This is a genomic window from Occallatibacter sp. (assembly GCF_036502485.1).
Classification (GTDB): domain Bacteria; phylum Acidobacteriota; class Terriglobia; order Terriglobales; family Acidobacteriaceae; genus Telmatobacter.
This window is the reverse complement of sequence record NZ_DASXYM010000038.1, coordinates 1-57,671: the sequence shown is the minus strand read 5'-3', so window position 1 is coordinate 57,671 and position 57,671 is coordinate 1. Positions and strand designations below refer to the sequence as shown.

The 57,671-nt window shown below is 60.2% G+C and carries 44 protein-coding genes (1 of these 44 running past the window's edge); 26 read left to right on the top strand and 18 right to left on the bottom strand.

Going from position 1 to position 57,671, the window contains the following annotated elements; all coding sequences use genetic code 11:
- Window positions 1-454, top strand: the 3' portion of a protein-coding gene (recR, locus tag VGL22_RS06305) for a recombination mediator RecR (RefSeq protein ID WP_465266050.1). Its footprint begins 143 nt before the window's first position; the window shows 454 of its 597 coding nt (coding positions 144-597); its start codon lies off the left edge, out of view; its stop codon occupies window positions 452-454.
- An 85-nt stretch (window positions 455-539) separates the two neighbouring features.
- Here the strand turns inward: recR and VGL22_RS06300 are convergent, their stop codons facing one another.
- Window positions 540-929 (bottom strand): response regulator, encoded by a 390-nt coding sequence (locus tag VGL22_RS06300; RefSeq protein WP_465266049.1) that lies wholly within the window; start codon window positions 927-929, stop codon window positions 540-542.
- Between the two features lie 189 nt (window positions 930-1,118).
- Window positions 1,119-1,496 carry a response regulator gene (locus VGL22_RS06295; protein WP_465266048.1) on the bottom strand — a complete coding sequence of 126 codons (378 nt, stop codon included), beginning with the start codon at window positions 1,494-1,496 and terminating at the stop codon, window positions 1,119-1,121.
- A 255-nt stretch (window positions 1,497-1,751) separates the two neighbouring features.
- Here VGL22_RS06295 and VGL22_RS06290 point away from each other — a divergent pair, with 255 nt between their 5' ends.
- From VGL22_RS06290 to VGL22_RS06255, 8 genes are all read left to right on the top strand, one after another.
- Complete coding sequence (locus VGL22_RS06290; protein WP_465266047.1) at window positions 1,752-3,131, top strand: ABC transporter ATP-binding protein; 1,380 nt, start codon at window positions 1,752-1,754, stop codon at window positions 3,129-3,131.
- Window positions 3,128-4,876, top strand: a complete 1,749-nt coding sequence (locus VGL22_RS06285; protein WP_465266046.1) for an ABC transporter permease — start codon at window positions 3,128-3,130, stop codon at window positions 4,874-4,876. The genes VGL22_RS06290 and VGL22_RS06285 overlap by 4 nt, the downstream gene beginning before the upstream one ends.
- Window positions 4,877-4,891: 15 nt before the next feature.
- A complete protein-coding gene (locus VGL22_RS06280) occupies window positions 4,892-5,950 on the top strand; it encodes a Gfo/Idh/MocA family oxidoreductase (protein WP_465266045.1) in 1,059 nt (352 codons plus the stop codon).
- A gap of 138 nt (window positions 5,951-6,088) precedes the next feature.
- Window positions 6,089-6,838 (top strand): (Fe-S)-binding protein, encoded by a 750-nt coding sequence (locus VGL22_RS06275; protein ID WP_465266044.1) that lies wholly within the window; start codon window positions 6,089-6,091, stop codon window positions 6,836-6,838.
- Window positions 6,835-8,286 carry a LutB/LldF family L-lactate oxidation iron-sulfur protein gene (locus tag VGL22_RS06270; RefSeq protein ID WP_465266043.1) on the top strand — a complete coding sequence of 484 codons (1,452 nt, stop codon included), beginning with the start codon at window positions 6,835-6,837 and terminating at the stop codon, window positions 8,284-8,286. The genes VGL22_RS06275 and VGL22_RS06270 overlap by 4 nt, the downstream gene beginning before the upstream one ends.
- On the top strand, window positions 8,283-8,939 hold the full coding sequence (locus VGL22_RS06265; RefSeq protein WP_465266042.1) for a LutC/YkgG family protein: 657 nt from the start codon (window positions 8,283-8,285) through the stop codon (window positions 8,937-8,939). The genes VGL22_RS06270 and VGL22_RS06265 overlap by 4 nt, the downstream gene beginning before the upstream one ends.
- A 42-nt stretch (window positions 8,940-8,981) precedes the next feature.
- Window positions 8,982-10,178, top strand: a complete 1,197-nt coding sequence (locus tag VGL22_RS06260; protein WP_465266041.1) for a sugar isomerase — start codon at window positions 8,982-8,984, stop codon at window positions 10,176-10,178.
- A gap of 41 nt (window positions 10,179-10,219) precedes the next feature.
- Window positions 10,220-12,439 (top strand): bifunctional rhamnulose-1-phosphate aldolase/short-chain dehydrogenase, encoded by a 2,220-nt coding sequence (locus tag VGL22_RS06255; RefSeq protein WP_465266040.1) that lies wholly within the window; start codon window positions 10,220-10,222, stop codon window positions 12,437-12,439.
- 50 nt (window positions 12,440-12,489) lie between these two features.
- Here the strand turns inward: VGL22_RS06255 and dnaE are convergent, their stop codons facing one another.
- Entirely contained in the window at window positions 12,490-16,026 is a 3,537-nt protein-coding gene (gene dnaE, locus VGL22_RS06250) for a DNA polymerase III subunit alpha (protein ID WP_465266039.1), read from the bottom strand.
- A gap of 437 nt (window positions 16,027-16,463) precedes the next feature.
- On the opposite strand from dnaE, the gene VGL22_RS06245 reads away from it, so the two are divergent.
- From VGL22_RS06245 to VGL22_RS06230, 4 genes are all read left to right on the top strand, one after another.
- On the top strand, window positions 16,464-17,429 hold the full coding sequence (locus tag VGL22_RS06245; protein WP_465266038.1) for a lysozyme family protein: 966 nt from the start codon (window positions 16,464-16,466) through the stop codon (window positions 17,427-17,429).
- Window positions 17,430-17,545: 116 nt separating this feature from the next.
- A complete protein-coding gene (locus VGL22_RS06240) occupies window positions 17,546-18,796 on the top strand; it encodes a glycoside hydrolase family 5 protein (protein ID WP_465266037.1) in 1,251 nt (416 codons plus the stop codon).
- A gap of 64 nt (window positions 18,797-18,860) precedes the next feature.
- Window positions 18,861-20,195 carry a dipeptidase gene (locus VGL22_RS06235; RefSeq protein ID WP_465266036.1) on the top strand — a complete coding sequence of 445 codons (1,335 nt, stop codon included), beginning with the start codon at window positions 18,861-18,863 and terminating at the stop codon, window positions 20,193-20,195.
- A gap of 196 nt (window positions 20,196-20,391) precedes the next feature.
- Window positions 20,392-22,023: a S10 family peptidase gene (locus VGL22_RS06230; protein WP_465266035.1), complete on the top strand. Its 1,632-nt coding sequence runs from the start codon at window positions 20,392-20,394 to the stop codon at window positions 22,021-22,023.
- A 44-nt stretch (window positions 22,024-22,067) separates the two neighbouring features.
- On the opposite strand, the gene VGL22_RS06225 is transcribed toward VGL22_RS06230, so the two are convergent.
- The 5 genes from VGL22_RS06225 to VGL22_RS06205 all read right to left on the bottom strand — a co-directional run bounded on the left by VGL22_RS06225 (window position 22,068) and on the right by VGL22_RS06205 (window position 26,655).
- Window positions 22,068-23,750, bottom strand: a complete 1,683-nt coding sequence (locus tag VGL22_RS06225; protein ID WP_465266034.1) for a SulP family inorganic anion transporter — start codon at window positions 23,748-23,750, stop codon at window positions 22,068-22,070.
- An 86-nt stretch (window positions 23,751-23,836) separates the two neighbouring features.
- Complete coding sequence (queD, locus tag VGL22_RS06220; RefSeq protein WP_465266033.1) at window positions 23,837-24,193, bottom strand: 6-carboxytetrahydropterin synthase QueD; 357 nt, start codon at window positions 24,191-24,193, stop codon at window positions 23,837-23,839.
- A 9-nt stretch (window positions 24,194-24,202) separates the two neighbouring features.
- The gene (gene queE / locus VGL22_RS06215; RefSeq protein ID WP_465266032.1) at window positions 24,203-24,841 is read right to left on the bottom strand and encodes a 7-carboxy-7-deazaguanine synthase; all 639 of its coding nucleotides are present in this window, start codon (window positions 24,839-24,841) and stop codon (window positions 24,203-24,205) included.
- Window positions 24,841-25,581: a 7-cyano-7-deazaguanine synthase QueC gene (gene queC / locus VGL22_RS06210; protein ID WP_465266031.1), complete on the bottom strand. Its 741-nt coding sequence runs from the start codon at window positions 25,579-25,581 to the stop codon at window positions 24,841-24,843. The genes queE and queC overlap by 1 nt, the downstream gene beginning before the upstream one ends.
- A gap of 60 nt (window positions 25,582-25,641) precedes the next feature.
- Window positions 25,642-26,655, bottom strand: coding sequence for a hypothetical protein (locus VGL22_RS06205; protein WP_465266030.1), 1,014 nt, complete (start codon window positions 26,653-26,655; stop codon window positions 25,642-25,644).
- A gap of 169 nt (window positions 26,656-26,824) precedes the next feature.
- Here VGL22_RS06205 and VGL22_RS06200 point away from each other — a divergent pair, with 169 nt between their 5' ends.
- From VGL22_RS06200 to VGL22_RS06190, 3 genes are all read left to right on the top strand, one after another.
- Window positions 26,825-28,243 (top strand): glucoamylase family protein, encoded by a 1,419-nt coding sequence (locus VGL22_RS06200; protein ID WP_465266029.1) that lies wholly within the window; start codon window positions 26,825-26,827, stop codon window positions 28,241-28,243.
- Window positions 28,244-28,441: 198 nt separating this feature from the next.
- Window positions 28,442-30,304, top strand: a complete 1,863-nt coding sequence (locus tag VGL22_RS06195; protein WP_465266028.1) for an ABC transporter ATP-binding protein — start codon at window positions 28,442-28,444, stop codon at window positions 30,302-30,304.
- Window positions 30,305-30,310: 6 nt separating this feature from the next.
- Window positions 30,311-34,801, top strand: coding sequence for a glucoamylase family protein (locus VGL22_RS06190; RefSeq protein WP_465266027.1), 4,491 nt, complete (start codon window positions 30,311-30,313; stop codon window positions 34,799-34,801).
- A gap of 21 nt (window positions 34,802-34,822) precedes the next feature.
- Here the strand turns inward: VGL22_RS06190 and VGL22_RS06185 are convergent, their stop codons facing one another.
- Both VGL22_RS06185 and VGL22_RS06180 read right to left on the bottom strand, forming a co-directional pair.
- A complete protein-coding gene (locus VGL22_RS06185) occupies window positions 34,823-36,325 on the bottom strand; it encodes a GH39 family glycosyl hydrolase (RefSeq protein ID WP_465266026.1) in 1,503 nt (500 codons plus the stop codon).
- 110 nt (window positions 36,326-36,435) lie between these two features.
- Window positions 36,436-39,855 carry an outer membrane beta-barrel protein gene (locus VGL22_RS06180; RefSeq protein WP_465266025.1) on the bottom strand — a complete coding sequence of 1,140 codons (3,420 nt, stop codon included), beginning with the start codon at window positions 39,853-39,855 and terminating at the stop codon, window positions 36,436-36,438.
- 433 nt (window positions 39,856-40,288) lie between these two features.
- Here VGL22_RS06180 and VGL22_RS06175 point away from each other — a divergent pair, with 433 nt between their 5' ends.
- Window positions 40,289-41,533 carry an MFS transporter gene (locus VGL22_RS06175; RefSeq protein ID WP_465266024.1) on the top strand — a complete coding sequence of 415 codons (1,245 nt, stop codon included), beginning with the start codon at window positions 40,289-40,291 and terminating at the stop codon, window positions 41,531-41,533.
- Between the two features lie 139 nt (window positions 41,534-41,672).
- On the opposite strand, the gene VGL22_RS06170 is transcribed toward VGL22_RS06175, so the two are convergent.
- Both VGL22_RS06170 and VGL22_RS06165 read right to left on the bottom strand, forming a co-directional pair.
- Window positions 41,673-42,818 carry an aldo/keto reductase gene (locus VGL22_RS06170; protein WP_465266023.1) on the bottom strand — a complete coding sequence of 382 codons (1,146 nt, stop codon included), beginning with the start codon at window positions 42,816-42,818 and terminating at the stop codon, window positions 41,673-41,675.
- A 50-nt stretch (window positions 42,819-42,868) separates the two neighbouring features.
- Window positions 42,869-43,948: an aldo/keto reductase gene (locus VGL22_RS06165; RefSeq protein ID WP_465266022.1), complete on the bottom strand. Its 1,080-nt coding sequence runs from the start codon at window positions 43,946-43,948 to the stop codon at window positions 42,869-42,871.
- A 99-nt stretch (window positions 43,949-44,047) separates the two neighbouring features.
- On the opposite strand from VGL22_RS06165, the gene VGL22_RS06160 reads away from it, so the two are divergent.
- Complete coding sequence (locus VGL22_RS06160) at window positions 44,048-44,560, top strand: ferritin-like domain-containing protein (protein ID WP_465266021.1); 513 nt, start codon at window positions 44,048-44,050, stop codon at window positions 44,558-44,560.
- Between the two features lie 231 nt (window positions 44,561-44,791).
- Here VGL22_RS06160 and VGL22_RS06155 read toward each other — a convergent pair whose 3' ends face one another.
- Together VGL22_RS06155 and VGL22_RS06150 are read right to left on the bottom strand one after the other, a co-directional pair.
- A complete protein-coding gene (locus tag VGL22_RS06155; protein ID WP_465266020.1) occupies window positions 44,792-45,481 on the bottom strand; it encodes an alpha/beta hydrolase in 690 nt (229 codons plus the stop codon).
- A gap of 41 nt (window positions 45,482-45,522) precedes the next feature.
- Window positions 45,523-45,936, bottom strand: coding sequence for a hypothetical protein (locus VGL22_RS06150; RefSeq protein ID WP_465266019.1), 414 nt, complete (start codon window positions 45,934-45,936; stop codon window positions 45,523-45,525).
- 224 nt (window positions 45,937-46,160) lie between these two features.
- Here VGL22_RS06150 and VGL22_RS06145 point away from each other — a divergent pair, with 224 nt between their 5' ends.
- From VGL22_RS06145 to VGL22_RS06110, 8 genes are all read left to right on the top strand, one after another.
- Complete coding sequence (locus VGL22_RS06145) at window positions 46,161-46,880, top strand: HAD family hydrolase (protein WP_465266018.1); 720 nt, start codon at window positions 46,161-46,163, stop codon at window positions 46,878-46,880.
- 122 nt (window positions 46,881-47,002) lie between these two features.
- A complete protein-coding gene (locus VGL22_RS06140; RefSeq protein ID WP_465266017.1) occupies window positions 47,003-47,749 on the top strand; it encodes a PIG-L deacetylase family protein in 747 nt (248 codons plus the stop codon).
- A gap of 114 nt (window positions 47,750-47,863) precedes the next feature.
- On the top strand, window positions 47,864-50,563 hold the full coding sequence (locus VGL22_RS06135) for a TonB-dependent receptor (protein WP_465266016.1): 2,700 nt from the start codon (window positions 47,864-47,866) through the stop codon (window positions 50,561-50,563).
- Window positions 50,564-51,585: 1,022 nt separating this feature from the next.
- Entirely contained in the window at window positions 51,586-52,137 is a 552-nt protein-coding gene (locus VGL22_RS06130; RefSeq protein ID WP_465266015.1) for a hypothetical protein, read from the top strand.
- A 278-nt stretch (window positions 52,138-52,415) separates the two neighbouring features.
- Window positions 52,416-52,679 (top strand): hypothetical protein, encoded by a 264-nt coding sequence (locus tag VGL22_RS06125; protein WP_465266014.1) that lies wholly within the window; start codon window positions 52,416-52,418, stop codon window positions 52,677-52,679.
- Window positions 52,663-52,797: a hypothetical protein gene (locus VGL22_RS06120; RefSeq protein WP_465266013.1), complete on the top strand. Its 135-nt coding sequence runs from the start codon at window positions 52,663-52,665 to the stop codon at window positions 52,795-52,797. Before VGL22_RS06125 ends, VGL22_RS06120 begins: the two co-directional genes overlap by 17 nt.
- A gap of 5 nt (window positions 52,798-52,802) precedes the next feature.
- Complete coding sequence (locus VGL22_RS06115) at window positions 52,803-53,471, top strand: TetR/AcrR family transcriptional regulator (RefSeq protein WP_465266070.1); 669 nt, start codon at window positions 52,803-52,805, stop codon at window positions 53,469-53,471.
- Window positions 53,471-54,454 carry a TIGR01777 family oxidoreductase gene (locus tag VGL22_RS06110; protein ID WP_465266012.1) on the top strand — a complete coding sequence of 328 codons (984 nt, stop codon included), beginning with the start codon at window positions 53,471-53,473 and terminating at the stop codon, window positions 54,452-54,454. Before VGL22_RS06115 ends, VGL22_RS06110 begins: the two co-directional genes overlap by 1 nt.
- A 102-nt stretch (window positions 54,455-54,556) precedes the next feature.
- Here the strand turns inward: VGL22_RS06110 and VGL22_RS06105 are convergent, their stop codons facing one another.
- The 4 genes from VGL22_RS06105 to VGL22_RS06090 all read right to left on the bottom strand — a co-directional run.
- Window positions 54,557-55,027 (bottom strand): hypothetical protein, encoded by a 471-nt coding sequence (locus tag VGL22_RS06105; RefSeq protein WP_465266011.1) that lies wholly within the window; start codon window positions 55,025-55,027, stop codon window positions 54,557-54,559.
- Between the two features lie 712 nt (window positions 55,028-55,739).
- On the bottom strand, window positions 55,740-56,453 hold the full coding sequence (locus VGL22_RS06100; protein WP_465266010.1) for a Crp/Fnr family transcriptional regulator: 714 nt from the start codon (window positions 56,451-56,453) through the stop codon (window positions 55,740-55,742).
- 2 nt (window positions 56,454-56,455) lie between these two features.
- Window positions 56,456-56,770, bottom strand: a complete 315-nt coding sequence (locus VGL22_RS06095; protein ID WP_465266009.1) for a hypothetical protein — start codon at window positions 56,768-56,770, stop codon at window positions 56,456-56,458.
- A gap of 445 nt (window positions 56,771-57,215) precedes the next feature.
- The coding region (locus tag VGL22_RS06090; protein ID WP_465266008.1) for an AAA-type ATPase lid domain-containing protein at window positions 57,216-57,671 on the bottom strand (456 nt) is incomplete at its 5' end.

Genomic DNA, 57,671 nt, shown 5'->3' with positions numbered 1-57,671 from the left:
GCGCGGATTGAAGGCGAGCCTGCGGCTGTGCTCCATCTGCAACAACGTTACCGATGTGGATCCCTGCGTCTTCTGTGCGAGCCCTGTCCGCAACCAGCGCCAGGTATGCGTAGTGGAGGAGGCGACCAGCATTGGCGCCGTGGAACGGACGCGCTACCAGGGCGTTTACCACGTGCTGCACGGAACGCTGTCTCCGCTGCATGGCGTGGGGCCGGAGCAATTGCGCACATCCGGCCTGGTGACGCGGGCACTGAGTGGCGTTATTGACGAGGTGATTCTGGCCACCAGCCCGACCCTGGAGGGCGAAGCTACGGCGAACTGGCTGGCCTCCGCGCTACGCGAAAGCAAAGTGCGCGTGACCCGCATTGCCACCGGCGTACCGGCAGGAAGCGATATTGAATATGCCGATGAGGTGACGATGGCACGGGCCCTCGAAGGCCGACGAGAGCTGTAGAGAGTATGGTGTGAAGAAAAAACGTGTGTACGTTCGATGAATCAGCGAATCTTTCGCTAATCCAGAGGATCGAGTCTCTGGTCCCTTAAGCGACGCTGCGCACCGGCGGCGCCGCATTCTGCAGTCGGCGGATGAGTTCCTGCGGATGCACGGGCTTGACCAGCACCTCAAAGCCGAGGTCGCCAGCCTTGGATCTGGCGATCATGTCGGCGGTCGCGGTCTGACCGGATAGCAGGAATACGCGTATGTCCGGCAGGATGCCGCGCATCTGGATGGCGGCCTCCACGCCGTTGAGATCCGCCATCAGGACATCTGAAATCAACATGTCCGGACGGAAGGTGGGAGCCACTTCGAGGGCCTTGCTGCAGGTGTAGACGGCGCGCGCGTCAAATCCGCCTTGATTCAGGATGAGAGCAAGGGTGTCGGCGATCAGCTTCTCGTCGTCAGCAATGAGGACTCTGGGTTTGGAATTCATATAGGGTACTCGTTACCACATTTAGATGCGCGATAACGTTGTCAGGTGGTCTGGCCCCCAACGAATACTGAAACGATTTTCTCGTGCCTGATTAAACCAGGGTGCCGGGCTAGGAAAAGGGATTCCTTTCGAACCGTTGCCACGCCCGAAGGGTCACAGGGCGCGACGCGCCGGGCATTCGGAACGGAGCTAATTCACGCTGCGCAATTTGCTGAGAAGATCCTGGGGGTGAACTGGCTTGGCCAGAATCTCGAAATCATACCCCTGGGCGTGCGCCTTCTCCAGCAGATCGGCAGTCGCGGCCTGGCCGGAAAAGAGGAGAATCTTGATGGAGGGAAGCAAGGCGCGGATGCGGATAGCAGCGTCAATGCCGTTGAGATCGGCCATGATGACGTCGGAGATAAGCATGTCGGGCTTGAATTCGGGCGCCAATTCCAGCGCCTTTTCGCCGGAGTAGACGGCGCGCGCCTGGAACCCGCTCTGGTTCAGGATCATGGCCAGGGTATCGGCAATCACCCTCTCGTCGTCGGCAACAAGGACTTTCGGCTTGGTAATGGTGTCGGGCATAGGCTCCTGAACAGACATCTGATGCGATGTCCCCATTTTAGTGTACTTGGGGGAAAGTGCGACCTGGGTCAGTCTACGGCAGAACCGCCAGACCTGTGTAGCACTTCTTCAATGATACGCTCAACTTGAGCACACCCGCCGGGTCCGCGTGATCGGTCTGCACGGATGATCACATTTTACCTGACTACATAATTGCAATCTTTGAATTGCAACTAATCTGCAGCATCTACGCCACTTTCCCATGGAGAAAGACGCATGCAGGAAGCCTCTCTTCAGACCGATGCCCGCGCCGTCGCCGGTGAGGCGATCATCCGGGCCGAAAAGATAGAGAAGTACTATGCGCAGCCCAGTGAAAACAGAATCCAGGTAATCTCCGCAACAGATCTCAATATTCTACCGGGCGAAATTCTGGCGCTTCTGGGGCCGTCGGGGTCAGGCAAGTCGACCATGTTGCGGATGCTGTCGGGCCTGTCGCGGCCTTCCGCGGGGCAGGTCTACTGGCATGAGAGGCCCATATCGCAGACCCAGATCAATGTCTCCATCGTGTTCCAAAGCTTTGCGCTTTTCCCCTGGATGACGGTGCTGGAGAATGTAGAGGCTCCGCTGGTGGCGAGGGGGGTGGATCCCGGAGAGCGAGAAGAGCGCAGTCTGCGCATGATCGACACGGTGGGGCTGGCGGGATTTGAAGGTGCGTATCCCAAGGAGCTCTCCGGCGGCATGCGGCAGCGGGTAGGCTTTGCCCGGGCCCTGGTTGTGGAACCTGAAGTGCTATTTATGGATGAGCCGTTCAGCGCGCTGGATGTGCTGACGGCGGAGAATCTGCGCAGCGAGCTGCTGGAGCTCTGGTCAAAGAAGACCATGCCCACCAAAGCGGTTTTCATTGTGACGCACAACATTGAAGAGGCGGTACTGCTGGCCGATCGCATTATCGTGCTGGGGCGGAATCCCGGTCATATCCGCACGGATTTCAGGGTACAGCTTCCGCAGTTGCGCGACCGCAAGTCTGAAGCGTTCACGCAACTTGTGGACTACATCTACAAGGTGCTGACGCGGCCGGATGTTCCGGCGGAAGAGGTGCCCGACCAGACGGGCAAGAAGGTGCGCGACCAGCGGCAGATGAAGTACCAGATGCTACCGCATGCGCGGCCCGGCGGCATGGCCGGATTGCTGGAGTTACTGCTGGACAAGGGCGGGCGCGACGACATCTATCGTTTGGCCGACGATCTTGCCTTCGAAATCGACGATCTCTTCCCTATCGTCGAAGCCGCGCAGTTGCTGGGTTTCCTCAAGGTGGAAGAAGGCGACGCAAACATTACGGAGAACGGCGCCGAGTTTGCGAACTCCGAGATTTTGCGGCAGAAGGAAGTGTTCCGCGATGCGGCGCTTGGCAACGTTCTGCTGCTGCGGCAGATCCGGCGGGCACTGGAGTCGAAGAGCGATCACACCGTTCCCGAGGACTTCTTTCTCGACATGCTGGATGAGCAGTTCAGCGAGGATGAGTGCCTCCGGCAGATGGAAACGGCCATCACCTGGGGACGCTACGCGGAGTTGTTCGACTTCGACGCATCGCGGCGAAGATTTGTGCTCCCCGATGCGCAGGAAGAAGAGGCTACCGCTGACGAGGCTGCGCATTGAGCGCGCCCCAGCATCCCTTCGCGCGCACCCTGGTGATGGTGCGCACGTGGCCCTTTGTGCTGGACGTGGGCGTGGCGTTCTGCGGGCTGGCACTTTTTTTCGCGGTTCTGCACATTGCGCGCTACTGGATGGGGACACCGGAGCCGGTGGTTCCCATTTCGCACTCGGCGCGGGTATTGCCGCTGTATGCGTTTTATTCGCTGTTCCGCATCGGCATCGCCTACCTGCTGAGCCTCACGTTTGCCATCGCGTACGGCTACGCTGCGGCGCGCAATCCGCGGCTTGAACCGTGGATGATCGCGGTGCTCGATGTACTGCAGTCCATCCCGGTGCTGAGCTTTCTGCCGCCGGTGGTGCTGGCCATGGTGTCGCTGGTTCCCGGGCATCAGCTTGGCATTGAGATGGGTGTCATCCTGTTGATCTTCACCGGGCAGGTATGGAACCTGGCGTTCAGCTTCTACTCGTCCCTTAAGTCGATTCCGCGGGAGATGATGGAGGCTTCGCTCATCTATCGCTACTCGGCGTGGCAGCGCTTCTGGCAGCTTGAAATGCCCTATGCGGCCATCGGGCTGGTGTGGAATTCGATTGTGTCCGTCGCGGGCGGGTGGTTCGCGCTGATGCTGTGCGAGATGTTCACCATGGGCGACCGCAACTTCCAGCTACCGGGGCTGGGGAGTTACATTCAGTCTGCGGCCAACGGGGGCGATGTGGCGGCGCTGCTGAGCGGCATCGCCATGGTGATCCTGATTGTGGTGGCGACCGACCAACTGGTGTGGCGCCCGCTGATTGCCTGGAGCGACAAATTCAAGTTCGAGCAGGTGGAGTCGGCCGATCGCGTGACTTCGCCGGTGCTGGAGATGATGCGCAGGTCGACGCTGCTCAACGGGCTTCCCGGGCGGCTGTGGGCTGGCATTCAGCAGCCCATCTACCGCAGGCTGGCGCGCTCGCGCGAACGCGAGACGTTTCACCCCATTGATGAAGAGGCCGAACAGCGCAAGGGCGCAATGGCGTTCTGGATGGTGGCGGCCGCAGTGGTCATCGCGGGGGTGTGGGCGCTCATGCAGGCGGTCGTGATGCTGCGCGCCATCACCGGCCATGAAATGCTGCATCTGCTGGCGGGGGCTGCGGCCACCTTCCTGCGGGTCAACGCGGCACTGCTGATTTCCGCGCTGTGGACCGTGCCGGTGGGAGTGGCAATCGGATTCAACCCGCGGCTGGCGCGGGTGGTGCAGCCGCTGGCGCAGGTATTGGCTTCAGTGCCCGCCTCGGCGTTTTACCCGGTGCTGCTGCTAGGGCTGCTGAAGATTGGCGGAGGCGTGGGCATCGGTTCCATCGCGCTGATGCTTCTGGGCACGCAGTGGTACATCCTGTTCAACGTGATCGCGGGCGCCATGTCGATTCCTTCAGACCTGCGCGAAGTGGCAACGCTGTTCCGCTTTACGCGCTGGCAGCGGTGGACGCGGCTGATTCTGCCCGGGATTTTTCCCTATCTGATTACGGGGATGGTGACGGCATCAGGAGGCGCGTGGAACGCGTCGGTAATGGCCGAGTACGCGAAGGTCAAGGACCAGACGCTGGAAACTATCGGGCTGGGAGCGGAGATCAGTTCCGCAACGGATCACGGCCGCTTTGCCATCATTCTGGTGGCTACGATCCTCATCTCGCTGATGGTGATTACGGTGAACCGGCTGCTATGGCGGAGGCTCTATCGGCTAGCGGAGACGCGGTTCAAGCTGGAAGGATAAACGGAGACGAAAGGCATGATCAGGGTCGGTATTGTCGGTTTCGGAATGGGCGCGCGGGTGTTTCATGCCCCGCTGATTGCGTCCGTGGAAGGCTTGCAACTGGCTGCCGTTGTGGAACGGCAATCCGATCAGGCCGCGGAGCGCTACCCGGACATCGTCACGTATCGCTCACTGGACGAGATGCTCGGAGACCGCTCGCTCAATCTGATCGTGGTGGCCACGCCCAGCGGGTCGCACTTTGATGTAGCACGGCAAGTGATCGAAGCCGGCAAGCACCTGGTGGTCGACAAACCGGTGGCCGTTTGCGCCGGCGAAGTCGCGGAGTTGATTTCCCTGGCGCGGCAGCGCGGCGTGATGCTGGTTCCCTTCCACAATCGGCGCTGGGATGGAGATGTGCTTACCGTGCAGAAGGTGCTGCGGGAAGGTTCTCTGGGGCGCCTCGTGTATGTGGAGTCGCGCATGGACCGCTGGAGCCCCGGAGCCACGCGGCGGGCTTGGAAGAACGAGCCCGAGCAGGGCGGCGGCCTCTTGCTTGATCTGGGGACGCACCTCATCTATTTAGCTCTGGTTCTGTTTGGAGAGCCGCTGGGCGTGAGCGCAGAGGTCGATCGCGAGCGGGAGGGCGAGGGCGCCGACGATTCGTTCACCTTACGCTTGCGCTATGAGGGACTGCGCGTGACGCTGGGGTCGAATTTGCTTTCGTCGCCCGCAGGACCGCGCTTCTTGCTTAGGGGAACGCAGGGGAATTTTCGCAAGTCCGGCCTCGATCCGCAGGAAGCGGAGCTGAACAAGATCACCCGCATTGAAACACCGCACTGGGGCGAGGAATCGCGGGAACAGTGGGGCACGCTTACCATCAGCGCAGATGGCAGCATGGAAACCCGGCCGGTGGAAACGGTTCCCGGAGATTACCGGAAGTTCTATGAAGGCGTGCGCGATGCGATGTTGGGACAGGCGGAACCGCCGGTGCCGGCCGTGGAAGCGTGGCGCGCGGCCATGATCGTGGATTGGGCCAGGCAGAGCGCGGAGGAGCGGCGGGAGATTCCCTGCGACTGGAATTGCGAGCCGGTTTGAAGCATCGGCGTAGCTTTCGGCGACAGGGTTCCGGTCGTGCGCACCACAGCGGGTCAGGTATTTACATACCTAAGCAGAAATTATTTCAAAACAGAACTTCCGTAAAGTCACGTTCTTTGCGACAATGGCTGTGAAGTCATGCGCGCATCCCTGTTTATCACGTGCTACAACGACACGCTTTTTCCGGAGACCGGGCGTGCGGTGGTGGCAGTACTGGAGCGGCTGGGCGTGGACGTGGAGTTCAGGCCGGCGCAGACGTGTTGCGGCCAGATGCACGCAAACACTGGGTTTCAGGGCGAGGCCTTCAGCCTGGCAAAGAAGTTTGTAAAGCTATATGCGGATGCCGAGGCGGTGGTAATACCGTCGTCGTCGTGCGTAGCGATGATTCGGGACCAGTACCCGCTTTTGTTCGAGGAACTCGGAAACGAAGAACTGCGCAGTCAATTTCGCGCGCTGCTGCCGCGGGTGTACGAGCTGAGCGAATTCCTTTTGGACGTGCTGGATGCTGAAGACGTGGGCGCCTACTTTCCGCATCGCGTGACGTATCACGCCACTTGTCATGGATTGCGCGCGCTGGAACTCGGGGATAGGCCATTTCGTCTGCTCAATAAGGTGAAGGGGCTGGAACTCGCGCCCCTCGACCATCTGGATCGCTGTTGTGGATTTGGCGGCACGTTCAGCGTGAAGAACGCGGAAGTGTCAAGCGCGATGATGACGGCCAAACTGCAGGATGTGATGGCCACGCGCGCGGAGTTTTGCACGGCCCTGGATAACAGCTGCCTGATGCATCTGGGCGGTGCAATGCATCGCGAATTCGCGGCCATGCGGACCATTCATATGGCACAGATCCTGGCCAGCACCCGCGAGCATCCGGCGGAGGTGGCGTGATTCATCCGGTAATGGATCCGAAGCTCGCGCCGCCCTTCCCACAGGCCGCCTTGCCGGTGCTGCGCAATACCCAACTACGCAAGAACGTGGCGCACGCCACCGACGTGATCACAGCCAAGCGCGCCCGCCTGGTTGCGGAAAAGAGCGACTGGCGCGCGCTGCGCGATTCGGCATCCGAGTTGCGCATGCATGTGCTCGAGAATCTCGGAACGTATCTCGAGCAGTTTGAAGAGCGCTGCACGGCCGCCGGCGGCGTGGTCCACTGGGCCGCGGATGCCGCAGAGGCGCGGCAGATCATTCTCGGTATCCTGCGCGAGGAACGCGCGAAAGAAGTCATCAAGATCAAGACGATGACCTCGGCCGAAATTCAGCTCAATCCGTTTCTGGCCACAAACGGAATTCAAGCGCACGAGACGGATTTGGCCGAGATCATTCTGCAGCTTGGGAACGATGAGCCTTCGCATATTGTGGTTCCGGCTCTGCATGTGAACCGCAGCCAGGTGCGCGAGATCTTTGCGCGGCGCATGGATTTACCAGAGTTGAGCGACAATCCGCAGGAGTTGACCGCGGCGGCACGCACTTATCTGCGTAGCAAGTTTCTTGCCGTCCCTAGCGCGATCAGCGGCGCCAACTTTCTGATCGCTGAAACGGGCGGCGTCGCTGTGGTCGAGTCCGAAGGCAACGGCCGCATGTGCTTAACGCTGCCGCGCACCATGATCACCCTGGCCGGCATTGAGAAGGTGATCCCGCGTTATCAGGACCTCGAAATCATGCTGCAGGTGCTGGCGCGGTCCGCCACTGGCGAACGCATGAATCCCTACACGAGCTTGTGGACGGGCGTGACGAAAGAGGATGGTCCCCAGAACTTTCATGTGGTGCTGCTCGACAATGGCCGCTCGGAGATCCTGAGGAACGAGCGCGAACGCCAGACGCTGAAATGCATACGCTGCGCGGCCTGCATGAATGCGTGCCCGGTGTACCGGCAGACTGGCGGCCATGCGTATGGCAGCGTGTATCCCGGGCCGATCGGGGCGATTCTCACTCCGCAATTGCTGAAGATGGAGTTTGCGCAGAGCCTGCCTTTCGCCAGTTCTCTCTGTGGGGCTTGCTATGAAGTTTGCCCGGTGAAGATCAATATTCCGGAGAGCCTGATCGATCTCAGAGCCAGAGTGACCGACCAGGAGCGCCAGGAGGAGCGGCGGTTCTTCGATCCCCTGTATGTGGGTATGCGCATGGCGAGCAAGGTGTTCGCCAGCGCGGGGCGGTTCCGCGCGGCGCAACGCATGGCACGCATCGGGCTGAAGGCGTTCACGGGAAGAGACGGCTGGATTCGGGGCTTGCCAGGGTATGGTGCACGCTGGACGATGACGCGCGATTTGCGCGGCATTCCCGAACAGAGCTTTCGCGACTGGTGGACGGCACGCGACAACGGGAAGGCGAAGCCATGAGCGCGGCTGGATCACGCGCGGCAGTGCTGGACAGGATTCGCTCTGCGACCCCCGACGCCTCAACGCATGCGCATGAAGAGTACGAGCGAATCGCACGCGGATATCGCATGAGCGGGAACCTGACCCCGCGCCAATGCGTGGAGCTGATGATTGAGCGGCTGCGCGAATATGACGCTGAAGTTGTGGAGTGTGGACCGTGCGAATTGCAGGCTGCCATTGCAGCGCAGATTGAGAAGAGCGGTTGCCGGATGTTGGCGGCACCCCGTGGATTGCCGCGCGAGTGGATGGATGCAAAGTTTGATTGGCGCGTGGATCACGGCCTGGCACACGAGGAGATTGAGAAGGCCCATGGAGTGGTCACGGCTGCTACATGCGGAGTTGCAGAGTCGGGGACGATCGTCCTGCACCACACGCCGGCAGAGGGCCGGCGCGTTTTGACGCTGCTGCCGGACTGGCATCTATGCGTGCTGAGACAATCCCAGGTCGTAGAGACGCTCCCCGAGTATTTCAAGGTTTGCGGCGGGCCGGCTCCGGCCTTGGCGACGTTCATCTCAGGGCCCAGTGCGACGGCCGATATTGAGATGACGCGCATCAAGGGCGTGCACGGACCGCGATTCCTCAACGTCATTGTCGTTCGCGATCAGCTGGGTTGATCGGGCTTATTTGTTCCTGTAGAGCCGGCCAAGGGAGGCAGCATGAGTTTGTCAGAATCGGTTGCATTCGACCGCGTAGTAGAGGCGCTGGACAACTTCCGCATTGAGATTCCTTCGTGGGGATTTGCGAACACCGGGACCCGGTTCGGTAAATTTGTTCAGGCGGCGGCGGCTTCTACCATTGAAGAAAAGTTTGCCGATGCCGGCGAGGTAAACCGGCTGACGGGCGCCACGCCTACGCTCGCCCTGCACGTACTGTGGGATCTGCCCGGCGGCAGCCCGCACGACGTAGCGAACGTACGCGCGCTCGAGCGCCGCTACGGAGTACGAGCGGGATCGATCAATCCAAATCTGTTTCAGCATCAGGAGTACAGGTACGGTTCGCTGTGCAGTCCCTCGGCTGAGGTGCGCGCGCAGGCTCTGGCGCACATGGTCAAGTCGATTGAGATGGGCCAGCAGCTTGGCTCGCGCGATGTTTCGTTGTGGCTCGCGGATGGATCGAATTATCCGGGGACGCAGAGTATTCGCAAGCGCATTGAATGGCTCGAGGATGCGCTACGGACGTCGCATGCGCACTTGGCGCCAGAACAGCGTCTTCTGGTGGAATACAAGCCGTTTGAGCCTGCGTTCTATCACACCGACATTGCCGACTGGGGGATGGCCATGCACCTGGCGCGTGAGGCCGGCCCGCAGGCGCGCGTGCTGGTAGATACTGGCCATCACTACGCTACGCAGAACATCGAGCAGATTGTGGCATGGCTGCTGCATACCGGTATGCTGGGTGGATTCCACTTCAACGACCGCCGCTATGCCGACGACGATCTGACGCTCGGCTCCATCGATCCCTACCAGGTGTTCCGCATCTTTCATGAGATTCACGCGGCCGCGAGTGATGAAGTGGAACTGGACATCGCCTTCATGATTGACCAGAGCCACAATCTCAAGGGCAAGATGGAAGCGATGGTGCAGACAGTTGTGACCGCGCAGGAAATCTGGGTAAAGGCCGCGCTGGTGGATCGCGGCGAGCTGGCGGAGTTGCAGACTGCCTGCGAACTGGTGAAAGCTGAGGAGACGTTCCGCGGCGCGTTTTGGCTGGACGTACGCCCAATGGTGGCGGCGTGGCGGGAGAAGCGCGGAATCCCTGCCGATCCGCTGGCCGCTTTGCGCGCGAGCGGATACGTGGAGCGCATCACGCGCGAGCGCGGCAGCCGCGCCGTGGGCGTTGCAAGTTACGCATAGGCTGAAATTGGATTGAACTGGTATTTGACACGAGGAGATTTATGAGCACGCCGAGTATTGTTTCCCCTACCCTGAAGTTCCTGGAAGATCGCTGGGATGACCGCGTGGCCGTCGGCCTGGATGAACCGGAGCTGCTTCGCTATCGCTCCAACCTGCTCGGGTCAGACCTGCGCATCACCAACTTTGCAGGCGGCAACACGAGTTCGAAGGTGATGGAGACAGATCCGTTGACCGGCGGACCCGTCGAAGTGCTGTGGGTCAAGGGCTCTGGTGGCGACCTGGGCAGCATCAAACGCGCCGGCTTTGCCACGCTTTATCTTGACAGCCTGCTCACGCTGGAGCGCAGCTATAAGGGTGTGGACGCCGAAGATGCGATGGTGGAGATGTACCCGCTGTGCACGTTCCGCAACAATCCCACGGCTGCGTCCATCGATACGCCGCTGCATGGATTCCTTCCCTTCCCGCATGTAGACCATCTTCATCCGGACTGGGGCATTGCGCTGGCCGCCTCGGGCAACGGCAAAAGGAAAATGGACGAGTTCAATCGCGAGTTCGGGCACCGGCTGGTGTGGGTGCCGTGGCAGCGGCCGGGGTTTGAGCTGGGTCTCATGATGCGGCGGGCGCTCGATCAGAATCCCGGATGCGACGGCATTGTGCTGGGCGGCCATGGGCTCTTCACGTGGGGACAGACGCAGCGCGAGTGCTATCTGAATACCATCACAGTCATCGATCAGATCGGCCAGTTCATCGCGCGCCATGGCGAGCAGAAAGGGCCAGAGCGGTTCGGGGGCGAGCTGGTGCCTTCGCGCACGGACCGGCAGAAGCTGGCGGTTGCAATCGCCCCGTATCTGCGCGGGCGCGTGAGCACGCAGAACCGGTGGATTGCCAACTTCAGCGACGCGCCCGACGTGCTCCAATTTGTGAATTCGCACTTTGCGAAGGACCTGGCCTTTTTGGGTACAAGCTGCCCCGACCACTTCATCCGCACCAAAATCCGGCCCTTGTTTGTGCCGTGGGGTGTCGATGGGGATTTGACTGCACTGAAGAAGAACATCGAGGAAGGATTGGCCGAGTATCGCCAGCTTTATCGCGACTACTATCACCAGTTCGCTACGGCAGATTCACCTGCGCTGCGCGACACAAGCCCGACGGTGGTGCTGATCCAGGGACTGGGGATGTTCAGCTTCGGCACGAACAAGACCGAGGCGCGCATCGTAGGCGAGTTTTACACCAACGCGATCCATGTAATGGAGGGCGCAAGCCTGCTGGCCGAGGGCGAAGTGACGGACGTGCTGCCGCAATGCGGTGAGAGCACGGATCCGAACAGCTTCAAGATGTTTGCAAACTACGTGGCTCTGCCGCCGCTGGAAGCGTTCAAGATCGAGTACTGGGCTTTGGAAGAGGCGAAGATTCGCCGCCGCCCCGCTGAGAAGGAACTGAGCCGCCGCATCGCGCTCGTCGTGGGCGGAGGCAGCGGGATTGGACGCGAAGTGGCCATCAAACTGGCGCAGCGCGGCGCCCATGTGGTGATTGCCGATCGTGACGAAGCAGGTGCGCAGCGCGTTGCCGACGAACTGGCGGCCATCGCGTCGAAAGAATTTGTGCGCGCGACGGCAGTGGACATTCGTAATCGGGAGGCCATTGCCGCGGCCCTGGATGCGACGGTAGCGGCGTTCGGAGGCATCGACATTCTGATCAACACGGCCGCTCTGTTTCCGTCGTCGCCCGATGGAGTCGTCAACCAGGCGATGTGGGGAACGACGCTCGAAATCAACGTCACCGCAAACTACCTGCTTGCCAATGAGGCCGGAAAGGCGTTCAAAGAGCAGGATCTCGACGGCGCCGTGGTGCTGACAAGTTCAGCGAACGCCGTGGTGCCGAAGCGCGGCAGCGAGGCGTATGACGTGAGCAAAGCCGCGGTGTCGCACCTGGTACGCGAACTCGCCGTCGGTATGGCGCCCAAGGTTCGCGTGAACGGCGTAAACCCGGCGACCGTGGTGAAGGGATCGACGATGTTTCCGAGAGATCGTGTGCGGGTATCGCTGACGAAATATGGCATTGCGTTCGATGAGTCAATGAGCGATGAGGACCTGCGCGGGCTACTGGCGAACTTCTATGCGCAGCGAACGCTGACGCATCAGCCCATCGAGCCAGGCGACTGCGCGGAGGCGATCGTCTTCCTCGCGAGCCCCAGGACGCGCTGCACCACAGGGCACCTGATTCCAGTGGATGGCGGTTTACCGGAGGCGTTCCTGCGGTAGCGTCCAATCCAGCAGAAGAAAGGCCGGCCTGATCGCGTCGGCCTTTCCCTTTATGCCACTGCCTGAACAGTGCCGCGGCCGATGAGTTCCTCGACGCGCTCGATCCAGCCCTTGTCAGCCGCCACAGCCATCTGATCCGGCTCGAGAATCACAGCGTACTCGCCCTTCTTCTCGAGTTGCAGCATGACCTTGCCGGGACCGGGTGCGGCCTCAGCCGCAGACTTCAAGCTCGCGAACAGTTCCTCTGTGGCGCGATCCAGATTGATGCGGATGCGCACGCCGCCCGGCAGCTTCACCTTCACTGCATCCAGAGGCTGCACGCCGCTGATGGAAATCTTGGGCGCCGAATCTTCTTCGCCCATGAGCGTCCCGCGAATCAGCACCGGCGCTTCGGTCTTGAGTTGTTCGCCCAGGCGCTCATAGTCGCGGGAGAAACAGATCACCTCGATCTTGCCGGTCGCGTCTTCAAGCTGGCCCATGGCGTAGATCTTACCGTCGCGCTTGCTTTTGCGCGGCGACATGCCAAGCAGCGTGCCCGCCACCTGGAGTTCATCGGAAGGATCGGCCTGCTTGCCCCAAACGCGCTCCGGCGGCTTGCGCTCAAGCGCTTCAGCCACGGAGATGACGCCGGGCAAATTGCGCAGCTTCTCCGCGTATTTGTCGAGCGGATGGCCGGAGACGAAGAAACCGAGCACTTCCTTTTCATTCGTGAGACGCTCGCCCTCTTCCCAATCGGCGACTTTGGGCAGATCGTCGCCGTTCTTCTGCCCATGCGCGGCCGTCTCGTCGAACAATCCAAACAGCCCGTGCTGGCCCTGCTCGCGGTCGCGCTGCGCTTTCTGCGCGCGCTCCATCGCCTTATCCACCGCCCCGAACAACGCTGCGCGCTTGCCAAGTGAGTCCAGCGCGCCTGCCTTGATGAGAGATTCAATCACGCGCTTGTTCATCACGCGCAGATCCACTTTTTCGCAGAACTCCCAAAAGCTGGTGAAACGGCCGCCCACTTCCTCGCGCGCTTTCATGATGGATTCGATCGCGTTGCCGCCGACGTTCTTGATGCCGGCAAGCCCGAAGCGGATAGCCTCATTATGCGGCGTGAACTGCGCGCCGGAGATCTGCACGTCCGGCGGTTCCACCGCGATGCCCATTTCCTTGCACTCGGCGATGTACTTGACGACGTTCTCGGGCTTGGAGACTTCAGAAGTGAGCAGCCCGGCCATGAACTCGGTTGGATAATGAGTCTTGAGATAGGCGGTCTGATAGGAGACAAGACCGTAGGCAGCGGAGTGCGATTTGTTGAAACCGTAGCCCGCGAATTTCTCCATTTGGTCAAACAGCTCCGCGGAGATGTCTTTCGGATGGCCATTCGCCACCGCGCCTGAAATGAAACGATCGCGCTGCTTGGCCATCTCCTCAGGCTTTTTCTTACCCATGGCGCGGCGCAGCAGGTCGGCCTCGCCGAGCGAATAACTGGCGAGCACGTTGGCGATCTGCATCACCTGCTCCTGGTAGACGATGACGCCCAGCGTCTCCTTGAGGATGATCTCAAGCCCAGGCAGCATGTACTCCACTTTGCGACGGCCCCACTTGCGCTCGATGAAGTCGTCCGTCATGCCGCCCTGAATGGGGCCGGGGCGAAACAGCGCTGTGAGCGCGGTGAGTTCTTCGAGCTTTTCGGGCTTGTAGCGCCGCAGCATGTCGCGCATGCCGTTCGATTCGAACTGGAAGACGCCGGAGGTGAGCGCCGCCTGAAAGACTTTCTTGAACGTCTCTTCGTCATCGAGCGGAATTTTCTCAATGTCGACTTCAACGCCACGGTTCTTCTTGATGAGCGCAAGGCACTCCTCAATCACCGTAAGCGTGGTGAGACCGAGGAAGTCCATCTTGAGCAGGCCCATCTTATCGATCGCAACCATGTCGTAGGCGGTCACGATTTCGTCGTTTTTGGTCTTGGCGACGGGAACGAGTTCCGTGAGCGGGCGCGGCGCGATCACCACGGCGGAAGCATGCACGCCGGAGCCGCGCACCAGCCCTTCGAGCTTCTTGGCAGTATCGATCAGTTCGCGGACCGCCGGCTCGGTTTCGTAAATTTTGGCAAGATCGGGCACATCTTCAAGCGCCTTGTCGATCGTCATGCCCACCGTGGCGGGAATCAGCTTGGCAATGCGATCGACATCGCCGTAGGGCATGTCGAGAGCGCGCCCGCAATCCTTGATGGCGCCTTTTGCGGCCATGGTGTTGAAGGTGATGATCTGCGCCACCTGCTCGCGGCCGTACTTGCGCGTGACGTAATCAATCACTTCGCCGCGCCGGTTCATGCAGAAGTCCACGTCGATATCGGGCATGGACACGCGCTCGGGATTGAGGAACCGCTCGAACAGCAACACGTTCTGCATGGGATCGATGTTGGTGATCTCCATGCAATAGGCCACCAGGGATCCGGCGCCGGATCCGCGGCCCGGTCCTACAGGGATCCCGTTGTCGCGCGCGTACTTGATGAAATCCCAGACAATGAGGAAGTAGCCTGAGTACTTCATCTGGTGAATAATGCCGATTTCATAGTTCAGCCGGGCTTCATACTCAGCAAGAGACTTGCGCAGCTGGCCGGTGGACTCGAGGTGGTGAATGGCCGTGTCGCGACGCTTCTTGAACCCCTCGCGGCAAACAAATTCGAAGTAGCTGTCGATGGTGTGACCATCCGGCACATCCATCTGCGGAAATGGATTGTCGACCGGGTGCAGCTTGAAGTTGCAGCGCTCTGCGATCTCCATGGTGCGCGAGAGCAGGCTGGGATTGTCGGGGAACAGGCGCGCCATCTCATCGCCGCTCTTGACGAAGAACTGGTCGGAGTCGAACTTGAATCGGTCGGTATCGTGGATCTTGGCGCCGGTCTGCACACAGAGCATCACGTCGTGGGCGTGCGAGTCCTCGCCGCACAGGTAGTGCGAGTCGTTGGTGACCAGCATGGGGATGCCGAGTTCCTTCTCCAGCCGGAAGAGATCGTTCTGGATCTTGCGCTCGGCTGCGAGGCCCTGGTCCTGGATTTCGAGATAGAAGTTGCCCTTGCCGAAGATGTTCTGGTATTGCAGCGCAGCCGCCTTGGCCTTCGAGTAGGCGGTCTCGGCATCCCACTTCCCGTGCTCGTTGTGCAGGTACTCGCAAAGCTCGCCGCTCAGGCAGCCGGAGGTAGCGATCAGCCCCTCGGAGTGCGTGGCCAGGTACTGTTTGCTGATCCGCGGCTTGCGATAGAAGCCGTGCAGGGAAGCCTCAGAGGTAATGCGAATGAGGTTGCGGTACCCCTCTTCGTTCTCCGCCAGCACCAGCAGGTGGTTATAGTCGTCGCCTTGGGCCGGCGCGCGATGGTCCTCGTTCTTGCACACGTAGAGTTCGCAGCCGAGGATGGGCTTGATTCCCTTCTCCTTGGCGGCGTTGAAAAAGTGCACGGCGCCGTAGATATTGCCGTGGTCGGTCATGGCCACGGACTTCTGGCCGAGCTTGGCGACGCGGTCGACCAGCTTTTTCACGTCGCAGGCGCCGTCGAGAAGAGAGTATTCGGTGTGCAGATGGAGGTGCGTAAATTCAGGCATGTCTGATTCAATTCTAGTCTCTGAACAGATGCAGCAGAGCAGCCCGGCCGCTGAGGAAAAGGCGGTACGGAATGTGCTGAAAACGCTACATTTGGTCTGGATCAGGGTTCCTGGAGTGATCCGGAACGGAGTCGGCAGGGATCGTCTGGCCGTGCCGGGATTATCAGTCGGTCTTCCGTTCCAATGCGGAAAGCGGTTCCCGGGCGCAGCAGTTAGGAATTCCTGATGACCTTTTACATTCCTTATGCTTTTCGGTCATTGCCGAGCTGCCGATTTTAGGGCATGGTGAGTGTATCGGGGATATTGGCAGAGCGGGGTTTTGGGAAATGAAGAGCTTCTTGGCTTTCTCTACAGTGGTGTTGATCGGCGCCTTGTCCGCAGCGGGTCAGAGTGTTCTTGCCGCTCCGGCTCCCGGTCCAGTCCCGGCTGATGCTCAGATGCCGGCCCCTGCGCCCGCGCAAACCGCCTCGCCGGACGCCGCCATTCCCGTTCCGTCGACCATACCGGGGTCGATCATCCGCGCCAGCGAACAGGCCGGGGAACTGCCTGATGCGGTGCAAACGCTGACGAGCTTGACGGCTGCCGACGCCAGGTTTGACGTGGAGCGCCTGATGAACATTCTCCGGGACAAGCGCCACGAGGGCTGGGTGCTGGCCGCGTATCCCGACCCCAAAACGGGTCAGCCGCTGATCGGCGCCGGATTCAGCCTGGATCTGCCGGAACGCATTCATCTGCAGCGCGACCCGCTCAATTCCCACCCATTCCTCGAGCCGTCTTCCGCCGAGCTGTGGCGGGCTGCTGGACTGCAACCAGCGCGCCTGGATGCGATTCTGGGCGAGTTCCATGACCGCCTTGATGCCTGGGATAAGAAGGGCTTTCGCCGCCAGATCTGGTCGCTCGAACCGCAAATCACGGAGGAGGACGCCAACGCCCTGCTCCGCGTTGGAATCGTTCAGGCCATCTACAACGCCAAGGCGTACTGCCGGAACTTCGACCGGCTCACCGCCAGCCAGCAGATGGCGATGACCCAGCTTGTGTATCAAATGGGCGTGAACCTGGAGCAGTTCTCAACATTTCTCGGGCTGATCAATCGCAGCAACGGAAATGGGCCCGACGAGTCAGCGTTGGCGAGGGCCGACGCGCACTACTGGAAGAGCGTGCAGCTCAGCCTGGTGCAGAGCCAATGGGCACGGCTCTACAGAGATCGCGCCAAAGCCGTGATTGCCATGCTCGATCCCAATTATGGGATGAACCCGTCTGGGGCGGAGCACTCGGTGAGTCGGGTGTTGCGGCCGACACGTACACGACACGCCCATGGAGCGACGCTGCGCAAAGCATCGTACACAACCAGGCAGCACGGGGCAGCGGCAAAAAAGCGCTCTGCGCGAACCAGAAAAAACTAGAACTCGGCGGACGAGGATGCAGCGAGGGCGCGGATCGCTCCGCCCGCTCGCTGTTTCTAAGCAGCTTTGTACTTCTCGACTTGCTCTTTTGCGAGCCATAGCAACAGCAGGAGAGCTTGCGGCTGTATACTCGGCTCGCCATGCTGACACGCAATTCGCGCCTCTTCCTTATCTCTATTTTTCTGCTTCAACTCTGCTCCTCTGTCTTCGCGCAAAACGGATTTGTGCATACTTCAGGGGCCGATGTAGTCGATGGAAATGGAAAGCCGCTCCTGCTGCGCGGCATCAACCTGGGCAACTGGCTGGAGCCCGAGGGGTACATGTTCCACTTCGACGGTGGTCCGCAGTCGCCGCGCGAAATTGAAGACCTTACCACGGAGCTCATCGGGCCACAGAAAGCCGCGGCTTTCTGGAAGCAGTGGCGCGACACCTACATCACGGAAGCTGACATCGATCGCATTCATGCCATGGACCTCAACTCCGTGCGCGTGCCGTTTCACTGGAGATTCTTTGACGCGGATGACGCGGAAGGGTTCGCAATCGTCGATCGCCTTGTGCAGTGGGCAAAGAAGGACGGCGTGTATCTCATCCTCGACCTGCACTGTGCCCCAGGCGGCCAAACCGGCACCAACATCGATGACAGCCGAGGCTACCCTTGGCTCTATACAGATGCGGGCGCACAGGCAAAAACCATTGCAGTCTGGCGGCGGATAGCGAAGCATTATGCCAACGAACCAACGGTACTGGGCTATGACCTGCTGAACGAGCCTATTCCGCACTTCCCTCAACTGCAGCGCTACAACAAGGATCTTGAGCCTCTGTACAAGAGGCTGGTGGCCGCTGTCCGCGAAGCCGACCAGAATCACGTCGTGATTCTCGGCGGCGCGCAATGGGACTCGAACTTCAAGGTCTTCGGAGCGCCCTTCGACAAGAACGTGATCTACACCTTCCACAAATACTGGACCGCTCCTGACGTGAGCGTGATTCGCGAGTATCTCGATTTCCGCGATAAGTATCACGTGCCCATCTGGCTGGGCGAATCCGGCGAGAACAAGGATGAGTGGATCGCGGCCTTCACCAAAACACTGGAAGACAACCACGTGGGCTGGTGCTACTGGCCTTACAAGAAGATGGACGCCGCTTCGAGCCCGGTGACCTTTGATCGCCCCCAGAACTGGGAGGCGGTGGTGAAGCTGGCCGCCATGGCTCCCGGCACCGGCAATGCGGAAAAACGTATCGCCGCACGGCCTTCACCCGAGGATGCGCAGGGCATCTTTGACGACCTGCTCATGAAGGTGCAGTCATCGAACGAGCGCGTGAACGACGGATATGTTCGCGCTCTCGGCCTGCATCCCGTGGCGAAGTAGCTGCACACCCCCCGCAAAAGCGGCGGGGCCGCCTGCCGCTTCCCGCTATACTTACCCAAAGCCTATGCGCCCTCGCATCCTGATTGCCATTACCCTCGTTTGCCTTCCCGCGCTGCTGAGCGGACAGGCTGCTGCAAACCATGTGACGGGCAAAGCTTCCCCCCATATGACAAAGAAACTCTCTCCAGAAGCCGTGCACCAGTCTGCCATCGTAATCGACACGCATGCCGACACCCCGCAGCGTTTCGTCGACGAGAACTTCGACATGGCCGATCCGCTGAAGGGCGGCAACCTGAATCTGGAGTCCGCAAAGAAGGGCAACCTGGGCGCGGAGTTCTTCTCCATCTGGGTGGAGCCGAACCTCTACAAGGGCGAATACGCCAAACGCACCCTCGTGCTCATTGACGCGGTGAAGCAACAGGTCGTTAAGCACCCTGACCAGATGATGCTGGCCGGGAGCGTAGCCGACATTGAGAAGGCGCACCGCGAGCACAAGCTTGCATCCCTGATGGGCATTGAGGGCGGTCATTCCATCGAGGGCTCGCTGGCTCTGCTGCGTCAGTACTACGCGCTCGGCGTACGCTATATGACGCTGACCTGGTCTAACTCCAACGGCTGGGCCGACAGTTCCGGCGACATCGATGATGCCTCGGTGCCGCACACCCAGGACGGCCTCAGCGAATTCGGCAAAGACGTGGTCTACGAGATGAATCGTTTGGGCATGATGGTGGACATCTCGCACGTCTCTGACAAGACATTCTTCTACACCACAAGGATTTCTCGTGCGGCGCTGATCGCTTCCCACTCGTCGGCGCGCGCTCTGGACGACGCTCCGCGCAACATGACTGACAACATGCTGCTGGCCGTGGCGCGCTCCGGTGGTCCTGAATCCAAGGGCGGCGTTGTGCAGGTGAACTACTATTCGGCGTTTCTCTCGCAAGCCTATCGCGACGCACAGAAGGCGCAGAAGCCTGAAGTGGACAAGGCCGTGCAGGCGCTCAAGGACAAAGCCAAGGCGGAAGGCCACGAGCTGACCTACGAGGAGATCTCCAAAGTCCAGCGGCAATACGCCGATCGCATCCCGCGGCCGCCGCTGTCGATTCTCATCGACCACATCGATCACATCGCCAAGGTCGCGGGCGTGGATCACGTCGGACTGGGCTCTGATTTTGATGGAGTGGACGGCCAGTTGCCGGAGGGGATGGATTCCGCAGCCGATCTGCCCAAGATAACGGCGGCCCTGTTGGACCGTGGTTACTCGGCTGAAAATTGCCGAAAAATTCTGGGCGGAAATCTGCTGCGCGTCTTCGGCGAAGTAGAACAGGTAAGCAAGCAGTTGCAGGCAGCGGACCGACCCAAGATCACTGACAAGCAGCCTTTTGATAAACCGCGTAACTAGCTCCCCTCAGCTTTCACATGGGGCGGATCGACCACGTTTGTATCTCGATCCGCCAACGCCTTCATCTTCTTTTTAGTCGTTCCCGACGGTGAATCTGCTATCTCGCCTTGTACGAATCTCATCGCATCCCCATGACTTACCACATATACTGACGTTCACGGCTTTCCCAGAATCACAAGCACCCTGGAGTTTACTGATGCGATTTACCGGTCGCGCGAGTCTCTTGCTGTTCTCTGCGATGCTGCTCTGTTCAGCCTCAAATTTGCGGGCAGATGACAATAAAAAGAAGGATGACGCCAAGCCGGCCGAGAAACCTGCGGCCACTGAGGTTACGACCCAGGGCGCAATCGATGCGGGCGGTCAGCACATTCTCTACAACGCCATCGCCGGCACCATTACGGTGGGCGCGACGGACGTGCAGGATGCGCAACTCGGCATGGACGGCAAGGCGGAGCCGGGCAGCCAGCTCGGCCTCAACGAGCCCAAGGAGCTTAAGGACGCGCCGCCCACCGCGCGCATGTCATACTTTGCCTACTTCATGCGGGATGCCAAGGCCGAAAGCCGGCCCATCACGTTCTTTTACAACGGCGGCCCTGGCGCCTCGACCGTCTGGCTGCACATGGGATCGCTCGGTCCCAAGCACGTGGTCACCTCAGGCGACCAGCACCTGCCGGCCGCCCCCTACCGGATGGTCGACAACGCGGATTCCCTGCTGGACGTGAGCGATCTGGTGTTCATCGACATGCCCGGGACCGGCTTCGGCCGTCTTCTCGGCAAGGATCCCGAAAAGGCCTTCTGGGGCGTTGATGAAGATGCCAACGCATTCGCGCGCTTTATCGCGCGCTTCATCACCAAGTACGGCCGCTGGAATTCGCCCAAGTACATCTTCGGCGAAAGCTACGGAACCACGCGTTCCGCGGTGCTTGCGGACGTTCTTGAGAACAACAAGAGCATCGACCTGAACGGCGTGATTCTGCTGTCGCAGATCTTCAATTTCACCACAGACATTGACGGGCCGCAGGGCAATCCCGGCGTGGATCTGCCGTACGTTCTGGCCCTTCCCACGTACGCAGCCACGGCCTGGTATCACAAGAAGCTTTCGCAGCAGGCGCCCGCGCTCGAGCCTTTCCTTAAAGAGGTGGAAGAGTTCGCGATGGGCCCGTATAGTCACGCATTGGCGCTGGGCACTGACATTTCAGCGGAGGAGAAGCAGTCCACCGCAGAAAAGCTGCATAACTACACAGGCCTGCCGACCACATACATCCTCAAGGCCAACCTGCGGGTCAACGGCGGTGAATTCGAAAAGACTCTGCAGGATGACCAGGATCTCACAACCGGCCGTCTCGACACCCGCTACTCCGGCCCGTCCATCGACCCTCTGAGTCAGTTTGCCGATTACGATCCGCAGAGCTCAGCCATTTCGTCCGCGTACGTCTCAATCTTCAATGACTATGTACGCAAGGATCTGAAGTATGGCGATGGGCAGACCTATCTTCCCGAAGCGCTCTTTGGAAGCGCCCAGTGGACGATGGTTCACCGCGGCAATCCCATCAGTCTCAACGTGGCAGTGGATCTTGCCGAAGCCATGAAGACAAACCCCCGTCTCAAAGTGATGGTGAACGGCGGATACTACGATTTGGCCACGCCATTCTTCGCCGCCATGTATGAGCAAAAGCATCTGCCCATTCCGCAGTCTCTGGCGAAGAACATCGAGTTCTCCTGGTACGAGTCGGGACACATGGTTTATGTCCACGACGAAAGTCTCAAGCAACTGCACGACCGCGTGGCATCGTTCATTACCCGCACGCAGTCCGACAGCGAAAAGTGAAACGGGCCTGCCCAGCGGATGACCGTTTCACTTTTCGCGTTGACTTAGCTGGCAGAGGATACTGTCAGCTGCGCTGAATACACCTGCCTGGCGCGATCAAGCGCAGCCTGGACGTTGGGCATGATGTTCTCCCGGCCCACCTGGTCGAGGAATCGAGACTGGCGCAGAAGCCGCGATGGCTGCTGCATGGCTCCGCACAGGATCAAGACTCGGCCAGACGCGCGGAGGTTCTTCGCCAATCTCTCGATGGCATGAATGCCCGTTCCGTCGATTGCCGTCATATTGCGCAAGCGCAGAATCACAACGGGTGTGAGGGCTTCGAGATTGGCACTCACCTCTATCAGCTTTTCCGTAGTGCCAAACAGAAACGGCCCATGAATGCGCAACAGCGTCACATAGGGCGGGATGATGCGCCCCTGCAGCGTGTGCGGCAACCCGTCGCGAATGTAGTCATCGGTCACTGTCCCGACTGTCGTAGTGTCGGCAACACGGTAGATATAGAGCAGGGCTGCAAGGGCCAGTCCAACTCCCACAGCAACCGTCAGATCAGCAAACACGGTCAAACCAAACGTAACCAGCCATACCGAGATAGCGGCCAGATCAAGCTGGAAGATCGCTCCAATCTCGTGCCACTCGCCCATGTTGTACGCCACCACGAACAGCACGGCCGCCAGCGTCGCCAGAGGGATGTAGCTGGCAAGCGGCGCCGCCACAAGCAGAATGACAAGCAGCGTGGCTGCATGAATCATGCCGGAGACGGGCGATCGCGCTCCGGCTCGGATGTTTGTCGCCGTGCGCGCGATGGCGCCGGTAGCTGGAATGCCTCCGAAGACCGGCGATGCAATATTGGCGATGCCCTGCGCGACAAGTTCAACGTTCGAATTGTGCCGGTCTCCGGTCATTCCATCCGCAACAACAGCCGACAACATGCTCTCCAGCGCTGCCAGCATCGCGACCGTAAACGCAGAAGGCAGCAACGGAAGGATGTGCTCAGAGTGAAAATCCGGAATTGCAAATGGAGGCAGGCCGCGCGGTATGCCGCCGAACTTGCTGCCTATCGTCTCCACCGACAGATGAAACACGGCGCACGCAACCGTACACGCGAGCACCGCGACAATCGACGCCGGCACTCGGCGCGTGATTTTGGGCAGGATAACAAGAATGGCCAGCGTGGCAGCGCCCACTCCAACAGCAACCCAGTTTACAGTGGCAGCATTCGCCACAAGCATCTTCGCGCGCGGCAGGAACTCGCTGGGTACAGCACCCGTGCGCATTCCCAGGAAATCCTTAACCTGCGTGGAGGCAATCAAGATTGCAATTCCATTGGTGAATCCGATCACGACCATGCGTGGAATGAAGCGCACCGCCGCGCCGAGCCCGGTGATGCCCATCATCACCAGGATGAAGCCCGCCATCAGAGTTACCAGCGCGAGCCCGCTCATCCCGAACCTGGTCACGATGCCGGCCACGATGACCACGAATGCGCCGGTAGGGCCGCCAATCTGGGTGCGCGATCCGCCCAGCGCGGATATCAGAAATCCAGCAACCACAGCCGTGTAGAGACCGGCCTGCGGCGTCACTCCTGACGCGATGCCGAACGCCATCGCCAGCGGCAATGCCACTAGCCCGACAGTTATCCCGGCCAGAAGATCATGAAGAAAAGCCTGAGCGTTGTAAGTGCGCAAAGCCAGAATGGACTTGGGAAGACTGGGATAGCTGATGGACATGATAGGTACTTCGATTTTATGCCTCGCATGCACACACACGAGTGACGTACAGCACTCTCAATTCACTCCGCACTTGCTAAGAGAGTTCAATCGCCGCGATAGATACACCCGCTCGTGCAGGTCTCGCACACCACCACCTTGCTCAATGATGGAATCTCCGTGTGGAGACGCGCCCATATCCAGCGCGCCAGGTTCTCGCTGGTGGGATTCTCGAGCCCTGGCACATCGTTCAAACAGCGGTGATCAAGCTGGTCTTCAATGGTCTTGAACGCATCCTTGATATCGCTAAAGTCCATAACCCAGCCCAGCCGCTCATCCAGCGGCCCTGCCCCGTATATCTCAATCGCAAAGCTGTGCCCGTGCATGCGCCTGCACTTGTGCCCCTCGGGCACATGCGGCAGCCAGTGTGCGGCTTCAATCGAGAACTTCTTGAAAATCTCCATCAACGTTCCTTACGGAATACCAACAATTTTGTGTGTCTGCAGGCTCAAGCGCCACTGCGGGTGATCCATGCAGAAACGTACCGCCTGCTCGGTGTTCGATACGCGGTCCGGTCCATCCATGGGTTGCAAAAAGAAGTGGCGGAACGCGAACCCCTCGCAATCTTCCGGGGCAATTCCCTGCTGCGGAAACACCAGCTTGAGTTCGTCGCCCGATTTCTGCACCAGCCGCGCACCGGCCTTGGGGCTCACACAAACCCAGTCCAGTTCTTCCGGCGCTTCCATCGTGCCGTTCGTTTCTACCGCCACCTCGAACCCGCGAGCGTGCAGCGCTTCAATCAGCGGCACGTCCAGTTGCAGAAGAGGCTCGCCGCCCGTGCAGACCACGTATCGCCTGCCGCGCGCATTGTGAGGTGGCCATGCGTTGGCGATCGCATCCGCCAGGTCGCCTGAGCCTTCGAATTTGCCGCCGCCCGGACCATTCACGCCCAGAAAGTCGGTATCGCAAAACTTGCAGACCGCGCTGGCCCGATCACTCTCGCGCCCCGACCAAAGGTTGCATCCCGAAAACCGGCAGAACACCGCCGCGCGACCGGCCTGCGCACCTTCGCCCTGCAGTGTGTAGAAGATCTCCTTCACCGCGTAACTCATCACGACACCCGCGCGGCATCATCTGCCGCTACATCGCGATACTTCAGCGGATCCGAAATGCCGTTCTCCGCAAAACCCTTCAGTCGCAGGATGCACGAGTCGCATTGCCCACACGGCGTTCCGTCCATAGCCGGATCGTAGCAACTACTCGTCAATGCGTAATCCACCCCGAGTGCGAGCCCTGCTTTGATGATGTCCGCTTTGGTCATCTCCATAAGCGGCGCGTGGATCGTGAGTCTCTGCCTGCGCTCCACTCCCGCCTTGGTGGCCAGGTTCGCCATCTGTTCGTAGGCGCGGATGAACTCGGGCCGGCAATCGGGATAGCCACTGTAGTCCAGTGCATTCACACCGATGAAGATATCGCTCGATCCCAGCACCTCGGCCCATGCCAGCGCAAACGAAAGGAAAATCGTATTGCGGGCAGGCACATAGGTGATCGGAATACCGCGGCTCATCTCTTCGGCATCGCGGCCCTTCGGCACGTCAATGTCATCGGTCAACGCCGAGCCGCCAAAGGCGCGCAGATCAATATTCACAACTTTATGCTGTGCGGCCCCCCCGGCTTCAGCCACGCGGCGCGATGCCTGGAGTTCCCAGCTGTGGCGCTGCCCATAAGAAAACGAAAGAGCATACGCGTCGAATCCCCGGCTGCGCGCAATGGCCAGCACAGTCGCCGAGTCCAGACCTCCGCTCAACAGCACCACCGCCGGCTTTTTCGCAATCGCATGCATCTCTTCCATGGTAAAACAATTGCGAAAATCCGGCGAAAGCGCCCGCGCCCGCCCGATCGTCCCGCTGCTTCAAAAGCGGAATCCCGGCTTCAGCTCGCATCGGTAGACAGTGGAGCTGGCAGCATCACGGCTCGACCGCGAATTGCAGGTAGCCCAGCTCAGATACATGTCGGGCCCCAATGGAAACACAATCGGCGTCCCATCGATATCGGCCTCAATGCTCACGCCCTCCTGGGTGGCGGGCAGAACAAAATTCAGCGTTCGTCCAAACTTCACCGGATACGATTCACGCACGCTCGAATTGATCGATTTGCGAAACACCTCAGCCTCCAGAAGAAAGGTGGCTGTGTCAGACCAGTTCAGGGCGCTGGCCGTGATCATTCGCCCGCCGTTCTCAAACCCGCTGGAGTCAATGCGCGTAAACGGGCACGGCCCGGCGATGCAGGATGCGCGCGCGTTGCGAAATTCATTTCCGGTTCCCGCGTCCAGCGTAGTTGACGCCACCGCAGCCTTCCACTTGCCATCCGGAGAGCACGGCGCCTGCTGGTTGCACGGCACATTGGCCTTGTTCACCGCCTGAAACGTCCTCACCGCGCTGCCGATATTCTCGTCGCCCTCCGTGTTCTCCGTGAACCGGATCCGGATGTTGCTCACAACAGCCGCCTTCTTGCCCGTGGCGTTCTCCGTTTCATGCTCCGTCCTCAACGGACTGAGGGCTGCTATGTACAGCTTGTCTCCCGCGCCGGCGTAGGTCATCGGCACGCTCAGGTCAAAATCCTCGTAGTCCGACTTTCGAAAACTCAGTTGCAGCGTGTGTCCGGGCCACAACCTCTCCCGGAACGTGAGCTTGAAGTAGCCGGAAGCATCCGACTTCGCGCTCGCGCTCATCATTCCGTCGGTCGCCTCCACCTTCACTCCTGAGATGGGGAGCCGCTGGCCAGGGTCGGGATCCTGGCGAAGAACAGCACCCTGCAGCGTCACCGTCCGCGGGCGCCACCGGTGAACACGGAGCGCAATGACAGTCGCAAGAACCGCCGCGCAGGCAATTACCGCAATCCAGATGCTAAGCTTTCTCCAGTGCATTGATTCAGTTCGCCTGTGAACATTGGACGCACTCCAGACACAATCCGCTGTACCGGCAGCGCCTCCAGACTTCCCTTTTCTGCATCTAAATTCGTTGGCTACAAAGACCCTTACGCCTACCACCACGCGTGGAGAAAGACGAATTAGACCGTTGGTCGAGAAAGCTGATTTGGTATCCCCGCGTCACCAGCAATCTCCGGAATCCTTCGAGCCGCACGCCATTTCGCGCCGTGCCGTTCTGCGCCAGCTTGCGTCTCTTGTGGCAGCCGGCGCTCTTCCTTTCAGCGCGCTCGCGGCAGCGGGCGGAGAGATCTCACCGAAGCCTCAAGCCAACCAGCAGAACCCGGGCAGCGCTCCAACACCGCCCCCCATTCCCAATCTGCTCTCCCCGGAAGATGATCAGTTCCTCAACGACCTGGAGCACGCCAACTTTCTCTTTTTCTGGGAACAGGCGAATCCGCAGACCGGCCTGATCAAGGACCGCTGCAACGTTCGCATCAACGATACCAGCCTCGCCGCCAGCATCGCCTCGGTTGGCTTTGGGCTCACCGCCATCTGCATCGGCCACAAGCGCGGGTTCGTCAGCCTGGAGGATGCGCGCAGGCGTGTGGTCCAGACCCTCTCCTTCATCTGGCATAAACTGCCCACCCACCGCGGCTTCTTTTACCACTTCGCCAACATCAACACCGGCGAGCGTGTATGGGACTCCGAGGTCTCCTCCGTCGACACCGCCATGATGCTCTGCGGCGCGCTCATGTGCCACCAGTACTTCGACGACAAGGACGTCCGCGATCTCTCGCACGCCATCTTCGATCGCGTGGAGTGGAACTGGCTGGCCGAAGACACCTCCCTGCTCTCGCATGGCTGGACGCCGGAGTTGGGCTTCATCCATTCGCGCTGGGACTACTACAGCGAACTCATGATGATGTACCTGCTGGGCATGGGCTCCGTCTCCCACCCGCTGCCCAACGAGGCATGGTTCGCCTGGAAACGCAGGGTGTTTGAATATGACGGTTTGCGCTATGTCGGCTCTTTCGCCCCGCTCTTCGTCCATCAGTACTCGCAGGCCTGGTTCGATTTCCGCAACAAGCGCGATAAATTCGCCGACTACTTCCAGAATTCCGCGATCGCTACTGAAGTGCACCGGCGCTTCTGCATTGAACTGAACACGCAGTACTCCGACTACAGCAACGCGCTGTGGGGCATCTCCGCATCCGACTCTGCGCGCGGCTACGTCGCCTGGGGAGGTCCCCCCGCCATGGGCCCCATTGATGGGACCGTGGTGCCTGCCGCGGCCGGCGGTTCCATCCCCTTCCTCCCCGAAGCCTGCATGCGCGTGCTGCGCACCATACACGATCGTTACCCCAAGGCTTGGAGCCGCTACGGCTTCGTAGATGCATTTAATCCCCTCACCGACTGGTACGATACAGACGTGGTCGGAATCGATACCGGCATCACCATGCTCATGGCTGAAAATGCCCGCACCGGCTTTGTGTGGGACACGTTTATGAAAAACGCCGAAGCACAAAAGGGCATGAATGCCGCAGGCTTCAAACCCTATACGCCTACCCCGCTGCACTTTGAATGAAACGTTATTGTTGCCTTCCGCTTGCACCGTGAAAACAACAAAACACCTGCCTCGACGCATCGTATTCACTGACGCGTCGTATCCAGTTTAGATACGGCTCCGGTTGCGGACAGGCACATTCAGGCGTTCCATCCCGCCCAAAAACCTCGGTGCCCGCATTCATCTGAAACGTAACCTAGCAGCAACACAGGGAAGTCAATGTCTTCCAAGCTCGACAAGCCTAAAGCAATTGCGCCCAGTGCAGAAGAAGCGCACCCCAGCCAGGGAGGGGCTTGGGCAGAACGTATCCGCGCGCTCAAAAACGTTCCTCCCGTGTTGCGCTTTGTATGGGAGTCGGGACCGTCCGTCGTCTTCTGGAACATAGCCATCCGCATCATTGTCGCGTTTCTTCCCGTCGGCATCGGCATCATCGGCCGCTTCATCATCGATGGCATCAACCAGCTACGCATACACCAGCCGCTGCCCCCGCACTTCTGGTGGCTGGTTGGCAGTGAGATGGCTCTGGCTGTGATCACCGGCATCCTCGTCCGCTCGGTCGACTACTTCGATAACCTTCTGGCCGATCGCTACACGCACCACGTCAGCGTGGAAGTGATGCGCAAGGCAGCGGCCCTCGACGTCACCGTCTATGAAGACCCCATCTTCTACGACCGCCTTGAGCGCGCCCGCGTGCAGGCCACTGACCGCCTCGCCATGATTCAGCAGATGGGCCGGCTCATTCAGCAGACAGTCACAGCCATCGCCTTTTCCGCCGTCCTCATCAAGTACTCGCCCTTCCTCCTGCTGCTTCTCATCGCCGGCATCATCCCTGCCTTCCTCGGCGAAAGCCACTTCGCCTTTCTCACGTACGCAAAAAACTTCCGCCAAACCCCCATGCGTCGCCAGATGGACTACCTGCGCCAGGTGGGCGGCAGCAAGGAAGCAGCCAAAGAACTCAAGCTCTTCAACCTGAGCGAATACCTCACCAACCGCTTCTCCACGTATTCGCAAACCATCTACGAGCAGAACGTGGCCCTCAACAGGCGGCGCCTATTCTGGGGCGGACTGCTGGCAATCGTCGGCCAGCTCGGCTACTACGGGGCTTACGCGTACAGTATCTGGCGCACCATCCAGGGCCGCTACAGCATCGGCGATCTCACCCTTATCACCACCGCCATCATGCAGGCCATGGGCAACATCCAGCAGGCCTTTTCCACTGCTTCGGGCGTGGCTGACCAGGCCCTGTTCCTCACCGATCTGCTCGCCTTCTTCGAGATGAAGCCGCGCGTGGAAAATCGCGAAAACGGCATTCGTGTGCCTCGTCCCATCCGCCGCGGCTTTGAATTTCGAAACGTCTCCTTCACATATCCCGGAACTGAGCGGCGCGTGCTCAGTGACTTCAACTTCACGCTTGAGCCCGGCGAGCGCATTGCCCTCATCGGCGAAAACGGCCAGGGCAAAACCACCATCGTCAAGCTCATCACTCGTCTCTATGACCCAACGGAAGGCCAGATCTTGCTTGATGGCGTCGACCTGCGCGACTACGATCTCGACGACCTGCACGCCGAGATGGGCGTCATCTTCCAGGACTTCATGCGCTACGAGATGACGGCTCGCGAAAACATTGCCGTTGGCCGTGTAGAAATCCCGCACACCGAAGAGGAGATCGAATATTCAGCACAGAAAAGCCTCGCCGCCGGCGTCATCGCAAAGCTGCAACATGGCTACGACCAGATGCTGGGCCGCCGTTTTGAAGGCGGCGTAGACCTTTCCGGCGGCGAATGGCAAAAACTTGCTCTCGCCCGCGCCTACCTTCGTGACGCGCAGTTGCTCATCCTCGACGAGCCCACTGCCGCTCTCGACGCGCGCAGCGAGTTGGAAGTCTTTGAGCGGTTCGCTGAGTTGACTGAGGGCAAAATGGCGCTGCTCATTTCACACCGATTTTCCACCGTCCGCATGGCCGACCGCATCGTCGTACTTGAAGGCGGCCGCCTCGTCGAAGAGGGGAATCATTCGCAACTCATGGCCCTTGGTGGCCGCTACGCCGCCATGTTCGAAATGCAGGCAGCAAGCTACCGTTGAGACCACATGAACGATAACGTGACCATGCTCGACCCGCAGTACTCGCTTTCCGCCGAGGTGCGAGAGGCCTTGATGAACGCCTCTGCCCAGGCGGCTCGCTGGGACGTCGCTCTCCGCCCCACCAAGCCCAGTGCTTCGTTTCGCCACCGCATCGCCGCTGCGCGCACCGCCATTCAGCGGCTGGAAGCGCAGCTCAAAAAGCTGCCTGAATCTGCATCTGCCGCGGATCGACGCATCATTGGCCTGCTTGATCTGCGCGCCAATCCGCGGGTGCTCCGCACTGCGGTTACCGGAGTGGAACCCCAGCCCGGCGATCGCGATTCCCTGCCCCGCGTCGCACTTGGGCCAAAGGAGGACGAGCCGCGCGCAGCCGCGCTCTCTGTAGCCTATCTGTGCGCGGTCGGTGGCGAGGCCGATGCGGTGAGCTTTACGGCTTTCATGCGCGCTGTGCAAACTCACGATCCCCTCACGCTGGACGAGATCTGGCATCTTCCTTCCTATCTCCGTTTCGCTCAACTGGAATCCGTACTGGTGGCGGCCGAGGACGCGCTCACCCAGCACAGTGACGACGCCGACCTCAAGGTGCAGCGTCTCTTCGCCGGATTGCGCGACCTTGGCAACATCGACTGGGGCAGCGTCCTTGAGCCGCTCATCGGGTTTGACGCCACCCTGCGCCAGGACCCGACCGGAACATTCGCGCAAATGGACTTCGAGACCCGCGACGTTTACCGCAATCGCGTCGCCTTCCTGGCGCGCAACTCCGATTGCACGGAGTTGCAGGTTGCCGAGCAGGCCCTCGATCTGGCCCGCGAAGCGGCTCGCCAGCAATACAAAGACCCGCGCATTCAACAGCGCTGCAGCCACATCGGCTATTTTCTGGTCAGCCGCGGCGTCGCTAATCTCGCGGAGCGGATCAACTTCCACGCTCCCCTTTCCTACCGCATCCGGGCCGCGATTCGCACGAACGCCGACGACTTCTACATCACCGGCATTGAGCTCGTCACCATCTTCTTCATCGCTGCTATGCTGTTCCCGCTGCTTCCCAGCTATCCCGTATTCCCCAAGCTAGCCATCACGTTCGTGCTCATGATCATGCCGGTCATGCAGTGCGCCGTTGAGTTGATGAACAACGCCATCACCTCGATCTTCGATCCCGATCCTCTTCCCAAACTCGAGTTCACTTCCGGCATTCCTGCTGAATCCGCCACCCTGGTTGTGGTGCCCACCCTTCTTCTCAATGAGAAGCAGGTTCGCGAAATGATCGACGAGATTGAGGTGCGCTACCTCGCCAACCGCGATCCGAATCTGCACTTTGCTCTACTTACAGATCTGCCTGACTCGGTCAGCAAGCCCCATGAAAACGACTCCAATCCGCTCGTCGATCTTGCCATCCGCCTCACTGACGAACTGGAGGAGCGCTACGCCTCCGCTCGTAAGGGCGGCTTCCTGTTCCTGCACCGCCACCGCATCTTTAACGTGCGCCAGGGCGTGTGGATGGGCTGGGAACGCAAGCGCGGCAAGCTCCTCGACCTGAACAAACTCCTGGTCGGCGAGTACGACGCCTTCCCCATCAAGGCCGGCCGGCTGGACGCGCTCAACAACATCCGCTTCATCCTCACCCTTGACTCCGACACACAACTGCCGCGCGGCACCGCTGCCCGCATGGTCGGCGCAATCGCGCATCCGCTCAACCAAGCCATCATCGATCCCAAGCTGCGCATCGTCGTTGAAGGATATGGAATCCTGCAGCCCCGCGTCGGCGTCAGCGTCAGCTCGGCCTCACGCACGCGCCTCGCCGCGCTTTACTCGGGCCAGGCCGGCTTTGATATCTACGCACGCGCCATCTCGGACGCTTATCAGGATCTCTACGGTGAAGGCATCTTCACCGGCAAGGGCATTTACGAAGTCGCCGCGCTGCATGCCGTGCTCAACCGCCGCTTCCCGCGCAACTCCCTTCTCAGCCACGACCTCATCGAAGGCGCATACGCACGCGCCGGGCTCGCCACCGACATCGAAGTCATCGACGACTATCCCTCGCACTACAGCGCCTACACGCGCCGCAAACACCGCTGGGTGCGCGGCGACTGGCAGATCGCGCAATGGATGTTCTCCCGCGTGCCCGACGAATCCGGCAAGCTCGTCCGGAGCCCCATATCCACAGTCTCGCGCTGGAAGATCTTCGATAATCTTCGCCGCTCTCTCGTCGAGCCCTTCACGTTTATCCTCTTCGTCGCGGGCTGGCTGTGGCTCCCCGGCGGTCCTTTCTACTGGACCATCCTTCTCTTCCTGCTCTTCATGTTCCCCACCATCGTGCAGCTTGCATTTAGTGTGGGCCGCGCCGTCGCCAGCAGGCGCCAGGGCGCAATCTCTCAGGCGTTGGAAGGTGCGGGCCAGGCAACGCTGCTCGCTCTGCTCAACCTTTCATTCCTGCCGCATCAGGCCCTGCTTGTGCTTGACGCGGTTGTCCGCGCACTCGTCCGCCGCTTCGTCACCGGCGAGCGCCTGCTGGAGTGGGAAACCGCCGCTGAAGCCGAATCGCAAACCCGCAAGACAACACCTGTAGACCGCTACCTCGCCCTCATGCCCCTTATTGCGTGTGGGCTCGCCGTCGCAGTCTATGTTCTGTCGCACAGCCGCACCGCATTTCTTGTGGCGGCGCCGATGCTGCTGCTCTGGTGCATGTCCACCGTCCTCACCGCCTGGCTCAACCGTCCTCCTCGCGAGATTGCGCAACTCAACTCCGGGGATCGTAGCCTGCTCTTGTGTCACTCCCTTCGCATCTGGCGCTACTTCCACCAGTTCGGCACGGAGCGCCACAACTACCTCATCCCTGACAACGTCGAAGAGAATGGCCTCTTTGAAGCCGCGCGCGTATCGCCCACCAACGTGGGCCTGCTCCTCAATGCTCGCCAGGCTGCTGTCGAGTTCGGCTTCCTCACCACTCCGGAATTCGTCGATCTCACCGAGCACAGTCTCAACACCATCGGCCGCCTCGAAAAGTTCCGCGGCCACCTTTACAACTGGTACGACACGCACAACTGCGCACCGCTCGAAGCAAACCCCTTCGTCTCTTCAGTAGACAGCGGCAACTTCGTCGCCTCTCTCTACACCCTTCACACCGGTGCGCTTTCGTTGCTGCGCAAGCCACTGCTCTCCCGCCCCTTCTTCGCAGCGTTTCGCCCCTTCTGGGAGATGGTCCAGCAGCAAGGCAGGCTCCCCGGACCATTGGCGAAACTCGCCATCCCGTCAGAATTCGCTTCAGTCTCCGAGTGGCTAAGCTGGCTGCCCAACGCCCATGAGATATGCCGCGCGTCCTCCACCATCGGCGCCAAGGACCCGTGGTGGCAGGAGGAGATGCACAAGCGCATCGGAGCCCTCCTCCAGACAGTTCGCAACTACATGCCTTGGCTCGATCCGCGATTTGAGCAGTTGCGCGACGGCAAGGAATTCGGCATCGATGCCAACACCGAGCTCCTCACCATCGATGAAGCGATCGAATACTGCGCCCGCCTCCAGGCCAAATTCGCTGAGGCAAAGGCCGCCACCAACGCACGCCAGGTTCTCGTGCTGCAGCTTCGCGACGCGCTTCCCACAGCCGCACGGAATCTCAACGACCTCTCCGTCCGAGTCCGTGGCGTCGCGCAGCAGGCCGCGCGCTTTGCGGAAGACACCGACTTCAGCTTCCTCATCAATCCCGCCCGCCGTATCCTCTCCATCGGTTACGACATCAAGCGCCAGCGCGTGCACGAGTCCTGCTATGACATGCTCGCGTCTGAGGCTCGCACCGCTACATTCCTCGCCATCGCCCGCGGCGACATCGGCCAGCAAAGCTGGTTCCGCCTGGGCCGCGACTTTACTTACGCGTTCGGCACCCACGTCCTCATGTCCTGGACCGGAACCATGTTCGAATACCTGATGCCGGCGTTGTGGATGCGCAGGTTCCCGGGTACGCTCCTGTCCGACACCATCACCGGCGCAGTCCGCGTACAGCAGGCCTTTGCGCGGTCTATGGGCCTGCCGTGGGGCATCTCCGAGTCCGGGCTGGCGCGCCAGGATGACGCCGGCCATTACGGCTATCACGCCTTCGGCGTGCCCCATCTCGCGCTCTCGTTCGAAGCAACAGCCGGCCCCGTCATCTCCCCCTACTCCACATTCCTCGCCCTCAGCGTCGATATGGAAGCGTGTCTTCACAACCTGCGCCGCATGGCCTCTTCGGGCTGGGTTGGCGCGTTCGGATTCTATGAGTCCGTCGACTACTCCACCGGAATCAACAACGGCGAAATCGTGCGCGAATGGATGGCACACCATCAGGGCATGTCGTTGCTCGCCCTTCTCAACTGCCTCTGCGACGACGTCGTGCAGCAGTGGTTCCATGCCAACGCCCTGGTGCAATCCGCGGAGCTCCTGCTCCACGAAGTCCCACGCAGCAAGGCGGCGCTCAGAGCCATGATGAAGGAATTCTCCTTCGTCCCTCATCGCTACGCTGACGCCGCCTGAGCGGTCACAAGCGCGTAACCTCTACTGCTGTACCTTCACCAGCACCAATGCATTCGGTGTCAGCGTCAGGTCGAGCTTTCCGCCGCGGAGTGTCGTCTCCTGCGGCGGAGCCGGCAGTGACTCGCGGTTCAACTGCTCCACCTGCGCCGCGGTTGGATCCCCGGGCCTTCCCATCGCGGCATAATGGCGCAACACGTTTCCATGCTCCTGATCCACCCGCTCAATGCTCACGTGAGCGCCGGGCGGCACGTGAGCAAACATCAGCTCCACCTGACGCGTGCCTCCTTGCGCATCCGGATCGACGATGTTCCACACCGCTACCTTGAGACCACCCTGCGCGGTCTTCGTCACGATCACGTCCTTTGAATCATTCGCGATCCGCTGATCCCCGAGTTCGTGCAGCAGCCCATATGCGTAATAGCTCGGTTTGTTGATTCCGCCTTTTGCACGCAGTCCAAACTGGCCTTCGAAAGGACGCGGAGCCGGACCGCCCTCTTCAAATACGTCTGAGAATGTCCACCACGACATCATGTTCACCAGCCCATCGCATTGGCGAATCGTATTCGCCAGCCCCGGCCCCGTGAAAAGCGTGTCTCTTGACTCCTTCATCCCCTGCACATTCCACTCAGTCCAGAAAAGCGGTAGATCGGGCGTGCTCGACTGCTTGATCTCGTTGTGAACCTTCTCCACAGCCTTGCACACACGCTCATCCATCGGCATCGGAATATCCTTGCCAAACAGATCCAGCGTGGTGTCGTCCGCATAACCATGCGTCGACACAAAATCCACCGGCGTATGACGCTCGGCCGTGTAGCTCAGAAAGTCATTGATCCACGCCGCCGCCGCAGTCGCCGGACCGCCCACTCGAAGCCGCGGGCTCACCGACTTCAGATCCTGCGCGGTGTGCGCGTACAGTTCGAAGTACGACCTGTCCCGAGGAATCCCGTTCCAGAAATCGATATTCGGCTCGTTCCACACCTCGAAATACCACTGCGCCACTTCATCGATCCCATAGCGCTCCACCAGGTGAGCGGCAAAGTGCTTCATCAGGTCGTCCCAGAGTTCCATGCTCTTCGGCGGCGACACGTTCTGCTTGTACCAGAACGGATGCAGCGCATCCGGGTTAAACGCCAGCTTCTTCGGCATGAAGCTGATCTCCACAAACGGCCGCACCCCGTTCTTCAGCAGCCCATCGTAGATCTGGTCCACATACGCAAAGTTATAAACGGGCTTGCCGTTATCATCCAGGTTGTAGACACCCACCTCATCGTGCAGAATTGCGTGAAACCGGACATAGCGGAAATCCGCCACCTTCTTCACTGCGCGCAGATCGTCGCGGTAGCTCTCCCGCAGCGTGAGAATCGCCCGCCCCGACCCGAACATCTGCTCCCAGAAGTGCGGAAACGGCGTCGTCGCCCCCTGCGCATCAATGGTGATACTCTCATTCGCTTGCGCATCCACCATCTGCGAAACCACGCACACACACGCCAATATAACTGCAAGCCCATTGCAGCAGCGCCTCATCCATTTCTCCTTTTCCCGGAACAGCCCGGGGCACGCCTCCGCACTCCGGCGCATAAAGCATTGCGAGCAGCCGACTCTTAGTTCAATTTTGAATCGTGCTCCACCCGCCGCTAGAACTGGAACCGCGCCTGCATCGTGACAGTACGCGAGCCCAACGCCTTCGTTGCCTGTCCGAAATTCGGGTTCGAGATATTATTCGAGATCTGCGTCGGATCGAAATTAAGGTTATTGAACACGTTGAACGCATCCGCACGAATCTCGAGCCCGGCCCCCTCCCGTTTCCAGTAAGGCAGCCCAAAGTTCTTGCTCAAGGTTGCGTCCACGTTACGATACCCAGGACCCGTCCACGAATTGCGACGAATCCCCGGAGCCTGAGGCCGCGCTGCTCCCGTTGCCGGGACCGGCGGTCCGGGCGTCCATGCAGGCACCGCAAAGTAAGCCAGGCCGCCGTTCGGGAAGTTCTTGTTCACTCCGCCTCCCACCCCCGGTCCTGACTTATACGCGTCGTTGCTTGTCTCGTGCCCCGCTCCACCCAGGTATGCACTTGGCAGCAGTTGGAAGTAGCCGCACGTGTCGCAATAGAGGCTGGCCGACGTTCCATACACCGGCGTCCACGGGAATCCCGTATGCCAGTTGAATACGCCGCTCAGGCTCCATCCGCCCACCACCTTCTCCGCCCAGTTATTCGCGTTTTTGAATATCGTGGGCTGCCACAATGCGAACACCTTTCCTTGCTTGTTGATGTCATAGTCCGACCGCCCCCAGTTCAGTGAAGGATCGTATGGATAGTCCTGCTCAGAGTACGGTGCCGAGCTGTTATCCATGCTCTTGCCCCACGTGAACTGCGCATCGATCATAAAGCCGTGCGTCATCTCATGCTTCACACCTGCAAGCATGGCGTTGTAGCTGCCATGTCCATTGGTGTCGAAGTAGTTCACACTGCTCACCTGCGGATTCAAAGGCTGATTGTTGACTGACGCCACCGCATCGGCGTCATAGTGGAAATACAGATGGCGCGACACCGTTCCAATGTATCCCGCAGTCACTACCCACTTCCGCCCAATGCTCGTCTGCGTGTCGAGTGAGAAGTGCTCCGTATACATGGTCGGCATGTTGTTGCGAAATGCCGTCACGCCCACCGAACCGGTGGTCGGCAGCCCATTCGGTCCAAAGTCCACAATCGTATTGGGATTCGGCGCGTAGCCAAACAACGAGTGAATATCCGTCGCCGTCTGGTACACAATCCCGGGATTGATGCTGGTAGGGGAACCCGAGTTGAAACTTGGCGAAATCGTCAGCCCGGGATTGCCGAACACGTTTGCCGAAAGAGCAATCTCAAATTGATTGAAGTTCAGCCCATATCCGCCCCGCACCACCATGCGTTGATGAAAGAGGTTCGGGCTGTAAGAAAACCCAAATTGCGGACCGAAATTCATGCGCTGCGACTTCCATAAATTGCCCCCCTGCCGAACCGTCAGCCCCGTCAACCAGTCACCTCCCGCGCCAAATTGAACCGGGTACATGTTGTTCTCCTTGGCGTACAGCGGACCGAAGTGGCTATAGCGCAATCCCATATTCAGGGTCAGATTGGGCCGCGCTTTCCAGTCGTCCTGCGCAAACACGCCCCAAAGGTTTTCGCGATCGTCCTGGCGTCCCAGCGTGGGCACGCCCGTGTGCGGATCAAAGGTACCGGATTCCGACTCTGGAGCGTCGTTCAGGAAGTCCCACAGGTTGAAAAAGCCGAACCCCGGCCTCGCTGCATACGCCACTTCATTCAGATAATAGAGCCGCGTCAGTTCGCCCCCAAAACGGATGGTGTGCGTATGTTTCGACAGCGTAGCTGTTTCCTTGTAGGTATAGGTCCACTGATTCAGTACGCTCGGACCCGGCGAGCCGAAAGACTGGAAGTTCGTGATGGAGCCCATGTTTCCGATCGAGTCCTGCGGCAGGCCAAATGGCGCCTGCGGATTGCTCGCTATCTCATCCCAGCGCCAGCCCGCTGCGTTGGCGCGCAACTCGTTCAAAAAATTCGGCGAGAAAGTGTGATTCCAAATTCCCGCAAAGGCATTGTTGATCTGGTCATGGTGCCACAGGTTATAGGAGCGCGCCGCGCCCTGATAGCTGGTGGTCTCCAGCGGCACCCAATAGATCGTGAACGTCAGGTGATCGCGATTGGTGAGATTGCCGTCCGCGCGCCCATAGTACTGCTGACTTGACGTTTTTGTAGGTGTCGACGTCGTGTACTCAGAAATGTCGGCCGTCGTCGGATCGAGCCCGTTTCCAACACCCGGATTCGATGTCGATGACCAGGTAAGATCCTGCTTGCCTAGCCCATTCGTCAGCGGAGACCCGACATTCAACCCTTGACCCGGGATGGTGATGCAGTTTTTACCCTCCACCAAACCCGCGTCCGCACACGTTACGGAGAGCTGTCCAATTGATGCCGGCGCCGCACCGGGGAACGTCAGATACTGCTCGGCAATGCTTCCCGCGGGCGCCATCCCCCGGAATGCATCCGTCTCATACCAGCCCTGCGTAATTGTGGGCGAATTGCTGGGCTGCGTCTCATAGCTGAAAAACGCAAATACGCGATCCTTCCACAATGGACCGCCCAGGCTCCCGCCGTACTGGTTAAATCGGCCTTGATCCCGGTTCAGGCCCCGGCTCGCCGGCGTTCCAGAATTCAGCGATGCCGGCCCGTTATACCGCTGATAAGCATTCAATCCCGGCCGCCATGCTTGAAAGAAAGCGCTCCCGTGAATCTGGTTCGTGCCGCTCTTCGACGTCACCTGAATTTGCGCGCCGCTGAAGCGCCCATTCTCGGCATCGTAGGCACTGGAGACTACCTTCATGTTGTCGATTGATTCTTCTGAAGGCGTGATGATCGACGTGCCGCCCCACACCGCGCTTGTCGTGCTGATGCCGTCCACCGAGATGCCATTGCTCTCATATTGCTGTCCCGCGGCCAGGGCCTGTGGCCCGTTCTCCGTCCCGAAGATGCCCGTGGTCGCGCCCGATCCGCCCGGACCCTGCGTACCCGGCAGGCTGAACGATCCGCCCCCCGAAGCCTGGGACTGATCGCCTGTTGTGCCCGGCGCCAGATTCGCCATCTGGAATACGTCCCGCCCGAAGGACGGCATGTGCTGAATCTGGTTCGAGTTGATCGTGCCCTGCACTGTCGCCGTTTCCGTGTCCAGCAGCGGGGTCTGCGACGCATCCACCGTCACCGTCTGCGCTGCCGCCGCAACTCCCAGTTGAATATTGATCCCGTTCGCCTGCTCAGGGATAATCTGCACGTTTTCCAGCGTCTTTGTCTGGAAGTTGGGAGCTTCCGCGACAATCCGGTAATGCGCCGGCCCCAGGGCTCCAAAGTTATAGATACCTTCGCCGTTGCTGGTCCGCGTTTGCGACTGGTTTGTATCCGTGTCTTTCAGCGTCACCTTTGCATTCGGAATCACGCCACCCTGCGTGTCTGTTACCGTCCCTTGAATCGAGCCGCGAAACTGTGCGTGGGCAGCAACGCTGCACATGATTCCCATGATCGCGACCGCGAACAAAGTCCATACTGACGTCCAGGGTCTGATCGTTCTCTTGCACGTACTGGCCTGTAATTGCGGAAAGCGCATTTCTTTTTCTCCTTGTCGAATGGCGCACTCGCACACGCCCACTCCCTCTTCCAGGGGAGTTTCGTAAATAGTGTGTAAGTCCGGTGGGTTGCTGGGGGTCAGCAAAAGAAAGTGGCCTTGCATTGCACACGCGGTCATCCATCTAACAGCCCAGATACGTACGGCCTGTGCGTGCGAGCGCATTATGAACCGGGGATTAAGATGATGATTCTGGAACTCAGGTGGCCTGCGATTTCAAAAAGCTGCTCGGCAGCTTCCATCGCATTCATACCGCCGCAGGTTCCCCGTCCACCGTAACGTCTGATAGCGTAGGGAAGCTGAGCATCCAAGGACGCAAATGACCGAACCCCCATCGCCCCGTTCGCCGCAGAACGGCGCTTCCGATGAGCTCACCGCCAGTCACCCCCCCGCGGTGATCGCAGGGTTTTCCGGCTGGCTGCTCGACGCCTTCGATTTCTTCCTCGTCACCTTTTGCCTCACCGCGATGGCGAAGGAATTTCACAAGACCGTCGCGGAGATGTCGCTGGTCTTTACCATGACGATGGCGCTACGCCCGGTCGGCGGATTTCTCTTCGGTTTGCTGGCCGACCGTTACGGCCGCCGCATACCCCTCATGATCAACATAGGGTTCTTCGCCATCGCCGGAGTGCTCACCGGCCTGGTGCCCAACTACACAACGCTGCTCATCGTTCGGGGACTCTTCGGGATTGTCATGGGAGGCACCTGGGGAGTCGGCGCCTCTCTGGCGATGGAGTGCGCTCCAGCTCATCGCCGCGGTTTGCTATCCGGTTTGCTGCAGGAAGGCTACGCCGCTGGGAACGTGCTGGCCGCGGTCTTGTGCTTCTTTTGCCTCAAAAATCTGGGCTGGCGCATGCTTTTCATCCTTTCCAGTGTGCCAGCGCTACCGCTTGTTCTCTACATCGCCTTCTTCGTCAAGGAGTCAAGGGTGTGGCAACGCTCTGACAACGCGCGCCGCACCTGGTCAGAACAGCATCGCGAAGTTCTTCGGCACTGGAAGCTATTTCTCTATCTCCTCATCTTCATGACCGCCATGCTCTTCGCCTCGCATGGCACACAGGATCTATACCCCGCGTTCCTGCAGATCCAATGGCACATGTCGCCAGAGCGGCTTACGGTGATCACTGCCATTTCCGCCGTCGGTGCAATCCTGGGCGGTTTAGCATTCGGATGGTTCTCCGACAAAGCCGGGCGCCGCCTCGCCATCATCACCGCATTTGCGCTGGGCGCACTCCTCATTCCCATCTGGGCTTATGCACCCAACCAGGCGCTTCTGATTCTCGGGGCTTTCCTCATGCAGTTCATGGTGCAGGGCGCCTGGGGAGTCATCCCGGCCCACCTCTCGGAACTCTCGCCCAGTTCCGTGCGCGCTCTGCTTCCCGGCTTCGCCTACCAAACCGCCGGAGTCATCGCCAGCTTGTCTGGCCCCATCCAAGCCACCTACGCCCACAGAACAAGCTATGGCAGAGCGTTTGCAATCATGGCGATCATCGTCTTCACGGTCGCCTCGCTTATGGCTTGGCTCGGCAAAGAACGGCGTGGCCAGAACTTCGGCGCCGCTTGACCTCTGCTCCTGCTTTCGCACTTGCACTTGCTTTTCTGTCTGTCATTCCCGCAGGGAATCTGCTTTCCGCCCGCCCTGCGACACCGCCGGCTCCGCTGATCGCTGACCACCCCGTCGTTCTACTCCCCTGTTCCCGTGTTCACGCAGGCACCTCTTCCGCCGTCGGGAACTGATGCTGCTGCCGTCCCAGATCGCCGTCATATTTGAGCGAACTCTTGAACAGCTCATACCGCCCATCGCAGAACTGCTTCCCATGCTCGCGCAGCGCATTCATGTCCGCCTCGCCCAGCGGCTTGAAGTTCGCCAGGATCATCAGATTCTGATCCAGCACCTCCATCGAATCCATCCCCGAGATCGTCGTCGACACGCCCGGCACGGTCATCGCATAACTCAGCGCCTCCGTTGGAGTCAGCGCGCCATGCACAATCGGCTCGCCCGATCCGCTCATGCTCTTCATGGAGAACACCGCCATGCCCTTCTGCACCGCCACAGGCAGAACCTCGCGCTCAAACGATCGGTAACTCGGATCGAACGCATTGATCGGCATCTGCACCGTGTCGAACGCGAACCCGCGGTTCAACATGTCCAGATGGATCAGCGGATTCTTATGCCCGGTGAATCCCACAAACCGCACCTTGCCCTGCTGCTTGGCGGCCGTCAACGCCTCCAGCACTCCATCCGGCGCGTAGATCTTGTCGGGATCGTTGTAGTAAATCACCTCATGCACCTGCCATACATCCAGGTGATCTGTCTGCAGCCGCTTCAGTGACTCCTCCAGCTGCTGCATCGCCACATCCTTCTTGCGCCCGTGCGTACATACTTTGGTCATCACGATGGCCTGATCCCGTTTGCCCTTCAGCGCTGTTCCTACGAACTCTTCGCTCATGCCCTTGTGATACTCCCACGCGTTATCGAAGAAGTTGATTCCGTGGTCCAGCGCCTTGGCCACCATCTCCGTCACTTCCTTTTGCCCCGCAGCAGAACCTAAATGGAACCCACCCATGCCGAGAATCGATACCTGCAGGCCCGTCTTTCCCATGGGCCGTTTCGGCACCTGAAATTCCGGCACCTTCCCCCCATACTCGCCCGCAAAATCCGGCACAATCGGGTTCATCACTCTTCCACTCGCTTCAGTCGATCGTGGATCGACAGCCTGCCCCGCTCCGCCGCCTGCCCCCTCAGCGTCCGCGCGCCGCGCGATGCCTACCCCACTCACCGCCGCCGCACCTGACAACGCCGCATTCTGCAAAAACCTTCTCCGCGACACATCACTCGATCCACCCACGCAATCTCCTCCGCACGCACCTGCTAACTCCGCTAGCTCCGCTGCCTTTCTCAATCCGGCCCCGGCGACCCCGTCACCTGCGGAAACGGCCGCCCCGTGTTCGATGCCGCATACACCATCTGCCGCACTTCCACACTCTTCAAATCCAGTGGAAAGTCATGCGCCAGCCGCGCCTCCGGGTTATCAAACTTCAGCGACACCTTATACATCTCGAACTTCCCATCAGCCGCATACGCCTTCGCCCGCTCGCGCATCTTCTGCATCTCGTCTTCGCTTAGCGGAGTAAATCCCTGCGCCACCTTCAGATTCTGCTCCAGAACCTCCAACTTCTCCACGCCGGTAATGGTGGTCGCCACCGGCAGGCTCATCGCATAGCGCAGCATCTCCTGCGCCGTGAATACGCCTTGCTGCACCGGCTCGCCGTGCCCGCATAGGGGTTTCATTCCCAGCGCGGCAATCCCCCGCTTGTTCAGTTCCGGCAGCACCTTTTTTTCAAAGCTGAAGAAGTTCGCGTCAAAGGGATTCAAAGGCATCTGCACCGCGTCGAACCCAAACCCCGTCTTCACCATGGCCAGGTGCACGTCCGGATCTTTGTGCCCCGTGAATCCCACAAACCGCACCTTTCCATCCCTTTTCGCCTTCTCCAGCGCCTCCGCCGCGCCGCCCGGACGGATAAAAAGATCAGGATCGTTCTGGAACACCACCCCATGCACCTGCCACAAATCCAGATGATCCGTCTGCAGCCGCCGCAGGCTCTGCTCCAGCATCTGCATGGCAAGGTTCCCGTCGCGCCCGTGCGTGCACACCTTCGACATCAAAAAGACCTTGTCGCGCCGGCCCTTCAGACCCTTGCCCATCCAGTCCTCTGACTTGCCCGCGTTGTACTCCCAGCAGTTGTCGAAAAAGGTAATTCCCTCATCCGCCGCGCGGTGCAGAATCTCCACCGCCGTCTTCTCGTTCTCCGCCGCTCCAATGTGGTGCCCGCCCAGCCCCAGCGCCGACACCTGTACATCCGCCTTGCCGAACCGCCGCATGGGAATCCCGCCGTTTGCCATCCCTCCACCTTTCACACACACCGCGCCGAGGCCGCTCATCCACCCGCGGCCCAGCATCCGCAAGGTAGATGCCATCACCCTCCAGCGTGTCGCCTGCTCTCATTCACTTACGGCAACATGTCGGCCCAACGACGCATCCCACCACGCGAAGGAAATCCCTGCGGAGGGAACAATATGCCAAAGGTCGACACCGTAGAAAAGTTATTTCTGAATGAGATCAAGGATCTCTATTCGGCAGAAAAGCAGATCACCCGCGCCCTGCCCAAAATGGCCAAGGCTGCTTCGTCTGAGGAGCTGCGCCAAGCCTTCCAAACACACCTCGAAGAAACCCGCGGCCAGATTCAGCGGCTCGAGCGTGTGTTCGAACTCATTGGCGCCAAAGCCAGCGCGAAAACCTGTGAAGGCATGAAGGGCCTGCTCGAAGAAGGCTCCGAAATCATCGAGGAAGCCGATGAAGGCGAAGTCCGCGACGCCGGACTGATAGGCGCCGCCCAACGCGTCGAGCATTACGAGATCGCCGCTTACGGAACCGTGCGCGCCATCGCGCAAACCATAGGTAATCAGGAAGTCGCCGACCTGCTCCAGCAAACCCTTGACGAAGAAGGCAAGACCGACAAGCTCCTAACCAAAATCGCCATGAGGGTCAACAAGCAAGCCCAAAGCCAGTCCCAGCGCAACGCAGCGTAACCAGCAGCAATCGGTTGTCAGCCGTCAGCTTCCATACAACATCTGAAGCCTGACGGCTGACCGCTAACTCCACACACACTTGTGATTCTGAGCGAGGCGAAGAACCTGCCTTTTGCTGTTGTTCCTGCCTTTCTGATCTGTCATTCCCGAAAGGAATCTGCTTCTCCTCCCGGCCGGTCGAACGCCTGAGCAACACACCCCTGTACCAGTTCCCAGCGTCCGCCGCCCTGCTCACAATCCCCATCCGGAAATATGGCCTGTCCTTCTCCTCGGATCCGGCGCATACTCCTGCTCGGTCTTGCCCGCATCATGATCCCGCCACAACCAAATCATCTCCGTGGGACACTCCGCCGCCCCTTGCCCCGGATTGTGGGTGCCCTTGCCAAAGCTGAAGTGGAAGTCATACTCACGCGTCTTCAGCGCATTCGCCATGCGGATATTCGCCGCCGGCCAGTCACCCCAGTTCGGATTCTCCAGGTCATTCGAACCATCCTGCAGCCACGCCCGTACCTTCCTCTTGTCCTCACGCAGGATCTTGTCCGGATAATCCTGCCCTCCCTCGGGATTCTCCGCCGTCTCCTTCCACTGAATCGACGTGAAGCTCCCAATCCACGTAATCAACCCGCGAGAAGTACTCCGGCATCTACCACGCCGGGTTAAAGCTGCAGATGCCGCCTGACGACAACCCGTAATCGCATGGCTGTACGCGTCCTTGCGCAAGTTGTACTTCGCTCCCACATCGGCCAGAATCTCCTCGCGCAAGTACCGCGCGTAGCGAACGCTCACCGTGTCATACTCCGTCGATCGCATCGCGTCCTTCATGCTCCGCTCCCACCTGTCCGCATGCCCGCGCACAAACTTGAACGTCGGCGTCCCTGGCGCATCCGCGATATCGCCCGGATCGGTAAACACGCAAATCATCACTGGAATTTTCTTCTGCGCAGTCAGGTTGTCAATCACGTTCAGGGCCGGATTGTTCCCTCGCGATCGATATGCCCATCCTGAAACACCATCACGGCCGCGGGCGTCTTCGCGTCATACTGCGCCGGCACATACACCCAATACTGGCCCTTCATGCCGTCGTAGATCTTGCTCGTATGCTCAATCGGCCCTTCCAGCTTCCCTGACGACACACCCGGCTGCAGATACGACGGCTCCCCGAACACCGGCATATCCAGCACGCCCCCAAAGGTCTTGTCAGCGACAACGTAATGAAACGCATGTGGCCGTCCCACCGGCTTCACGCGCGCCACCGCGTACCAGAGGTGCGACTCGCCAACCTGCACCATCGCCGGTCCCGGCGCATCATCCATCATCAGCTTTGGCTGATCCTCCGCCTCCACCGCAAAAAGAAATCCGGCCCATGCCCCGTCCACGCCTTGCCGTCCTTCAGATCCTTGGCGTCAAACGAGTCCCTGATTGCCCCCCCCCCCGCAAATCCTGACTTTTGTAGCTCTGTGACTTGTCCCTCTGCCCTGCCCCTCTGGTCCCTGATCGCTAAAAGGCAGGGGTTAGGGATTAGGGTCAGGGTCAGGCGCGTTAGATCACCTGATCACGTGATCACCCGACCACTGATCACTGCTTTCGCTACACTGGCAGCATGCTCGTCCTCCGCCCCATCCCCGCCGAAGACATCAAACTCATCGTCTTCGACCTCGATGGAACCCTCATCGATTCCGCCCGCGACCTCTGCAACTCCGTCAACGCTGCACTCCATCACATGGGCCGCACCCATCTTGACGATCACATTATCGCCAGCTTCGTCGGCAACGGCGCGCCCATGCTCGTGCGCCGCTCCCTGGCCGTGGAAAACGGCGTCCCCCCCGACGAGGTCCACGACGAAGAGCTCGCCACCGCCTACAACTTCTTCCTCACTCATTACCGCGAGCACAAACTCGACTACACCTACGCCTACGACGGCGTCCTCGATGCCCTTGCCGCCCTCCGCACCAGTCCTGACGGCACAGCCCGCAAGCTCGCCGTGCTCACCAACAAGCCCGTCCGGCCCGCCCGCGCCATCTGCGAGGGCCTGGGCATGGACTGCTTCTTCCGCATCTACGGAGGGGACAGTTTCCCTATCAAAAAGCCCGATCCCACCGGCCTCCGCACCCTCATGCAGGAGGCCAGCGCCGCCCCCCACCAGACCCTCATGATCGGCGACAGCAAAGTCGACATCCTCACCGCCCGCAACGCCGGCGCATGGACCCTCGGCTGCAAGTTCGGCTTTGGCCCCCAGAACCTCATGGAAGTCCCACCCGACATCGTCGTAGAATCCGCCCACGACTGGCCCGCCGCCCTCGCCGCCTCACCACGACCCTGATCGCACCACCACAAACTTCCGTGCCCCATCCTGTCTCCTTTTTTTCTCCTTTTTTCTGGACACAGGGTGCGAAACCGCGAGCTCTCGCCACACCCACCGCGCCATGGCAACATCGATAAACCATGCCCAGCACCCGCCGCCACCTCCTGAAAACCGCCGCAGCAGCCGCCACCCTCCTCTCCACCGGCCGCGAACTCCACCCCCAGGCCCAGCAGCCCAAACTCAAATTCCTCATCGCCGGCGGCCACCCTGGCGACCCCGAATACGGCTGCGGCGGCACCATCGCCCGCCTCACCACAGCAGGCCATGACGCCGTCCTCCTCTACCTGAACGAAGGCGCCTGGCAAACGCCCGCCCCCATCCGCACCGCGGAAGCCCGCAAGGCCTGCGACATACTCCGTGCCCGTCCCACCTGGGCCGGCCAGACCGACAACCGATCCATCGTTGACGAAGCCCACTTCGCCGCCTTTCAGAAGATCATCGAAGCCGAGAAACCCGACGCCGTCTTCACCCACTGGCCGATCGACAACCACCCCGACCACCGCGCCATCACCAGCCTCCTGCACGAGGCCTGGAACCGCCTCAAATGCCCCTTCCCCATCTACTACTACGAGGTCTCCAGCGGCGACGACACCCTGCAGTTCCCCGCTCCCACCCACTTCATCGACATCACCCCGGTCGCAGACACAAAGAAAGCCGCCTGCACCGCCCACGCCAGCCAGAACCCCGGCTACTTCTACGATCTCCAAGACTCCGTCGCGCGCTTCCGCGGCCTGGAAAGCGGCCACACCCGCGCCGAAGCCTTTGTCCTGCTCACGCGCAGCCCCTATGACGTCCTCCCCCGCGCCGGCCTGTCCAGCGTTGTATAACCCGAGACGCGCCCGCGCCACTTTGCAAAACTTAACACTCCCCTCCAAACCAAAATTGGTAACCTTACCATAGCCAGCCCGTTGCCTTCGGGTGCGGCCGTCACTGGAGAACTCATGCTGCGCTTTCTTGCCCTGGCTCTTGCACTTGGGCCTTCTATCGCCCTGGCCTACAACGCCCCCGCGGGCCAGCCTCCCGCCGCGCCCGCGCCCATCACCGGCGTTGTGGCCGACCCTTCCGGCGCCATTGTTCCCAACGCCCAGATCGACCTCGTCGAGACCGATGGCGCCCTTGCCGGCAGCTATCACTCCGGCGGCGACGGCACCTTCCAGGTCGTCGCGCCCCACCCCGGCAGCTTCACCCTCATCATCTCGGAGCCCGGCTTTGACACCGTGAAGACCCCGGTCGTCGTCGCCGCCGCCTCCGCGGCCATCTCCGCCGCCGCTCCCGCAAAGCTACACGCCGTGCCCATCAAGATCGTGCTCCCCATCGCGGCCCTCTCCACCAACGTCCGCGTTAATGCCGACAGCGATGACGACCTCACCTCCGGCGAGGAAAATCATGACGCCAACGTGATGACCGCCGGCGATATCAAGCAACTACCCATCTTCGACAATGACCTGCAGGGCGCCATGAGCGCCTTCCTTGACGACTCCGCCACAGCCTCTGGCGGCTCCGGCCTCATCGTCGATGGCGTCGAGGCCAACCGCAACACCGTCTCCGCCTCGGCCGTTCAGGAAATCCGCATCAACCAGGACCCCTACTCCGCCCAGTACTACTGGCCCGGGCGCGGCCAAATGGAAATCGTTACTAAATCCTCCGCTGACAACTACCACGGCCAGTTCAATTTCCTCTTCCGCGACTCCGCCCTGAATGCGCAGAACGCCCTCGCGCCCACCAAGCCCTCTGAGCAGCGCCGCGTCTACGAAGGCCACCTCACCGGCCCCATCTTCCACGCTCCCAAAAGTAGCTTTCTCGCCTCCTTCAATCGCGCGGAAGAAGACGTCGACGCCGTGGTTCGCGCTTTCCTGCCGCCCAATTCCGACAACCCCTCCGGCGGCTACAGCGCCAACGTCCCCGCACCCACCCGCGACACCGAGTTCAGCGCCCGCGCTGCCCACCAGTTCAGCGACCGCCACTCCGCCTACGCCCAATACAGCTATGAAGAGTGGACCGGCAACAATCAGGGCGTTGGCGGCCAGGCCCTCGCCTCCACGGGCTACAACAATCGCTACCACGAAGACGACCTCGTCTTTCACGTCGACTCCACCCTGACGGCTACCATGCTCAACCAGCTCTCCATTGTCGGCGAGCACGCCTTCAGCAAAAACGTCAACGCCGCCGAGGCCCCTCGCATCAGCGTCCAGGGATACTTCACCTCCGGCTCCGCCCAGAACAACACCCTATCCACGGACTACAACTTCCGCCTTTTCGATATCGTCTCCCTCACCCGCGGACGTCACTTCATCAAGGCCGGCATCGGCATCCCCCACTTCAACCGCCGCGCCTTCAACGACAACTCCAACGTCCTCGGCACTTACACCTTCTCCCCCATACTCGCCGCGGACGGCGTCACCGTCCTCACCTCGGCGCTTGAGAACTACCAGAACAACCGCCCCTCCGCCTACTCCCAGAACTCCGGCCAGGTTCACTTCATCTACCACCAGCAGGAGATGGGCGCCTTCCTCCAGGATCAGATCAAGGTCTCGACCCGCTTCTCCATCACCCCCGGCCTGCGCTACGACTGGCAGAACTTCTTCGCCACCAAACTCCTCGGTTTCTCGCCGCGCGTCTCCTTCGCTTACGTTCTCGATCAGGCATCCAAGACCGTTCTGCGCGGCGGCGGCGGCATCTATTACGACCGCACCGGCTCCGGCCCGCTTCTCGATCTCGCCCGCTACGAAGGCCTGCAGCCGCGCCGCCACTCCGCGGTCGTTGCCCTCGATCCCACCGCGCAACCGCCCGCCGGCTGCGTCCCCATCGGCAACTGCGTTGACGTAGCCTCCGTGCCGCTCCAGCGCGTTCAGCTTCAGCCCCACGCCCGCATCCCTTACGAGATGCACTACGGCCTCTCCATCGAGCGCCAGCTTGGCGAAAAGGCCACCGCCAACATCAGCGTCTACTCCATGCGCCAGATCGGCACCTTCCGCTCCCTCGACATCAACGCTCCCACACCGCAGTCCGGCTACACCGTGCGTCCCGATCCCGCTTACGGCCGCATCCGCGAAATGCAACCCCAGGGCTTCATGCAAGGCTCCGGAATGGACGCCTCGTATCGCGGCCGCCTCAACAAGTGGTTCACCGGCTGGGGCCGCTACACCTGGGCGCACTACGCGTCCAACTCCGACGGTCTCGGCTGGTACCCCCAGAATCAGTACGACCCCAACAACAACTGGTCGGACGCCAGCTTCGATCGCCGCCAGCGCGTCGGCATGTACGCCATGTTCCACCCCGACAGCGTCTTCAACCTCGCCGCCGGAATCTGGGCCAACAGCGGCCGCCCCTGGACCATCATCACCGGTACTGACCCCTACGGCGACAGCCTCTACAACGCTCGTCCCGACGGCGTGGCGCGCAACAGCGAGCGACTCCCCAGTTACACCAGCCTCGACCTGCGCTGGGGCCACGATTTCGCCCTCACCGGCAGCAAAGAGGACGAGTCCCCCCACGTCGGCTTCTCCGCCGCGGCATTCAACGTCCTGAACCACGACAATCCCGGCTCCGTCAACACCGTCGCCACCTCCTCCGGCTTCGGCGAAGTCACCTCCGTCGCCCCACCACGGCGCCTCCAGCTAGGCATGCGCCTCGAGTTCTAAGCAGCGCTTGCAACGGGGCGGCGCAAATGGAGTCCTCCAAATGTCGCATTTTATTGTCATTTGGAAACGCATTGTGACACGCACCTGCGCCTGACAAAACTACTCTAGTGCGACGCGAGAGCCTCGCCGCCTCTCCGCTGCTCGTGATAATTCTTAGTGATCGTCAATATCGAAGAAGCGCAAGCGAAACCGCGTTGGCCACGAACCTAAAAGGACGCGCTACAAGACGGGTCGAAAACGGCACGGCCAGAGAATAAAGCTCAGGCTGCATCGCACTCACCGTTGTAACAGCACCCGGGGTACTCGACAGAGCTTGGCGAAGCGTACATGTCGTTGTAAGAGGGAGACGGAAAGCGCTCGCCGCCATTTCCGTACTGCTTACTCTTTGTCTATAGGAGTACAGTTCCTTCAGAGAGTTTCGATCGCATCATCGGTCACCTCGATCCATCTGAACAGTTCATTAACAAGCAGTTCGAAATCGCGAATGATGGCCCATTCCCTTTCTACGATGCTCAATTTTCATGTGCCATCCTAAGTCTCGTCGCGGAAGGGCGCGAACAAGTCCCCTCAGGAACCATTTGGGAGATGGTCCAATGTTTGAAATCCACATGCCAGTCATGGAATCGGGAGATAAGACGAGTACGAACTGCGAGTTCCTCGCTCGATTTCGAAACGAACATCAATAGATGTGGAGTCGACACTTGTATCAAACATGGTGGCAGCATTATCTCCGCAGGCCAAGTTCCCAAAGTCGCGCCGCCCAAAGGTCTTCAGGTCACCCCGACGTAGCGGGCCAGTTTGTTTGGAAATACGGGTCCGCTTACGTAGGACCTTTCGATAAATCGCACCCTGGACAGCCGAACAAAGTTGTATTGATTCAGCCGTATTGATGCATGGCAAAGGATTTCCAGGAAGCCGCTTGCCTCGAGATGAAGGCACTCTTCTGCGCTACACTGATCCCATCCTCTTGATTGCGGGAACGAAACGCATCCCACCCGCGTATCAGGAAAAAGGAGGCTTCCATGCGCCTACGTCTGCTCGCCCTCACACTGCTCGCCGTCGCACTCGGAGCATCCTCGACCGCAGCCTTCGCCGAAAAGGATAACGTCCAGTTCGGCAGCAATATCAGTGTCGCTCCCGGCGAAACCATTCACGACGCCGTCTGCTTCTTCTGCAGTGTCGACAACCGCGGCACCGTCAACGGCGACATTGTCGTCTTCTTCGGCAGCGTGCGCATTGACGGCCAGGCCAACAAGGATGTCGTCAACTTCTTCGGCGACGTCACGCTCGCCGACAGCTCCAGCATCGGCAAAGACCTCGTCAAGTTTTTCGGCTCCGTGCGCCTCGGCGACAATGTCACCGTCGGCAAAGACATCGTTTGCATGTTCGCCGACTTCCGCGCCGGGGAGAACGTCACCAATGGCGGCGACCGCGTGGTTCAGCCCGCCTGGCTTTTCTGGACTCCGCTGTTAATCCTCACCCTCATCCTCTTCGTGGTCATCCGTGAGATCCGCCACGCCCGCCGCCGCCGCATGTACATGGCCGGATACCCCTACCAGCCGCCCCGCTCATAATTGCCGGCGGCTGCTCCCCGTCCGGGCTTCGTACCCTCTGCGCGCAGGCCCGCACAACGCCCTCGCTCGCTCCCCGCATTTGCCTGCCCGTTGCGTCCCCACAGCAGATCAACTTTCCGAAAGATCACGCCCCCTTTCCTCGGACAACTGCGATTCGGATTCTCGTCAATTGCTCTATCTTTTGAACAGATTCAAAAACCACTTGACTCTCCGACCCGCACACGCGCATCTTTATTTTGAACATGTTCAAAATATTCCCTTCCCGGAGGAGAAACGCCATGCGCCCAACCGATTGGCCCCAGTACCTCGCCCACTACTACGCCATCTACTCTCTCGCCAGTCTGGCACTCGTCCTCGCACTCCTCCACATCCTGCACCGTGCGGGAGCCCTCTTCCTCCGCGACTGCTGCGGCTCCAACCCCACCCTTGCCCGCGCCATCCGCCGCCTGCTCGATCTCGGCTACCTCCTGGTCTGCGCCGGCTACTTCGTCCTCACCGTCCAGACTTCCATGCCCATGAACCGCATTGCCCGACCTGACTGAGGTCCTCACTATCAAGCTCGGCTTTCTTCTCCTCCTCCTCGGCGCCCTGTACGTCTTCAACCTGCTCCTGCTGGCGCTGTTCCGCCGCCCCACTCCGACCCAAGCAACCGCTTCGTGACCGCCATGACCATCCAGCCCACAAAATCCAAACAGACCCGCGCCCGCATCCTCGCCGCGGCGCTCACTGTCTTCCGCGAGCGCGGCTTCGAGTCCGCCACCATGCGCGACATCGCTGCCCACGCCGGGATGGCCGTCGGCGCCGCATACTACTACTTCGACTCCAAAGATGCTCTCGTGCTCGCCTTCTACGCTCAGGCACAGCAGCAGATGGCTCCCCAGGCCGAGCGCATCCTTTCCGCAGCAACCTCGCTCGAACAGCGTCTGCGCGAGATCATCGGCCTCAAGTTCGTTACCTTCGCGCCCAATCGCGAGTTGCTCCGCGCACTCTCCGCGCACGTCGACCCCACCCATCCCGTCTCGCCCTTCAGTCCCCAGACCGCCGCCATCCGCGACGCCGACCTCGCCTGGTTCACCCGCGCCGTTGACGACTCCCGCGTACGCCTGCCCCGCTCGATCCTTCCTTACCTGCCGCGCCTCCTCTGGCTCTACCAGATGGGCCTCATTCTCTTCTGGGTCTACGACCGCTCCCCCAAACAATCGCGCACCGAGTTCCTCTTCGACCAGTCCCGGCGCATCATTCTGATTCTTCTCAAATTCGCCGGCCTGCCGCTCATGAAGCCGCTTCACCGCCGCGCCGCCGACCTTCTGCGCGTTCTTTACGAGGAAGCCTGATGCCCCTCGCCCATCCCCTTCGCATCGTGATCCCCGGAGGCAGCGGCCACATCGGCCGCCTGCTCGCAGCGCATTTCCAGCAGCGCGGCCATCACGTCACCGTGCTCACCCGCAGCCCGTTCGCCGCAACTTGGCAAACCGTATTCTGGGATGGCGAGCACGAAGGCCAGTGGATCGACCGCCTGGAGCACGCCGACGTCTGCATCAACCTCGCCGGCCACAGCGTCAACTGCCGCTACACCCCCGAAAACCGTGACTCCATCTACCGCTCGCGCATCGACTCCACTGAACTCCTCGCCCGTGTCATCTCCACCCTGGCCGACCCGCCCAAAGTCTGGCTCAACGCCTCCACAGCCACCATTTACCGCCATTCCTACGACCAGCCGATGGATGAGTACATCGGCGAATTTGGCGGACGCCATGCCGTCTCTGATCCTCGCAGCGCCCGCGACCCCTGGAGCTTCTCCATCAGAGTCGCCACCGACTGGGAGGCCGCCTTCGTTTCCTCGTTCACCCCGCACACCCGCAAAGTCGCCCTGCGCAGCGCGGTGGTGATGACTCCCAACGCCGGCAGCCCGTTGTCCATTCTGATTAATCTGGTTCGCTTCAGCCTGGGTGGAACCCAGGGCAACGGCCGGCAATTCGTCTCCTGGATTCATCCCCTCGACTTCGCCCGCGCCGTGGAATTCCTCATCGCGCGCGACGACCTCCAGGGTCCCGTTAACCTCTCCAGCCCGCACCCGTTGCCCAATCGCGATTTCATGGCGGCGCTGCGCGATGCCTGCGGCATGCCCAACGGCATTCCGGCTCCAGCGCCGCTACTTGAACTCGCCGCATTCTTCCATCGCACGGAAACCGAGCTCCTGCTCAAGAGCCGCCGCGTCATTCCCGCGCGCCTGCTCGAGTCTGGCTTCGACTTCGAGTTTCCCACCTGGCCCCAAGCCGCCGAAGACCTCGTCCAGCAATGGCGCAACCGGCCCTGAAAGACAGGGTTCGGGGTTAGTTCACGGGTCAGGCGTTGGCGCACCGCCCAAGTGACCACCTGACCACCACTGATCACCTGATCACTAATCACCGACCACTGATTACTGACCACTGCCCTTCGGCGTAATCTCCGTCACCGGCAAATCCCAGTGTGCAATCAGAATCTCGAACCGCCGCTGCTCCTCGTGCTTGTACGCGGTCTGATCGGGCCACAGTTCCTGGATGAGCTTCTCCTCGTCGGGATTGGCCGTCGTGGCAACCGTCGAGTTCTTGAACCGGATGGTCACGCGATAATCCCAGCGCCCATCTTCGGTGGTGTGGTAGGCAGGGGTCTCAAGCTTCACCCCCAGCATCCGTCCCGACGAGACCATCTTCTTCAGCAAGGGATAGTGGTTTTTGAGGAAGAGATCGAGGAACTCCTGTTGATGCCCCCACTGCACCTTGTAGTAGTACTCCACGGTGTAGGGCTGGTCGGCCGCGCCCTGCGGCGGCGCACCCTGTCCGTGCAGCACGGCAACGTTCATCAGCAAAAGAGAAAACAGTACCGGAAGAGCATAGAAAACTCTGCGCATGAGGCCTCCTTGTTGCGGTGGCCTCATTGTAGCGTCAGCAGATTGTCAGCAGGAGTCTCAAAGACGAGGAAAGCAAGGAGGGGCAGAGAGCAGATCGAAAGTTGAGGCAGGTGCGATGCAGAGACGAGCAGAATGCACCTGCCGAAGAGAGCAGAATGACAAAAACAAAACCAAATGAAGCCGGATGCATGCCCGGGCTGATCATCGTGACCACTGTGCCGCCCCGGCGTCGGAACAGTGCATGAACAGGAATGAGCAAACAACGCGGCAGTCCGACGATCCCTGGTTCCTGATTCAGTCGTCTGCCGCTTACTTCTGCTGCGGTTTACCTGATTGTCAAACCCGGCCGCCATGCATGAATAACCTGGGACCGACCAATCTGCGTGCATGAACCCTTGAGTGCAACTCTCAGGAAACAGATTACCTTGACCCGAATGAAGAGTCTGAATCGACTTAAATGGCCCTTGACTGCTATGACCGTTGATTCACAACTACCTTGGCCCATTTGACTCTGGCGTTCATTCTTTGATTCAAAACCACCTGGTAACCCGGATAACTTTGACCTGCAATGAAGGTTGGTAACGGTTATGGATTGCGATTGTGAAGAGTGCAGATCTCTCGGTGCTGGTTTGCTATTGATTGGTTCTGTCTGCACTCGTTCACAAGCGTGCTTAAGCCTGGGGAGAAATCACTTACGAAAGCCTGACTGCTGTTATGCTCCGGCGTAACTTGCCAGCGCCGTGCGGTTGGGAATCTCCAGCATCGATCCGCGGAACGAAACCAGGCGGCGATGCTTGAACGTGCTCAGCGTGCGCGTGACGGTCTCCCGCGATGCGCCGATGAACTCGCCTATCTCTTCGTGTGTCAGCGAGAAGCGCACCCTTCCGCACGAAGCGGTCGACAGGTCGTTTTCGCTCCAGTCCAGCAACAGCCGCGCCAGTTTCTCCGGCGCCGTGGCAGAGAGACCCACCGTGCGAAGCTGGTGGCAGGCCATCGAAACGTGCCGGCTCAGTTCTTCCGTCACGTTCATATAAATCTCAGGGTGGCGCGAGAGGAAGCCGAGGAACTCGCGGCGGCCAATGAGCGCAACCTTCGCGGGATACAGCGTCTCCGCCGTCATCTCGTAAGAGGCGCCCGACAAAGTTGACGAAAGTCCCAGCACATCGCCTTTGCGCGCAATCCGCAGGCTCAGGCGCTTGCCCTCGCTCGAGTTGATCGAGAGCCGGACCTCGCCGTCGAGCACCACATACAATCCGCGAACCTCTTCCTTCTCCGCGAACAGTGTGTGGTTGGAAGCGTAGGAGTGAGCGTGCTCCATAGCTGCCCAGTCTTCCAGTGCGGGGAGCAACCAGTTATTGAAAAATTCACCCATGTGCTGGACGGCCTTGTTTCTGCAGGTGGTTGTTGTGTTCTGTGTACATTCCATCGTCAGGCCCTCCCATGGGCTAGCATTTCATTGCTGTTTTTGATCTCTTCGGCGAGATACTGCGACCAGTCAGAGTCCGTAACAAACTCCGCATGATTGAGTGAAAACATTTCGCGCAGTACTCGCTTTCCTGCCAGGTCCGAGTAAGTCAAGTCACGCAGGTCGAGCGACAGCTTCTTGATTTCGAGCCGCGGAGAAACGTCCTTCCACACTCTCTCGAGTTCTGCCACCCAGGGCCCGGCAAGACGACCCACCAGCGTGAACCCGATCGAGTTGTCGTTTTCCTGAATCGAAATCCTTAACGTATGCTGGCCCATCCTTTGCCGTCGCCCTACTTATATGCAGATGGCATGCCAAACCCACACACGCCGGCAACCTCCCTGGGCCGCGCTGATTTCAAAGGTTTTACCAGGATGTGACGAAGAGAGCCGCCCGTGACGATGACCAACTGACGACAAGTGACGATGACGACATTTCGCCAGTGACTTAATTTCGTCACGAGACGCGGGAGGAGGGACAGAGGTGAGGGACGAAGGGACAGAGGAAAAGAGGGACAGAGGGAAAGAGGGAAAGAGGGACAGAGGGACAGAGGGACAGAGGGACAGAGGGACAGAGGGAGCGGAAAACGCTATTCAGGCGAATGCGGCGATCATCTCAGTAATTGCACTTGACTGGATGTGGGAGGCGACGGTCACGCTAACGGTTAGAGAAGGGCCGAAACCGTTCGTCTGCCTCTGTAACTCTGTAACTCCGCCGCTGCCTTTACATGTATTCCTTCCGCTCGATCCGCAGCTTCTTCAGCTTCGAGTTGAGCGTGGTCCTCTTCAGGCCCAGTCGCGCGGCCGCGCCGTCGGCGCCGCCAATCAGTCCTTTGCACTCGCGCAGCACCTTTAATATATGTTCGCGTTCCGCGGCGTGCAGCGTGGCTGGCTCGCCCATCTCTTCGCCATCATCCTCATTCTCGTCCATCGGCGTCTCAAGCTCCGCCAGTGGAACATACAGCACAGCTCCGCGCGTCAGGATCACGGCCCGCTCGAGCATGTTTTCCAGCTCGCGAATATTCCCCGGCCATCCCCAATTCACCAGCGCATCCATGGTGGCATCAGGAATCGTCTCGATCACCTTGCCCATGCGCCGGCTATGCGTGGCCACAAAATGCCGCACCAGCATCGGGATATCGCTCCGCCTCTCCCTGAGTGGCGGTGCAAAGATCGGAAA

Coding starts and splice junctions, on each gene's coding strand:
- VGL22_RS06300 (WP_465266049.1), bottom strand. CDS start 929: ATGAATTCCAAACCCAGAGTCCTCATTGCTGACGACGAGAAGCTGATC.
- VGL22_RS06295 (WP_465266048.1), bottom strand. CDS start 1,496: ATGCCCGACACCATTACCAAGCCGAAAGTCCTTGTTGCCGACGACGAG.
- VGL22_RS06290 (WP_465266047.1), top strand. CDS start 1,752: ATGCAGGAAGCCTCTCTTCAGACCGATGCCCGCGCCGTCGCCGGTGAG.
- VGL22_RS06280 (WP_465266045.1), top strand. CDS start 4,892: ATGATCAGGGTCGGTATTGTCGGTTTCGGAATGGGCGCGCGGGTGTTT.
- VGL22_RS06275 (WP_465266044.1), top strand. CDS start 6,089: ATGCGCGCATCCCTGTTTATCACGTGCTACAACGACACGCTTTTTCCG.
- VGL22_RS06265 (WP_465266042.1), top strand. CDS start 8,283: ATGAGCGCGGCTGGATCACGCGCGGCAGTGCTGGACAGGATTCGCTCT.
- VGL22_RS06260 (WP_465266041.1), top strand. CDS start 8,982: ATGAGTTTGTCAGAATCGGTTGCATTCGACCGCGTAGTAGAGGCGCTG.
- VGL22_RS06255 (WP_465266040.1), top strand. CDS start 10,220: ATGAGCACGCCGAGTATTGTTTCCCCTACCCTGAAGTTCCTGGAAGAT.
- dnaE (WP_465266039.1), bottom strand. CDS start 16,026: ATGCCTGAATTTACGCACCTCCATCTGCACACCGAATACTCTCTTCTC.
- VGL22_RS06245 (WP_465266038.1), top strand. CDS start 16,464: ATGCCGGCCCCTGCGCCCGCGCAAACCGCCTCGCCGGACGCCGCCATT.
- VGL22_RS06235 (WP_465266036.1), top strand. CDS start 18,861: ATGCGCCCTCGCATCCTGATTGCCATTACCCTCGTTTGCCTTCCCGCG.
- VGL22_RS06230 (WP_465266035.1), top strand. CDS start 20,392: ATGCGATTTACCGGTCGCGCGAGTCTCTTGCTGTTCTCTGCGATGCTG.
- VGL22_RS06225 (WP_465266034.1), bottom strand. CDS start 23,750: ATGTCCATCAGCTATCCCAGTCTTCCCAAGTCCATTCTGGCTTTGCGC.
- queD (WP_465266033.1), bottom strand. CDS start 24,193: ATGGAGATTTTCAAGAAGTTCTCGATTGAAGCCGCACACTGGCTGCCG.
- queE (WP_465266032.1), bottom strand. CDS start 24,841: ATGAGTTACGCGGTGAAGGAGATCTTCTACACACTGCAGGGCGAAGGT.
- queC (WP_465266031.1), bottom strand. CDS start 25,581: ATGGAAGAGATGCATGCGATTGCGAAAAAGCCGGCGGTGGTGCTGTTG.
- VGL22_RS06205 (WP_465266030.1), bottom strand. CDS start 26,655: ATGCACTGGAGAAAGCTTAGCATCTGGATTGCGGTAATTGCCTGCGCG.
- VGL22_RS06195 (WP_465266028.1), top strand. CDS start 28,442: ATGTCTTCCAAGCTCGACAAGCCTAAAGCAATTGCGCCCAGTGCAGAA.
- VGL22_RS06190 (WP_465266027.1), top strand. CDS start 30,311: ATGAACGATAACGTGACCATGCTCGACCCGCAGTACTCGCTTTCCGCC.
- VGL22_RS06185 (WP_465266026.1), bottom strand. CDS start 36,325: ATGAGGCGCTGCTGCAATGGGCTTGCAGTTATATTGGCGTGTGTGTGC.
- VGL22_RS06180 (WP_465266025.1), bottom strand. CDS start 39,855: ATGTGCAGCGTTGCTGCCCACGCACAGTTTCGCGGCTCGATTCAAGGG.
- VGL22_RS06175 (WP_465266024.1), top strand. CDS start 40,289: ATGACCGAACCCCCATCGCCCCGTTCGCCGCAGAACGGCGCTTCCGAT.
- VGL22_RS06165 (WP_465266022.1), bottom strand. CDS start 43,948: ATGGCATCTACCTTGCGGATGCTGGGCCGCGGGTGGATGAGCGGCCTC.
- VGL22_RS06160 (WP_465266021.1), top strand. CDS start 44,048: ATGCCAAAGGTCGACACCGTAGAAAAGTTATTTCTGAATGAGATCAAG.
- VGL22_RS06155 (WP_465266020.1), bottom strand. CDS start 45,481: ATGATTTGCGTGTTTACCGATCCGGGCGATATCGCGGATGCGCCAGGG.
- VGL22_RS06145 (WP_465266018.1), top strand. CDS start 46,161: ATGCTCGTCCTCCGCCCCATCCCCGCCGAAGACATCAAACTCATCGTC.
- VGL22_RS06140 (WP_465266017.1), top strand. CDS start 47,003: ATGCCCAGCACCCGCCGCCACCTCCTGAAAACCGCCGCAGCAGCCGCC.
- VGL22_RS06135 (WP_465266016.1), top strand. CDS start 47,864: ATGCTGCGCTTTCTTGCCCTGGCTCTTGCACTTGGGCCTTCTATCGCC.
- VGL22_RS06130 (WP_465266015.1), top strand. CDS start 51,586: ATGCGCCTACGTCTGCTCGCCCTCACACTGCTCGCCGTCGCACTCGGA.
- VGL22_RS06125 (WP_465266014.1), top strand. CDS start 52,416: ATGCGCCCAACCGATTGGCCCCAGTACCTCGCCCACTACTACGCCATC.
- VGL22_RS06115 (WP_465266070.1), top strand. CDS start 52,803: ATGACCATCCAGCCCACAAAATCCAAACAGACCCGCGCCCGCATCCTC.
- VGL22_RS06110 (WP_465266012.1), top strand. CDS start 53,471: ATGCCCCTCGCCCATCCCCTTCGCATCGTGATCCCCGGAGGCAGCGGC.
- VGL22_RS06105 (WP_465266011.1), bottom strand. CDS start 55,027: ATGCGCAGAGTTTTCTATGCTCTTCCGGTACTGTTTTCTCTTTTGCTG.
- VGL22_RS06100 (WP_465266010.1), bottom strand. CDS start 56,453: ATGGAATGTACACAGAACACAACAACCACCTGCAGAAACAAGGCCGTC.
- VGL22_RS06095 (WP_465266009.1), bottom strand. CDS start 56,770: ATGGGCCAGCATACGTTAAGGATTTCGATTCAGGAAAACGACAACTCG.